This is a genomic window from Chitinophaga sedimenti, from assembly GCF_023156195.1.
GTDB classification, from domain to species: Bacteria; Bacteroidota; Bacteroidia; order Chitinophagales; family Chitinophagaceae; genus Chitinophaga; species Chitinophaga sedimenti.
Window position 1 is genome coordinate 3,676,665 of sequence record NZ_JAKUKA010000001.1, and the last position, 56,591, is coordinate 3,733,255.

65 protein-coding genes and 9 pseudogenes (2 of these 74 cut by a window edge) are annotated in these 56,591 nt (G+C 49.4%); 34 read left to right on the forward strand and 40 right to left on the reverse strand.

The annotated features are described in order from the left end of the window. From MKQ70_RS42500 to MKQ70_RS43300, 13 genes and pseudogenes are all read right to left on the reverse strand, one after another. Positions 1-378 (reverse strand): annotated as a pseudogene (locus MKQ70_RS42500) (ThuA domain-containing protein); it reaches 1,914 nt to the left of the window's first position. 90 nt (positions 379-468) lie between these two features. Beyond that, on the reverse strand, positions 469-1,542 hold the full coding sequence (locus MKQ70_RS20960) for a beta-ketoacyl synthase chain length factor (protein WP_248074104.1): 1,074 nt from the start codon (positions 1,540-1,542) through the stop codon (positions 469-471). After that, positions 1,535-2,746, reverse strand: a complete 1,212-nt coding sequence (locus tag MKQ70_RS20965) for a beta-ketoacyl-[acyl-carrier-protein] synthase family protein (protein ID WP_248074106.1) — start codon at positions 2,744-2,746, stop codon at positions 1,535-1,537. Before MKQ70_RS20965 ends, MKQ70_RS20960 begins: the two co-directional genes overlap by 8 nt. A gap of 11 nt (positions 2,747-2,757) precedes the next feature. Further along, the gene (locus MKQ70_RS20970) at positions 2,758-3,045 is read right to left on the reverse strand and encodes a phosphopantetheine-binding protein (RefSeq protein WP_308199511.1); all 288 of its coding nucleotides are present in this window, start codon (positions 3,043-3,045) and stop codon (positions 2,758-2,760) included. Between the two features lie 74 nt (positions 3,046-3,119). Then, on the reverse strand, positions 3,120-3,893 hold the full coding sequence (locus tag MKQ70_RS20975; RefSeq protein WP_248074110.1) for an ABC transporter permease: 774 nt from the start codon (positions 3,891-3,893) through the stop codon (positions 3,120-3,122). Next, positions 3,890-4,408, reverse strand: a complete 519-nt coding sequence (locus MKQ70_RS20980) for an ABC transporter permease (protein WP_248074112.1) — start codon at positions 4,406-4,408, stop codon at positions 3,890-3,892. Before MKQ70_RS20980 ends, MKQ70_RS20975 begins: the two co-directional genes overlap by 4 nt. Positions 4,409-4,411: 3 nt before the next feature. Beyond that, positions 4,412-4,735 carry an AAA family ATPase gene (locus MKQ70_RS43850; protein ID WP_248074114.1) on the reverse strand — a complete coding sequence of 108 codons (324 nt, stop codon included), beginning with the start codon at positions 4,733-4,735 and terminating at the stop codon, positions 4,412-4,414. Next, positions 4,721-5,157: pseudogene (locus MKQ70_RS43855) on the reverse strand (ATP-binding cassette domain-containing protein); the annotation flags it as partial. The pseudogene MKQ70_RS43855 and the gene MKQ70_RS43850, both read right to left, overlap by 15 nt. A gap of 1 nt (position 5,158) precedes the next feature. After that, positions 5,159-6,158: pseudogene (gene darH, locus MKQ70_RS43860) on the reverse strand (BtrH-related acyltransferase DarH). Between the two features lie 45 nt (positions 6,159-6,203). Then, a pseudogene (gene DarG / locus MKQ70_RS21005) lies at positions 6,204-6,587 on the reverse strand (flexirubin biosynthesis protein DarG); the annotation flags it as partial. Between the two features lie 116 nt (positions 6,588-6,703). After that, the gene (darB, locus tag MKQ70_RS21010; RefSeq protein WP_248074121.1) at positions 6,704-7,840 is read right to left on the reverse strand and encodes a dialkylresorcinol biosynthesis protein DarB; all 1,137 of its coding nucleotides are present in this window, start codon (positions 7,838-7,840) and stop codon (positions 6,704-6,706) included. 138 nt (positions 7,841-7,978) lie between these two features. Then, complete coding sequence (locus tag MKQ70_RS21015) at positions 7,979-8,521, reverse strand: hypothetical protein (protein ID WP_248074123.1); 543 nt, start codon at positions 8,519-8,521, stop codon at positions 7,979-7,981. Continuing rightward, the gene (locus tag MKQ70_RS43300; protein WP_248074125.1) at positions 8,497-9,696 is read right to left on the reverse strand and encodes a head GIN domain-containing protein; all 1,200 of its coding nucleotides are present in this window, start codon (positions 9,694-9,696) and stop codon (positions 8,497-8,499) included. Before MKQ70_RS43300 ends, MKQ70_RS21015 begins: the two co-directional genes overlap by 25 nt. 137 nt (positions 9,697-9,833) lie before the next feature. Between MKQ70_RS43300 and guaA the strand changes: the two genes are divergently transcribed. The 16 genes and pseudogenes from guaA to MKQ70_RS39070 all read left to right on the forward strand — a co-directional run bounded on the left by guaA (position 9,834) and on the right by MKQ70_RS39070 (position 22,318). After that, on the forward strand, positions 9,834-11,372 hold the full coding sequence (gene guaA / locus MKQ70_RS21025; protein WP_248074127.1) for a glutamine-hydrolyzing GMP synthase: 1,539 nt from the start codon (positions 9,834-9,836) through the stop codon (positions 11,370-11,372). A 324-nt stretch (positions 11,373-11,696) separates the two neighbouring features. Next, a complete protein-coding gene (locus MKQ70_RS21030; protein WP_248074129.1) occupies positions 11,697-11,873 on the forward strand; it encodes a hypothetical protein in 177 nt (58 codons plus the stop codon). After that, positions 11,864-12,808 (forward strand): type 1 periplasmic-binding domain-containing protein, encoded by a 945-nt coding sequence (locus MKQ70_RS21035; RefSeq protein ID WP_248074130.1) that lies wholly within the window; start codon positions 11,864-11,866, stop codon positions 12,806-12,808. Before MKQ70_RS21030 ends, MKQ70_RS21035 begins: the two co-directional genes overlap by 10 nt. Before the next feature lie 478 nt (positions 12,809-13,286). Beyond that, positions 13,287-14,462: a carboxypeptidase-like regulatory domain-containing protein gene (locus MKQ70_RS21040; protein WP_248074132.1), complete on the forward strand. Its 1,176-nt coding sequence runs from the start codon at positions 13,287-13,289 to the stop codon at positions 14,460-14,462. Beyond that, on the forward strand, positions 14,434-15,702 hold the full coding sequence (locus MKQ70_RS21045; protein ID WP_248074134.1) for an outer membrane beta-barrel family protein: 1,269 nt from the start codon (positions 14,434-14,436) through the stop codon (positions 15,700-15,702). The genes MKQ70_RS21040 and MKQ70_RS21045 overlap by 29 nt, the downstream gene beginning before the upstream one ends. A gap of 141 nt (positions 15,703-15,843) precedes the next feature. After that, the gene (locus MKQ70_RS21050) at positions 15,844-16,041 is read left to right on the forward strand and encodes a hypothetical protein (protein ID WP_248074136.1); all 198 of its coding nucleotides are present in this window, start codon (positions 15,844-15,846) and stop codon (positions 16,039-16,041) included. A 144-nt stretch (positions 16,042-16,185) separates the two neighbouring features. After that, entirely contained in the window at positions 16,186-16,869 is a 684-nt protein-coding gene (locus MKQ70_RS21055) for a sensor histidine kinase (RefSeq protein ID WP_248074138.1), read from the forward strand. A 4-nt stretch (positions 16,870-16,873) separates the two neighbouring features. After that, positions 16,874-17,032: a response regulator gene (locus MKQ70_RS21060; RefSeq protein WP_248074139.1), complete on the forward strand. Its 159-nt coding sequence runs from the start codon at positions 16,874-16,876 to the stop codon at positions 17,030-17,032. A gap of 17 nt (positions 17,033-17,049) precedes the next feature. Continuing rightward, positions 17,050-17,601 carry a LytR/AlgR family response regulator transcription factor gene (locus tag MKQ70_RS21065; protein WP_248074141.1) on the forward strand — a complete coding sequence of 184 codons (552 nt, stop codon included), beginning with the start codon at positions 17,050-17,052 and terminating at the stop codon, positions 17,599-17,601. An 87-nt stretch (positions 17,602-17,688) separates the two neighbouring features. Then, complete coding sequence (locus MKQ70_RS21070) at positions 17,689-18,240, forward strand: hypothetical protein (protein ID WP_248074142.1); 552 nt, start codon at positions 17,689-17,691, stop codon at positions 18,238-18,240. After that, on the forward strand, positions 18,189-18,695 hold the full coding sequence (locus tag MKQ70_RS21075) for a hypothetical protein (protein ID WP_248074144.1): 507 nt from the start codon (positions 18,189-18,191) through the stop codon (positions 18,693-18,695). Before MKQ70_RS21070 ends, MKQ70_RS21075 begins: the two co-directional genes overlap by 52 nt. 2 nt (positions 18,696-18,697) lie before the next feature. Beyond that, positions 18,698-20,124: pseudogene (locus MKQ70_RS21080) on the forward strand (ATP-dependent DNA ligase). After that, entirely contained in the window at positions 20,121-20,297 is a 177-nt protein-coding gene (locus MKQ70_RS21085; protein ID WP_248074146.1) for an ATP dependent DNA ligase, read from the forward strand. The pseudogene MKQ70_RS21080 and the gene MKQ70_RS21085 overlap by 4 nt, the downstream one beginning before the upstream one ends. Positions 20,298-20,359: 62 nt before the next feature. Then, entirely contained in the window at positions 20,360-21,085 is a 726-nt protein-coding gene (locus MKQ70_RS21090; protein WP_248074147.1) for a methyltransferase domain-containing protein, read from the forward strand. A 439-nt stretch (positions 21,086-21,524) separates the two neighbouring features. Beyond that, complete coding sequence (locus tag MKQ70_RS39065; protein ID WP_282456635.1) at positions 21,525-21,980, forward strand: sulfite exporter TauE/SafE family protein; 456 nt, start codon at positions 21,525-21,527, stop codon at positions 21,978-21,980. Positions 21,981-21,991: 11 nt separating this feature from the next. Then, positions 21,992-22,318 carry a sulfite exporter TauE/SafE family protein gene (locus tag MKQ70_RS39070; protein ID WP_308199108.1) on the forward strand — a complete coding sequence of 109 codons (327 nt, stop codon included), beginning with the start codon at positions 21,992-21,994 and terminating at the stop codon, positions 22,316-22,318. A 53-nt stretch (positions 22,319-22,371) separates the two neighbouring features. Here the strand turns inward: MKQ70_RS39070 and MKQ70_RS21100 are convergent, their stop codons facing one another. From MKQ70_RS21100 to MKQ70_RS21160, 13 genes and pseudogenes are all read right to left on the reverse strand, one after another. Further along, positions 22,372-22,803, reverse strand: a complete 432-nt coding sequence (locus MKQ70_RS21100) for a metallophosphoesterase family protein (protein WP_248074149.1) — start codon at positions 22,801-22,803, stop codon at positions 22,372-22,374. A 23-nt stretch (positions 22,804-22,826) separates the two neighbouring features. Further along, positions 22,827-23,018: a metallophosphoesterase family protein gene (locus MKQ70_RS21105; protein WP_248074151.1), complete on the reverse strand. Its 192-nt coding sequence runs from the start codon at positions 23,016-23,018 to the stop codon at positions 22,827-22,829. Positions 23,019-23,048: 30 nt separating this feature from the next. Beyond that, on the reverse strand, positions 23,049-23,771 hold the full coding sequence (locus MKQ70_RS21110; RefSeq protein ID WP_248074153.1) for a DEAD/DEAH box helicase family protein: 723 nt from the start codon (positions 23,769-23,771) through the stop codon (positions 23,049-23,051). After that, a complete protein-coding gene (locus MKQ70_RS42525) occupies positions 23,764-24,351 on the reverse strand; it encodes a DEAD/DEAH box helicase family protein (protein WP_372490132.1) in 588 nt (195 codons plus the stop codon). Before MKQ70_RS42525 ends, MKQ70_RS21110 begins: the two co-directional genes overlap by 8 nt. A gap of 144 nt (positions 24,352-24,495) precedes the next feature. After that, positions 24,496-25,283, reverse strand: a pseudogene (locus tag MKQ70_RS42530) (DEAD/DEAH box helicase); the annotation flags it as partial. 273 nt (positions 25,284-25,556) lie between these two features. Then, positions 25,557-26,045 (reverse strand): hypothetical protein, encoded by a 489-nt coding sequence (locus MKQ70_RS21125; RefSeq protein WP_248074159.1) that lies wholly within the window; start codon positions 26,043-26,045, stop codon positions 25,557-25,559. Continuing rightward, on the reverse strand, positions 26,030-26,272 hold the full coding sequence (locus MKQ70_RS21130) for a helix-hairpin-helix domain-containing protein (RefSeq protein WP_248074160.1): 243 nt from the start codon (positions 26,270-26,272) through the stop codon (positions 26,030-26,032). The genes MKQ70_RS21125 and MKQ70_RS21130 overlap by 16 nt, the downstream gene beginning before the upstream one ends. A 26-nt stretch (positions 26,273-26,298) precedes the next feature. Beyond that, positions 26,299-27,597, reverse strand: coding sequence for a DNA polymerase III subunit alpha (locus MKQ70_RS39075; protein ID WP_308199109.1), 1,299 nt, complete (start codon positions 27,595-27,597; stop codon positions 26,299-26,301). Further along, positions 27,498-28,244, reverse strand: coding sequence for a hypothetical protein (locus MKQ70_RS39080; protein ID WP_282456636.1), 747 nt, complete (start codon positions 28,242-28,244; stop codon positions 27,498-27,500). The genes MKQ70_RS39075 and MKQ70_RS39080 overlap by 100 nt, the downstream gene beginning before the upstream one ends. Continuing rightward, positions 28,193-28,507 (reverse strand): PHP domain-containing protein, encoded by a 315-nt coding sequence (locus tag MKQ70_RS21145; protein ID WP_248074162.1) that lies wholly within the window; start codon positions 28,505-28,507, stop codon positions 28,193-28,195. The genes MKQ70_RS39080 and MKQ70_RS21145 overlap by 52 nt, the downstream gene beginning before the upstream one ends. Next, positions 28,498-28,827: a DinB/UmuC family translesion DNA polymerase gene (locus tag MKQ70_RS21150; protein WP_248074164.1), complete on the reverse strand. Its 330-nt coding sequence runs from the start codon at positions 28,825-28,827 to the stop codon at positions 28,498-28,500. The genes MKQ70_RS21145 and MKQ70_RS21150 overlap by 10 nt, the downstream gene beginning before the upstream one ends. Next, on the reverse strand, positions 28,794-29,120 hold the full coding sequence (locus tag MKQ70_RS21155) for a DNA polymerase thumb domain-containing protein (protein ID WP_372490010.1): 327 nt from the start codon (positions 29,118-29,120) through the stop codon (positions 28,794-28,796). Before MKQ70_RS21155 ends, MKQ70_RS21150 begins: the two co-directional genes overlap by 34 nt. After that, positions 29,054-29,569 carry a Y-family DNA polymerase gene (locus MKQ70_RS21160; RefSeq protein WP_248074167.1) on the reverse strand — a complete coding sequence of 172 codons (516 nt, stop codon included), beginning with the start codon at positions 29,567-29,569 and terminating at the stop codon, positions 29,054-29,056. Before MKQ70_RS21160 ends, MKQ70_RS21155 begins: the two co-directional genes overlap by 67 nt. 236 nt (positions 29,570-29,805) lie before the next feature. On the opposite strand from MKQ70_RS21160, the gene MKQ70_RS21165 reads away from it, so the two are divergent. After that, entirely contained in the window at positions 29,806-30,474 is a 669-nt protein-coding gene (locus MKQ70_RS21165; protein ID WP_248074169.1) for an SdpI family protein, read from the forward strand. A gap of 50 nt (positions 30,475-30,524) precedes the next feature. Here the strand turns inward: MKQ70_RS21165 and MKQ70_RS21170 are convergent, their stop codons facing one another. After that, the gene (locus MKQ70_RS21170; RefSeq protein ID WP_248074171.1) at positions 30,525-30,986 is read right to left on the reverse strand and encodes a hypothetical protein; all 462 of its coding nucleotides are present in this window, start codon (positions 30,984-30,986) and stop codon (positions 30,525-30,527) included. Between the two features lie 112 nt (positions 30,987-31,098). Between MKQ70_RS21170 and MKQ70_RS21175 the strand changes: the two genes are divergently transcribed. Next, complete coding sequence (locus MKQ70_RS21175) at positions 31,099-31,842, forward strand: XRE family transcriptional regulator (RefSeq protein ID WP_372490011.1); 744 nt, start codon at positions 31,099-31,101, stop codon at positions 31,840-31,842. A gap of 293 nt (positions 31,843-32,135) precedes the next feature. Here MKQ70_RS21175 and MKQ70_RS21180 read toward each other — a convergent pair whose 3' ends face one another. From MKQ70_RS21180 to trpS, 13 genes and pseudogenes are all read right to left on the reverse strand, one after another. Beyond that, positions 32,136-33,269 (reverse strand): aspartate kinase, encoded by a 1,134-nt coding sequence (locus MKQ70_RS21180; RefSeq protein ID WP_308199512.1) that lies wholly within the window; start codon positions 33,267-33,269, stop codon positions 32,136-32,138. Next, complete coding sequence (locus MKQ70_RS39085) at positions 33,221-33,409, reverse strand: hypothetical protein (RefSeq protein ID WP_282456637.1); 189 nt, start codon at positions 33,407-33,409, stop codon at positions 33,221-33,223. Before MKQ70_RS39085 ends, MKQ70_RS21180 begins: the two co-directional genes overlap by 49 nt. A gap of 73 nt (positions 33,410-33,482) precedes the next feature. Beyond that, a pseudogene (locus MKQ70_RS42535) lies at positions 33,483-34,498 on the reverse strand (Ldh family oxidoreductase). Between the two features lie 101 nt (positions 34,499-34,599). Continuing rightward, complete coding sequence (locus MKQ70_RS21195; protein WP_372490012.1) at positions 34,600-34,911, reverse strand: DUF3467 domain-containing protein; 312 nt, start codon at positions 34,909-34,911, stop codon at positions 34,600-34,602. A gap of 323 nt (positions 34,912-35,234) precedes the next feature. Then, positions 35,235-35,510 carry a SusD/RagB family nutrient-binding outer membrane lipoprotein gene (locus MKQ70_RS43865; RefSeq protein ID WP_308199110.1) on the reverse strand — a complete coding sequence of 92 codons (276 nt, stop codon included), beginning with the start codon at positions 35,508-35,510 and terminating at the stop codon, positions 35,235-35,237. Next, positions 35,468-36,660, reverse strand: a pseudogene (locus MKQ70_RS42540) (SusD/RagB family nutrient-binding outer membrane lipoprotein). The gene MKQ70_RS43865 and the pseudogene MKQ70_RS42540 overlap by 43 nt, the downstream one beginning before the upstream one ends. 186 nt (positions 36,661-36,846) lie before the next feature. Further along, a complete protein-coding gene (locus MKQ70_RS21210; protein ID WP_248074178.1) occupies positions 36,847-38,850 on the reverse strand; it encodes a TonB-dependent receptor domain-containing protein in 2,004 nt (667 codons plus the stop codon). Beyond that, positions 38,784-39,809: a TonB-dependent receptor plug domain-containing protein gene (locus tag MKQ70_RS21215; protein ID WP_248074180.1), complete on the reverse strand. Its 1,026-nt coding sequence runs from the start codon at positions 39,807-39,809 to the stop codon at positions 38,784-38,786. The genes MKQ70_RS21210 and MKQ70_RS21215 overlap by 67 nt, the downstream gene beginning before the upstream one ends. An 811-nt stretch (positions 39,810-40,620) precedes the next feature. Next, positions 40,621-42,342, reverse strand: coding sequence for a ComEA family DNA-binding protein (locus tag MKQ70_RS21220; protein WP_248074182.1), 1,722 nt, complete (start codon positions 42,340-42,342; stop codon positions 40,621-40,623). Continuing rightward, positions 42,305-42,547: a hypothetical protein gene (locus MKQ70_RS21225; RefSeq protein WP_248074184.1), complete on the reverse strand. Its 243-nt coding sequence runs from the start codon at positions 42,545-42,547 to the stop codon at positions 42,305-42,307. Before MKQ70_RS21225 ends, MKQ70_RS21220 begins: the two co-directional genes overlap by 38 nt. Next, the gene (locus tag MKQ70_RS21230) at positions 42,547-43,206 is read right to left on the reverse strand and encodes a hypothetical protein (protein WP_248074186.1); all 660 of its coding nucleotides are present in this window, start codon (positions 43,204-43,206) and stop codon (positions 42,547-42,549) included. The genes MKQ70_RS21225 and MKQ70_RS21230 overlap by 1 nt, the downstream gene beginning before the upstream one ends. A gap of 273 nt (positions 43,207-43,479) precedes the next feature. Further along, positions 43,480-44,112, reverse strand: a complete 633-nt coding sequence (locus MKQ70_RS21235; RefSeq protein WP_248074188.1) for a deoxynucleoside kinase — start codon at positions 44,110-44,112, stop codon at positions 43,480-43,482. A 27-nt stretch (positions 44,113-44,139) separates the two neighbouring features. Continuing rightward, positions 44,140-45,143, reverse strand: a pseudogene (trpS, locus tag MKQ70_RS21240) (tryptophan--tRNA ligase). 170 nt (positions 45,144-45,313) lie between these two features. On the opposite strand from trpS, the gene gatC reads away from it, so the two are divergent. From gatC to MKQ70_RS21320, 16 genes are all read left to right on the forward strand, one after another. Next, a complete protein-coding gene (gene gatC / locus MKQ70_RS21250; RefSeq protein WP_248074192.1) occupies positions 45,314-45,604 on the forward strand; it encodes an Asp-tRNA(Asn)/Glu-tRNA(Gln) amidotransferase subunit GatC in 291 nt (96 codons plus the stop codon). Between the two features lie 2 nt (positions 45,605-45,606). Beyond that, positions 45,607-46,317 carry an ABC transporter ATP-binding protein gene (locus MKQ70_RS21255; protein ID WP_248074193.1) on the forward strand — a complete coding sequence of 237 codons (711 nt, stop codon included), beginning with the start codon at positions 45,607-45,609 and terminating at the stop codon, positions 46,315-46,317. An 87-nt stretch (positions 46,318-46,404) separates the two neighbouring features. Beyond that, positions 46,405-46,905 carry a cob(I)yrinic acid a,c-diamide adenosyltransferase gene (locus MKQ70_RS21260; RefSeq protein ID WP_248074195.1) on the forward strand — a complete coding sequence of 167 codons (501 nt, stop codon included), beginning with the start codon at positions 46,405-46,407 and terminating at the stop codon, positions 46,903-46,905. Positions 46,906-47,020: 115 nt separating this feature from the next. After that, the gene (tyrS, locus tag MKQ70_RS21265) at positions 47,021-48,307 is read left to right on the forward strand and encodes a tyrosine--tRNA ligase (protein ID WP_248074197.1); all 1,287 of its coding nucleotides are present in this window, start codon (positions 47,021-47,023) and stop codon (positions 48,305-48,307) included. A 117-nt stretch (positions 48,308-48,424) separates the two neighbouring features. After that, positions 48,425-48,907 carry a metallophosphoesterase family protein gene (locus tag MKQ70_RS21270; RefSeq protein WP_248074198.1) on the forward strand — a complete coding sequence of 161 codons (483 nt, stop codon included), beginning with the start codon at positions 48,425-48,427 and terminating at the stop codon, positions 48,905-48,907. Next, entirely contained in the window at positions 48,904-49,281 is a 378-nt protein-coding gene (locus tag MKQ70_RS21275) for a hypothetical protein (RefSeq protein WP_248074199.1), read from the forward strand. Before MKQ70_RS21270 ends, MKQ70_RS21275 begins: the two co-directional genes overlap by 4 nt. A 136-nt stretch (positions 49,282-49,417) precedes the next feature. After that, on the forward strand, positions 49,418-50,002 hold the full coding sequence (locus MKQ70_RS21280) for an RNA polymerase sigma factor (RefSeq protein WP_248074200.1): 585 nt from the start codon (positions 49,418-49,420) through the stop codon (positions 50,000-50,002). A gap of 71 nt (positions 50,003-50,073) precedes the next feature. Then, entirely contained in the window at positions 50,074-51,231 is a 1,158-nt protein-coding gene (locus tag MKQ70_RS21285) for a FecR family protein (protein WP_248074201.1), read from the forward strand. A 364-nt stretch (positions 51,232-51,595) separates the two neighbouring features. Next, positions 51,596-53,362, forward strand: a complete 1,767-nt coding sequence (locus MKQ70_RS21290; protein ID WP_248074202.1) for a SusC/RagA family TonB-linked outer membrane protein — start codon at positions 51,596-51,598, stop codon at positions 53,360-53,362. Next, a complete protein-coding gene (locus tag MKQ70_RS21295) occupies positions 53,359-53,784 on the forward strand; it encodes a TonB-dependent receptor (RefSeq protein ID WP_248074203.1) in 426 nt (141 codons plus the stop codon). Before MKQ70_RS21290 ends, MKQ70_RS21295 begins: the two co-directional genes overlap by 4 nt. Continuing rightward, positions 53,730-54,365: a TonB-dependent receptor domain-containing protein gene (locus MKQ70_RS21300; RefSeq protein ID WP_248074205.1), complete on the forward strand. Its 636-nt coding sequence runs from the start codon at positions 53,730-53,732 to the stop codon at positions 54,363-54,365. The genes MKQ70_RS21295 and MKQ70_RS21300 overlap by 55 nt, the downstream gene beginning before the upstream one ends. Beyond that, a complete protein-coding gene (locus MKQ70_RS21305) occupies positions 54,319-54,846 on the forward strand; it encodes a hypothetical protein (RefSeq protein WP_248074207.1) in 528 nt (175 codons plus the stop codon). Before MKQ70_RS21300 ends, MKQ70_RS21305 begins: the two co-directional genes overlap by 47 nt. After that, positions 54,816-54,941 carry a hypothetical protein gene (locus MKQ70_RS39095; protein WP_282456640.1) on the forward strand — a complete coding sequence of 42 codons (126 nt, stop codon included), beginning with the start codon at positions 54,816-54,818 and terminating at the stop codon, positions 54,939-54,941. Before MKQ70_RS21305 ends, MKQ70_RS39095 begins: the two co-directional genes overlap by 31 nt. A gap of 13 nt (positions 54,942-54,954) precedes the next feature. Next, positions 54,955-55,860 carry a RagB/SusD family nutrient uptake outer membrane protein gene (locus MKQ70_RS21310; RefSeq protein ID WP_248074209.1) on the forward strand — a complete coding sequence of 302 codons (906 nt, stop codon included), beginning with the start codon at positions 54,955-54,957 and terminating at the stop codon, positions 55,858-55,860. A 53-nt stretch (positions 55,861-55,913) separates the two neighbouring features. Beyond that, positions 55,914-56,387 carry a RagB/SusD family nutrient uptake outer membrane protein gene (locus tag MKQ70_RS21315; protein ID WP_248074211.1) on the forward strand — a complete coding sequence of 158 codons (474 nt, stop codon included), beginning with the start codon at positions 55,914-55,916 and terminating at the stop codon, positions 56,385-56,387. A gap of 25 nt (positions 56,388-56,412) precedes the next feature. Continuing rightward, positions 56,413-56,591 carry the beginning of a DUF4843 domain-containing protein gene (locus tag MKQ70_RS21320; RefSeq protein WP_248074212.1) on the forward strand. Its footprint extends 715 nt past the window's final position, so the window shows 179 of its 894 coding nt (coding positions 1-179); its start codon is at positions 56,413-56,415; its stop codon lies beyond the right edge, outside the window.

Consider the following 56,591-nt stretch of genomic DNA (forward strand, 5'->3'; position numbering starts at 1 on the left):
ATTGTACCATGGCCAGTCGTACTCGGTGTCGGCCGCGGCGTGTACGCCCATAAAACCGCCACCCGCCTGGATATAACGTTCAAAGGCCACCTGCTGCGTGCTGTTCAGCACATTGCCGGTAGTGCTCAAAAATACCACCGCACGGTATTTACCCAGTTTCTCTTCTTTAAACCAGGATGCATCGCTGGTGGTGTCCACTTTAATGCCATGTTGTTTTCCCATTTCCATGATCGCCGCAGCGCCATCGGGAATGGATTCATGGTGAAAAGCAGTCGTTTTCATGAAGACGAGCACCCGTGGTCCCCGGTCGCTACAGGACATCACGGTAAGAGATAGCAGCAGCAATGCAATGCCGCATAAGCGATAACGCAGAAACATGTTCGTTCTATTGATTTTTTATAAGGTGCTCAATATAACGGATCGAACCCGGCTTTTATACTGGATTATGAAGAACGGTAGAAAATACACTTATACCCGTTCAAGGAGGAAAAAGGTATGCTGTTCACCAATGAAATGGTTATAAATCAGCACCCGGCGAAAGGTTTTAGGAAGATGGGATACATATGGCTGCAATATGGCCGGCAAAGCCCGGCGTTTCAGTATCTGCGCTGCCAGCCATACCGCGAAAGCACCTGCGGTATCGTGTTCGCCGCAAAGTTGCTTAAAAGGTACTTCCGGCGTATGGGGGCAATGCGCACTAAACAACACACGGTAGTAATGATCAGTGTTAATGTCGCCATTACGGCCGGTGATCACCAGGTCGATGTCGCCGGGTTGAATATCATGTTTTTGCAGAAATTGGGGCAATGCTTTATTCAGCGCTTCAGCACTGGGTTTGTACAGCATTTTCATGCCGGTGATCACTGCTTCTGCATGGGGTGTTTTATCATTTCCCAGTAAGAAAAATGTAGATCCCTCTCCGGAAATGCTCCCTGGCGTGTTATGCTCAAATAAAGCAGCGTTGCCAATAGTGGCCTCTTTCCAGAAACCGATCCTGCTTTTGATGTAAAAATGCTCGGCCGTCATTTCCTCGAAAGCGCCGGTGAGCGTGCGTTGTACATTACCTTCCGCTAATTGAAGGAGACTATCCAGCAACGCGTTTTCAAAGGAAAAACCGCGGTGAACGAACGTATTGTTGTAGCCGGTACTCTTTTGCTGTAAAGCAATCAGCCCGTTAACGGAATTGTAAGTAGATTGAATAAAGGGGGTAGGATTCAGTGCGCTTTCTTTGTACGCTTCTATGTCGCGGATGAATTTCTCTGTGTCCGACAAACTGCCTTTTCCCGTGCCGGTGATAATAACATCCGGCGAAGGTTGGCCACTGTTCTGCACGGCTTTTAACGCAGTAGTGAGTCCCATTTTGAGCATGCGGCTCATGCGGCGCAGACTGTTTGGCGGAATAAACGCCTTGTAATCCGGCTCCATCGCCACCAGGTTGTTAGCGGATGTAGTCGTCAGCGGCGCCGAAAAGAAATCGCCGTCGAACGTAGGTTGCGCAGAAATTGCGGCACTTCCCTGTATGTAACACCTGTGTTTACTCATATTTGCTGATCACGAGAGACGCATTATTACCACCGAAACCAAAGGAATTGGACAACACGTTCCGTACCGGGAACTGTTCCAGCAGCCTGGTTTCAGGCGTCACGTCCACCTCTTCCATCTTATCTGAAAAATTTAAATTGGGAAACACCATCTGCTCACGGATAGCCAGTACCGAAAAGATCGCCTCAATACCGCCTGCCGCGGCCAGTGTATGGCCGGTAAACGGTTTGGTAGAGCTGAACATTGGCACCTTATCTCCGAAAAGCCGCAACAGTGCTTTCCCTTCGGAAGCATCATTATTCAAAGTGGCCGTACCGTGCACATTCACGTATTGCACATCCGCTATTGTGCGACCACTCATCGCCAGCGCGTTTTTCATGGCAGCGTAAGCACCGTCTCCTTCCGGCGATGGCGCCGTGGGATGGAACGCTTCGTTCGCGTTGCAATAGCCGCTCAGTTCCGCTAACACCTTTGCGCCGCGGCGCTTTACCTGCGACTCACTTTCGAGTACGAGGTAAGCCGCACCTTCTCCAAGATTTAAACCATTACGGTCCAGATCAAAAGGTTTGCAATGGCGCTTATCAATATTTTTAAGGGAGTTGAAACCGTTGATGGTGAAGCGGGTAAGCGCTTCGGTACCGCCGCAGATGGCGATGTCGAGCTGCCCGTGTTTAATGAGCCTCGCCCCGTACATCAATGCATTGGCCGACGAGGAGCAAGCAGTACTGATGGTCGCGATGTGCGCACCAATGCCCGTTTCGTCCGCAATGCGCTGGGTACAGTCGGCACAATCGAGCGTATCAATATAATCTAAGAATTCGCCGTGCTGCTCCGGGTCAATGATATCGAAATATACTTTTTCAGTATCGCACATACCGCCGACGGTGGAGGCGTTGATAAAGCCGGCAGAGGGAGTGTCGGTTTCTGTAAGACCAGCGCTCTGCAGCGCTTCTTTCATGGCGATGAGTCCCAGTAAAGTAGTGCGGGTATAACCCTGCACCGTGGGTACACCGGCGATAGCGGCCAGTTGCGCTGTGCTGTGACGCACTTCCGCAACTGGTAAAACCTCTTTATGAATCGTATTTATATGGCGGGTGTGGCCCATGCCGTGCTGCTGCAAACGCAGACTGCGCAGGTTCTCCATCACATTATCACCAATGGCGGTGATCAACCCCATCCCTGTAATAAACACACGTTCCGCCATGAAATAATAACTTACGCAGGTTGTTTTGACTGGATAAATTCGGCCATCGACTGCACAGAAGCAAGGATCTTACGGCCTTCGCGCGGATCTTCCACTTTAATTCCATATTGTCTTTCCAGCAATACCATCAGCTCCAGTGAATCGATGCTGTCAAGGCCCAGGCCCTCGCCGAACAAGGGCGCGTTATCGTCAATGTCTTCAGGTTTGGTGTCCTGAAGGTTCAGGGCTTCAATAATTTGTTCCTTCAGTTTAAGTTTTAATGCTTCCATAATTGTTGCAGGTTTGTGTTGGCAACCGATAAAAGGCTACCGGCAAACGGTCGTAAAAATAATGATTTAAGCCAGTTTTATAAAGATTAATTGTCGTGGCGGCCCTACGCCATACGGCGTTTCTCCCACCAGGCCGCACATCCCAGCAATACGAGGCAAAAGGCCAGCAATCTGCCGATTTCCGGTAATATCATGCCTAGCCCGCCGTTCCGCAGGTACAGATCGTTAATAGCATCCAGCCCCCAGCTGAGCGGCGATAAGCGGCCCATAAACTGGATATTGGCAGGCATAATGTCCAGCGGGATCCAGATACCGCCGACCGCGGAAAGGATCACGATGGAAATAGCCCCGAAACTAAGCGCCTGGTTGGGCGTGCGGAACAGTGTACCGACTAAAATGCCATACGAGGTGGCCGCAAGACCAATACTGATGGCCGTAATGAATGAGGCAAAATGATCGCGGCCCAGTGCCAGTTTAGGTAGATCTAATAACGGCAACACATACATCCCCACGAGGATCATCAGGTAAAACTGTACCACGCAGATGCTCACGAAGAAAAACATTTTGCCGGTCAGGATCTGCAGGTACGAACCCGGGATCAGCTTCATGCGCAGCAGGCTGCCGTCTTCCCGTTCCCGGATCATATTACCCGCGATCGGGATCACGATGAAAAACATGGCAAAGATGCTCCAGGCCGGCACGTTGTGTTGTACCGAATTGGAAATCACATCGATCTTTTTCTCCGGGGCTGTAGTTTGTTCCTTTAATCCCACTGCTTTCAGCTTGATGGCGGGAAACGTATCAGTAGCGGTAGTGTCCTTACTTTTCAGTTGTTGCCGGATTCTTTCCAGCAGCAAATCGGTTTCTACCTGTGTCAAAAAGTTGTCGATAGCCTGGTGAATGGCACTGCGGAAGGCTTTTTCGCAGCAGGATCGAAATACACCTGCACGTCGAGCGAGTCTTGCAGGGCCTTAACGGGCAGTTGCGAGGGCAATCCCATCCGGTACGAAATATCGTTCACGATTTTGTTGGCATTGCTAACAATGCTGGCCGTGGCGCCTTTCGGGATGATGATGCCTATCTTATATTCGCCGGTGTTGATGCGGCGGATCGCATCTTCTGTTGTAACAGGTTTACCATCGAGCGAGTCCATCATGTTGAACTGGCCGGTGTTCCCCAGTCCTTCTTTGATGTAACGCGCCAACCGGCCGTGATCGTTATCTACGGTGAGGATATCGAACTTCACTTCCTGGTAATCTTTGAACGGTGCATCCTGTATAACGGCCATGACGGTAATAAGCACCATGGGCATGATGAACAGCAGGGCCAGGCCGGCCTTGTCGCGCATCAATAGCAGCCATTCTTTTCTTATGGTGGCAACGATTCTTAACATGTGCTAATCTCTCAGGGCGTGACCGGTATAGTGTAAAAAAACATCCTCGAGGTTGCGGCAGGCAGGGTTCTGTTGGATCAGCGCCATCGGCTGGCCCTGAACGATCAGCTTACCTTCGTCCATGATCACCACTTCTTCGCAGATCGACTGCGCTTCTTCGAGGAGATGCGAGGTGTACAGAATACTAACGCCCTGTTTATTATAATCTCTTAAAAATTGCAGGATCATGCTGCGCGATTGCACGTCTACGCCAGCGGTGGGTTCGTCGAGGACGAGCAATTTGGGATCGTGTAAAATCGCGGCGATAATATTGGTGCGGCGTTTCATGCCCCCGAAAACTTGTGCACCTCTTTGTTCGCGGCCTTTTCGAGTCCGAACAGTTCGAGGTAATGCTCCACTTTCGTGCGCAGGCCTTTTCCTTTGTAGCCGTACAGGTTGCCAAAATAAATAAGATTCTCCATAGCGGTCAGCTGCGGAAACAGCGCGATCTGCTGGGGTACGATGCCAATCAGTTTTTTCAGTTGTTCGCGGTGCGCTTCATCCTGTGGCAGGTCATGGATGCGAACATCGCCTCCGTCGCGGCGCACCAATCCACATAAAATAGAGATCGTGGTGGTTTTACCGGCGCCGTTGGGACCGAGCAGCCCCGCTATCTTCCCTTCCCCAAAAGCAAAAGACAGGCCCTGTAATGTGGGCTGTATTGCACCTTTGTAGGTCTTTTCCAAATCCTTAACCGCTATACTGTTCATCCTATAATTTTACCTGCGCCAGTTTTTTAAAGAAGATTTCCTCTTCGTTGGCGATGCCCATCAGCAAATCGGCGAGCTGCTGGTAAGAAGTGCCGTTGGCTGAACGGGCTTTACAAACACGGCCAGCTTCAAAGGCGAAGTTCCGCCAGCTATCGCCGATCTTCGTCAGTTCGCCGGCCAGGGTTTTAAGTTCCGGTTTTTCCAATACCTGCGCGGCTTCACGGAGAAAGGCGGCGTAGATAAAGCGGAAACCTGCTCCACCGGTACCAATTTCCTCCTGCATGCGGATTACGTTGCCCAGGTACAGCGCTGCCTTGCGGCCACCTACTTTCTCCGGGTATTTTGCCAGTCTTTTTGCGAGGAAGCGAATGCCTTTTACGCCGAACATCGGCAGGGGTATTTTCAACATGTAGTGACATGTTTGTTTAATGCCATCTACAATTCCTTTCTTTAACGATACTGTTTTCGGCACATTTACCGGGTAATACATTTTGCCTTTCGGCGCCGGAAATCCTTGAGCAAAACGCGCCTGGGCCAGACTTTTTGAATCGATCTCCGTTACCTGTTCCATAATAGGATCGCTCACGAAATAAGTATCCGTATCCTTTTTACCATACACCACGAGGTTGTGAGCATTAAAATGGAAGCGGTACGATTCCGGGAAGTAAGGCAGATAATATACAGAACTGAGCATACCTACTGGCGTACCTTGTTCCAGCACGCGGTCCAGCTCGGCCATGGCCTTTTCGGGGTACCGAACTTCTGCGTTTTAACATCAACCCCTACCCTTTTACAAACATTTTTGAAGATCTGCCCGGGTGCAACACGATACGTGCTGCCCGGCACACCATTCACTTTCACGAACGGCAGGTGGGCAAAAAGATGCCCGCACCAATGCCAAAAGCCATCGGCTCGCTGATCTCCAGTCCATAGTGCCTGAACATATTAGACACTACGCCACATTCACAGTGTGCGGTTTGCTGATGTTTAAAGTCTATCATATTGTTATTGTAATGCCCCGGCAAGCACCCGGAACAAAGTCATTCTTATTGTAGCTGTTTCAGTTGCGCTACGGTAATATTAAAGGTAGATGCGTAGCGTTGTAAAAGGTCGTCGTTCAACGATTCGAACACCGACGGTTTGAAGTGCCGTTTTACCTGCCATTGCCATTTGCCTACGTAGCTGGCAAGTTGCGGCAGGGTAAGCAGTGATTTTTCCATGTAATAAGCAATGGGACTCAGTTTTCCGGCCAGGACTTCCTTACGCGTTTGCTCCACTTTTTCATTGATCTCTTCCCAGGCCTGCGACATAGCGATGTTTTCCGGTTCCCAGCCAACGCTGGTGGCGGTGGTGTATTTACCGGCATCGTCCACGGCGTAAAACAATTGCTTAAAAGTGCCCTGATGCATATTTTCCCCGTCCTGGGGTACTTCATCTTTTTCATGACAGGCCGTTTTTGAGGGGTAAAAGTATCAATTTATGCATTCAATAAAAAAGGAGGCCGCCGGAACGGCCCCCAGGTATCACAAATGCAATGATCGCATGTTTATACTACCGTGATGTGTGCGTAAGCGTACGAGAAACGCGCGCTTTCCGGTACCATCATGGCAATAGTATCGCCTTTTTTCAACTTGCCACTGCTGAGCAGTTCTTCCAGCATGAAGTAAGGAGATGCCGTACCAACATTACCCACGCGGGTTAAGTTGGTAAACCATTTTTCCTGCGGAATGTGCACACCCAGCTTAGAGATTTCCTCGTCAATTTTGAAGCGGAAATATTCGGAAGAAAGGTGCGGCAGGAAGTAAGTCAGTTCATCGATATTAATATTATGTTTCTCAACCAGCTCTTTCCACATTTTAGCACCGGAGGGTACAATGTTTTTGCCGAGCAGGCGCGTATCCTGTTTGAAAGAAAACACGCTGTTGTTCGACCATTCTTCCGGCGACATATCGATCCATCCTGTTGTGGATCCGTCGGGTTGTTTTACCGCGCCGGCGTACATGCAGGTTTCGAGTTCGTGTGCGTAAGAAGCGATTTCCACCCAGTCTACACGCAGGCTCAGGCCCTCTTCGTTTGGTTTATCCTGGAACAGGGCTGCACTGGCGCCATCGGACAGCATCCAGCGGAGAAAATCCTTTTCGAAAGCGATGATAGGATTATCGGACAGTTGTTTCAGGTTATCTGTTTCGGGATTGAATTTTTCGGCGAGCAACCAGCTGGAGAACTTCTCGGAACCGGTGCTGACAGCGTTTTCGGAGTTGCCGCTTTTAATAGACATAAAAGCATATTTGAAAGCCTGCATGCCGGCAGCGCAGGCACCGGTGGCGGCAATCAGTTCTACGGGCTGACATTTCAGCAAACCGTGCACCATAGCGGCATGATTGGGCAGTAACTGGTCGGGCGAAGTAGTACCGCAGGCCAGTAACTGCAATTTACTCATGGGGAACTTTTCATCAAACAATCCTTGTACCGCTTCAGCTGTCATCTGTGCATTCGTATGGGTCGTTTTGCCATTCTTATCCAGGGCGTAATAACGGGTTTTGATCTTGTTATTGCCCAGCACGATCGATCTCGCACGGGAAGGTCTGCCGTCAACCATCCCCAGTATGCTCTCCATTTCGTCATTTCCTACCGGCTCATTGGGTAAAAATTTGGCGAGCCTCGTGATAAAAACTTCTTTCATGTCCTTATTTAAAAGTTATTGCGGTCGTAAATATATAATCTTAAATGTAAATACCAATTAACGGGCCGTCCGTAGCGGACGAAATTCATATTCAAGTCACATTTCCTCTACAAAACTACAGCTATACCGTTAATTGTTTTAACGCAGGGAAACACCTTTATGGTATTCCACTGCTTCCTCCAGTTTCTTCCGATTGAATAACACCGCAAGTTTGGCAGATATGGCCGTGATGGGAGTTAAGGTGAAAATCCCGAGTATCAGCAGCGTACGGTACATTTTGATACGTCCCTGACGTTCGGGGGCTCCCGGCCCGCCTTTCTCTGCAATATATTTCGCCCAGAAGCGGAACGGCTTCTGCGCGCGGGCCTCCAGGGCCACCAGGTTTGGATTTATTTCTACGGCTCCCAGTTGCAGCAGGGTCGGTTGCAGACTACTCCATTGGTTTTGTGCCAGCGCCTGTGCAATGGGCTCGCCGAAACGGGTAGCCGCTTTGATGTCGGACGAACTAACACCGGCTTCCGGCAACATGCCGCTCGCTTCCTTCTGCCCTTTAAAGGCCCAGCGGAACACGGTGAGCACCGATACCAGGTTATTATGTTTATCCACCAGCACTACGTTCCCCACCAGATTAGCACCCGCTTCGTGCAGGTATTGCTTTACGCGCTCCCGGGGTTCAGCCACATGTTACGCGCGCCTACCAGGGTGATCACATTTTTGCCACGCAATAATCGTTTGCCATCCTCACTCTGCAAAAAGGCAGTGATCGGCTGCGAAGGCGATAAGAACCAGGGCTGATAGGCAAAGATCACGAGATCGAAGTGCTCATCCGCACGCACTTTCATGGGCTGTACCGCCCTGGGACGGTGCAACACGCACTCTGGCATTGCATCGTAAAACGCTTGTTTACTCCAGGGGAACGGGAAAGGCGTTACCGGCACAATTTCTTCAAAAGTGATATCAGCTTTGCCCTGCAAGGGGGCCAATACGTTATCAATAATCGCTTTCAGTTGGCCGGTCTGGGTGAAATAAATCACCAGTATCTTAGGATGATCTGTCATAGTTGGTGTTCCGAGATGCAACAAATGGAGGCGTAAACTTAGGATTTTTTTAATAAGGCGGACTATTCCTTGCGTACAGAACCCGATCCCACGATGCTCATATTGCTTACAGTAGCGTCTCCCCGGTAACGTACATCGCCGCTGCCGGCGATGTTGGCTTCCAGTTTCATACTGGCGTATACGTGGGCGTCGCCGCTTCCGGCAATATCCACATTTACGTTCTCGGCCAGCAGTTCGCTGCCGGAAGTCGCTGCTACCGGCAATGCTCACTTTTACATCGCGGGTATTGCCTTTCAGCTCCATATTTCCACTTCCGGCAATATCCGCCCGTACTTCCGGGGCGTCAATATCGCCGGCTTTCAGGTTGCCCGAGCCGGAAATGCTGAAGGCCATCCTGTCGGTGCTCGTGAATTTATCCTTTATATATATATTACCGGAACCGGAAATCGATACATCGTTCAAAGACGGCACTGTAATATATACACGGATATCGCGGTTGGTGCTGATAGAAGTATTGTTACGCTGTTTTACGATGAGCTGACCGCCGTCCTCTTCCAGTTCAATGTATTCCTGCACATTATCGTCGGTTTCCACTTCCACTTTGCGCACGGCGCCCTGGGAAATGTAGATGTTCATATTGCCGCGGAGATCTACTCCACTAAATTCGCGTACTTCCCGGGTTTGTTTTACCACGTGGCCGCTGCCTTTAATGCGTTCGCGGCCCATCATTTCGTCGCAGGCGCTGAGCATGGTCAGGCCGGAAATGCAAAGAAGCAGACAGGTAAACAGTTTTCTCATAAATGCTAAATTTTAGATATGACGGATTTCAGGGGCAAAAATAGGAAGGAAAATTACAAAAAGCTGTGGATTGCTCCCGCCCAATTTTGAAATCCGCCTTCCGGCTTTTCAGGCTTTCACCTATCTTTGCACCCATCATGACAGAAAAGATATTGATCCTCGACTTCGGTTCCCAATATACACAGCTGATTGCACGCGTTATCAGGGAGCTTAATGTGTATTGCGAAATTCAGCCTTGCACCGCTCCTATCCAATGGGAAGACAGCATCAAAGGCATCATCCTTTCGGGCAGCCCGTTTTCGGTAAACGACCCGAATGCACCGGTAGTGGACATTGCGGCGATGGCCGAAAAAGTGCCGGTACTGGGCGTTTGCTACGGCGCACAACTCATGGCCAAAGTATTTGGCGGTGAAGTGGCAAAAAGCAACTTCCGCGAATACGGCAGGGCTTACATGACACATCAGGATAAAGAAGAAAAGTTATTGTTTGATATAAGCGGGCATAGCCAGGTTTGGATGAGCCATGCAGACTCCATCGTGCGCAGCCCCGAAGCATTCGAAGTGATCGCTACCACGGAAAACATCCCGGTTGCGGCCTTTAAATGCACCTCTCTTACTAAAAACCCGATGTTCGGTCTGCAATTCCACCCGGAAGTGACCCACTCCATCGAGGGCAAACAAATCGTTCGCAACTTCCTGGTACACATCTGTGGCCTGAAGCAGGACTGGACGCCGGCAGCTTTCGTAACCGAAACGATCGCGCGCATCCGCCAGCAGGTTGGCAACAAACGTGTGGTGATGGCGCTGAGCGGCGGGGTAGACTCCACCGTGGCCGCAGAACTGATCCACAAAGCCATTGGCGAGAACCTGTTCTGTATTTTTGTTGACAACGGTCTCCTCCGTAAAGACGAATACGAAACTGTTCTGGACTCCTATAAACACATGGGCCTCAATGTAAAAGGCATCAATGCGAAAGATCTTTTCTACGGCGAATTAAATGGCGTTAAGGATCCTGAGCAGAAACGCAAGATCATTGGCCGCCTGTTCATCGAAGTGTTCCAACAGGAAGCAACCGCGCTGACTGACATTTCTTTCCTGGGCCAGGGTACCATTTACCCGGATGTGATCGAGTCCGTTTCTGTAAACGGTCCCTCCGCTACCATCAAATCGCACCACAACGTGGGCGGTTTACCGGAAAAAATGAACATGCAACTGGTTGAGCCGCTGCGTTTTCTCTTTAAAGATGAAGTACGCCGCGTAGGTAAAGAAATTGGTATCAGTGACGTATTCCTGGCCCGCCACCCGTTCCCGGGTCCTGGCCTGGCTATTCGTGTACTGGGCGAGATCAACGCTGAAAAAGTAGCGATGCTGCAGGAAGCCGACGCTATTTACATCGACAGCCTCAAGGAATCCGGCCTTTACAACCAGGTTTGGCAGGCGGGTACCATCCTGCTGCCGGTGCAGAGCGTAGGTGTAATGGGCGACGAAAGAACTTACGAATTTACTATCGCACTTCGCGCAGTAACCTCTACCGACGGTATGACGGCGGATTGGGCACACCTGCCGCACGAATTCCTGGCAAAAGTTTCCAACGACATTATCAATAAAGTGAAAGGCATTAACCGCGTGGTTTACGACATCAGCTCGAAGCCGCCGGCCACCATAGAGTGGGAATAATCCTTTTCAATCGTATTACTGGCGGCTCCGCAAGGCCGCCAGTATCATTTTAAAGACACCCTGTTTCACCCGCTCCTGACCCAGTTGGGAACGATTTTTGTAATTTTTCGACGCTATGAACCGATCTACGTCACTACACAGCCTTGCCAAGATTACGGTTTGCGCCGTACTGCTGTCGGGCTGTTCCCTGTTTAAAAAGGCGCCTGCCAAAACTGACGGGCCGCCCCCTACCCTGTCTAAACCGGTGGAGGAAAAAAGCCGGAGGCGCCTAAGAAAGAATCCACGAAGGCCGCGCCCTTCAACGTTCCGGTTTTCGGTAAAGAAGTGAAAAAAGCATCCTACAACGTGGCCGTGTTCGCGCCACTTTACCCGGATTCCGTTTTTGCTACGTCAACTGATATACCCGGCCGCACCATGCCCCGCTATGTATTACCCGGGCTGGAATTCTACGAAGGCGTGCAACTCGCGCTGGATTCCTGGAAAAACAAGGCATGGCACTGAAAGTGTTCGTGTACGACAACAAAGCCCGCCAGGTAGATGTCCCCACGCTGATCCGCAACAAGCAGCTGGACGCCATGGACCTCATCATCGGCGCGGTGGCCACACCGGAACTGAAGGTACTGAGTGACTTTTCAAAAGAAAAACAGATCAACCTGATATCCGCCACATACCCTAACGATGGCGGTATTACCGATAACCCTTTCCTGCTGATCGCTAACAGTACGTTGAAATCGCACGTGGAAGCGATCCAGGAATATGCACAAAAGGGCTTCGCGAGCCGCAACGTACTGGTAATCAGGAGAAACAACAGCTTCGAAGCGAAACTGGCGGAAGATATCAAGACGGCCAACGAAAAGATGGCCTACGATAAGAAATCCCGCGTTCGTGAAGTGATCTGGAGCGATGCAACTGCTGAGTCCGAGTTGTCGAAGTATTTCCTGACCGACCGTCCCAATCTTTGCATTGTGACGGCGCTGGACGAAACGGGCGCCCGTTCTATCGTTCGCAAACTCGCTTCCCTCGCGGGCACCTATCCGCTGCAGGTGTTCGGTATGCCTACCTGGGATGTAATGAAGTTCAAAGAACCTGAGTATAGCGGCGTAACGCTTTATTATTCAACCCCTTACTTTAACGACAAAACAGATACGTTCAGCAAATACATCAACGACTATTTCCGCCGCACCTATAAAAGCCGTCCGTCGGACATGGCTTTCAAAGGTTTTGAGTCTACCTGGTACTTCCTGAAGCTGTTGCAGCAAGACGGCCTGTACTTCAACAAAGACCTGAATCGCAACCCGCTGAAGTTATATACCGACTTCAATTTCCAGCCGGTGTACCTGAAGGAAGGTGCGGAAACGCCGTCGTACTTTGAGAATAAGAATATTTACATTATTCAGAAGGGCGACAGTGCAGATTACAAGATGAATGCGCTGTAACCACCAACTGATTGCATTGCGAGGGCTGTCCGTAGGGCGGCCCTTTTCTTTGTTCAACAGCTTTAGCCCCCGCTCGGTCGCCGCTGTCACTCGCTTCAGCTTGTTCCCGATATCCAACAATGTAAAGTTACCCCCGCAAAGTCATCCCGCCAACCCGGTTGTCGCATCTCGTCGTTAAGTGTCGCGATTGTCGCAAAGTGTCGCAGCTAAAGTGCAAAATTTCTAGAGGGGGAGTGCACGGGGAGTGCTTGCTGAGTGCTTGCATAGTGCTTGAATAGTGCACGAATAGTGCATAAAACAGGTGCCTGTCTTGCGCTGGCTAGCAGTTAACACCTGAATATGACTGGCAGGCTTGCTTTATGCCCTCCGGGTCGCCCGCTTTTTAATTACTTTTATACTCCCAAAATACCGGTTCGTGTATCGTTTTTCGTCCCCGGCGAAACTCCAATTAAGTTTGTATCATCAAAAAAGACACCTTATGCTACCTCTTTACCGCCTTACTTTGTTTGTGACTTTATTCACTTCCCTGCCCGCCCATGCGCAGCAAGGCGGCATCAATGGCAAAGTGACCGACAAAAACACTTCATTGCCCCTCAAACAAGCCAGCATCACCATCTTCAAAAACGGAAAACAATTAAACAACCAGCTGACCGGTGAGCAGGGCGGCTTTACTTTTAAAGCGCTCGAAGCGGGCCAGTACAGCCTGGGTATTTCCTTTATGGGCTACCGCGATACGCTGGTAGGTCCGCTCACGGTTGGCGACAAAGTGCTGGAACTCCCAGCCGTTGCATTGATCAGCACCGCCAAAGACCTCAAAGGAGTAACAGTAGCCACTATGCAGCCTGCCATCACCATGAGTGGCGACAAAATGATCGTTAACGTGGCGCAAAGCGCCGCAGCCACCGGCAGTAATGCTTTTGACGTGGTTTCCAAATCTCCCGGGGTGATGGCTGACCAGGACGGCAACCTGAAGCTGAACGGCAAATCCGTCACCATATACATCGATCGCCGGCCTTCGCAGTTGAGCGGCGAGGACCTGAAAACACAACTGAGCGGTATGCCTTCCTCCAACATCGACAAAGTGGAGCTGATGAGCAATCCCTCTACACGTTACGATGCGCAGGGCGCCGCCATCATCAACATCAAACTGATGAAACCAAAAGATATGGGCCTGAACGGCACTACCACGCTTGGCGCTACGCAGGGACGTTACACCCGCGGCAACGCAGGCCTTACCCTGAACTACCGTAAAAAGAAAACCAACGTTTACGGCGGTTACGATCATCAGTACACGCAACAGTTCGTAGAAGTAACATCGAAACGCTTCTTCGAAGACGACTACCGGATCAACGACGTCGATTACGCGAAGGAGAAACGCAATACCGGCAATGCACGCATCGGGCTGGATTACGACATCAGCAAATCAACTTCGCTGGGTGTACTGGTAAAAGGCAGCCTGAGCGGCCGTCATAAAACCTCCGACAACAGTACCAAGCTTGGCTTTGCAGGACAACCGACCGATTCAGGCACGCTACAACATGCCTACGGCGACCAGGACATCCTAAATCCTTCCGTGAACGTGTTCTTCAAAACCGGCAACGAAAAAAAAGAAGAACGAGTTTACTATGAACGTCGACTATTTCAATTACGATAAAACATGGGACGATCACTTCGCTGCACAAAAAACCGATGGCGCTGGCGTGAAAGTGGGTCTGCCGAATAACATCCGCAACAATTCCGACTCCCGCATCTACCTGTACTCCATGAGTGCCGATTACACGCAAACGTTGAAATTCGCCAAACTGGAGGCGGGTCTTAAGTCCACCTTCACCAAAACCGACAACGACGCCATCTGGGAAAACGAAGTTGCTAACGTTTGGCTGAATGATGATGGCAAAACGAATCACTTCATCTACAAAGAGAACGTGAACGCGGCTTACTTTGGCCTGAACAAGACCATCAAAAAAATGACGTACAATGCGGTGCTGCGTATGGAACACACGCACGCAACCGGCAACTCACTAACTACTGGTGAAAAGTTCGATCGTAATTATGCGCAACTGTTTCCCAGCGCCAGCGTGAGTTACGCCCGCAACCTCACGAACAGCTTCAACTTTTCGTACCGACGCAGTATTCAGCGCTTTGGTTATGAAATCGTAAACCCGTTCATCACGTATAAAAACGCATATACATACCAGCAGGGCAATCCGAACATCCGCCCTTCTATCAGCAATACAGTAGAAGCCACCTGGTCGCACAAATACATGTTGTTTACGACCATCGGCTATGTGCACGGTAAAGACAACCTGAGCCCAACTTTTAAGCAGGATCCGGCAAGAAAGATCCTGATCAACGGGTACGACAACCTCGGTAAATTCGATGTGGTGTATGCCAATATGGTGTTCACAAAGAACATTAAGTCTAAATTCCAGACGACGTTCGTGCTTACCGGCATGTACATCAACATCAAAACCGACATGGGCAACGGCGAAATCTATCAGAAGAAAAGCGTGGCCACACAGATCAACTGGCAAAATACGCTCAACCTGCCGAAAAGCTTTTTCCTCGAAGTGAACGGACAGATGATGACGCCGATGAGCGCAGGTTATGCGGCCATCAACACGATGGGCGCTATTGATCTCGGCCTGCGCAAAAATATACTGAAGGGCGCCGGCACGCTGAAACTGGGCGCTACCGACATTTTAAATACCAAGCAGTACAACATTGATGTGGATTACCAAAACGTAAAAACCAACAACAGGATCAATATGGATACGCGGACCGTATCGCTGGCCTTTACGTACCGCTTCGGCAACAAAAACGTGAAGCAGAACAAAACCCGCAAAAACACGATCGAAGCAGAAACCAACCGTACCAATGTGAACACATTCTAAGATTAAATTGTAAATTCAGCCAGGCTCCCGATCCGCCATTCCGGGATCCGGCATTTTAGGCAGATCATGAAGAACATCTTACAAGCAATCCTCCGGTTTTTTAAAAGTGAATGGAAAAGAATACTTGTCATCACCATATGTGTGACAGCCTTTTACGTACTCATCCTGCTCGTCGCCTTTACCCTGGCGCCCGAAGAGGTAGGTCGCGAGTTGAACAGTCTCAAAATACTCTATCGTTTGAGTTCAATCTTCCAAACCACCGTCACCTATTACGTATTGATCTTCGTGATCGTACTCCCCTTCTGGACAAACGAAAACTCGGACGCTTCCTGCTATTAGTCACCGCCTTTTTCTCTTGAAATTTGGCTACAGCTTCCTGGCCGACTACAAAGAGATGGGCAGTGTAAAAATCCACACCGGTACGTCCAGAAGCTCCGCCAGGATGCAGGATTTTATCAATTATCACCAGATGGCCTTTTTATTATGGCCCTGGCGATTAATTATATTGCGGCCCTGTTCGTGTCCTTCATCGTCGGTATGATCATTTTATGGAACCAACGCGGCAAGCATCAGAAAGAGCTGGAAAAACAGAAACTCGATGCAGAACTAAGCGCCATTAAATACCAGATCAATCCTCACTTCCTGTTTAACTCTCTTAGCTTTATTTACAGTAAAACCGTGCCACTTAGCGAGGAGGTTTCCAATGCCGTAATGCTGCTGTCGGATATTATGCGGTATGCCCTTGGCAAGGAAGAGGACGCGAACGGCAAAGTTGCCCTGAGCAGCGAGATCACGCACATGAAAAATGTGATCGAGATTAACCAGATGCGTTTTAATAACAAACTGAACATCCTGTATAGCGAGGACATACAGCAACCGGGCGCCCGCATTACCCCGCTGGTACTAATTACGCTGGTCGAAAACGCGTTCAAGCACGGCGATTTATCGGACCCTTCCAATCCCCTTATTATTCAACTCGAAGCCGATACTGAACGAATCCGTTTCTATATTTGCAACAAGAAGAAAAAAGGACCCAAGGAACTATCAACGGGTATCGGCATTAAAAATGTACGTACCCGCCTCGAACTGATGTACGGCAACAAGCACGAGTTCAAGATCAACGAGGACGATCATTTTTATATTACGACGCTCATCATTAACTTATAAGTATATGATCAATTGTATCATCATCGACGACGAACAGCACGCCATCGACCTGCTTACGCATCATATTGAAAAAACACCCTTCCTGAACCTGGTTTATGCCACCACAGAGCCATTGGAAGCATTGCAACTGTTGAATCAGCAGAAAATTGATCTGATCTTTTAGATGTACAAATGCCATCCATGACCGGCATTGATTTTATCAAAGCCATCAATGGAAAAAGCAAGGTAATACTCACCACTGCCTACAGCGAATATGCGATGGAAGGTTTTGAAAACGAAGTAGTGGATTATCTGCTGAAACCCATTTCTTTCGCCCGCTTCATTAAAGGCGCACAGCGTGCGCTGACATTGATACACCCCAGCGTAAGCACCCAACAGCCCGAGGAAACCGACTACATCTTCGTAAAAACCGAGCAGAAAGGCAAGTTGTTGAAAGTGAATATCAACGACATCCTTTTTATCGAAGGGCTCAAGAATTACGTGACTATCCACACAAAACAAGGAGAACGTATCATTGCGTTGCTCAACATCCGCGACCTGGAAGAACGACTTATTCAGCCCAGGTTCTACCGGACACACAAGTCCTTTATCCTTGCCACTTCATTCATCCGTATGATAGAAGGCAATATGGTACACCTTGACCATACGAAGGAAACCATTCCCATTGGCGACACTTACCGGGACGGCTTCATGGCGCAGATGAAGGAAAAGATCATGACGAACAGGAAATAATACGCGTTATATGCGCCATTACTGGCGAAGCGGTCAACAAACCGGCCTGTTTATTGATGCATACCCAATAATCAGTAACTTCTCAGTATGAATGTGTTGCAATTCACAGATAGCGGCATTTACTGTCCCGCCGGCGACTTCTACATCGACCCCTGGAAGCCCGTGACTAAAGCTGTAATCACCCACGCCCACTCCGACCATGCAAGGCCGGGCAATCAACAATATCTTTGTCACGAGCACAGCGTGCCCCTTCTGCAACTCCGCCTGGGACAAGACATTACTGTACAGGGCGTGAAATACGGCGAGACCACCCTGATCAACGGCGTGCAGGTGCAATTTTATCCCGCCGGACACATGATCGGCTCCGCGCAGATCAAAGTGACCGTTGGTGGGCAAAGCTGGGTCGTGAGCGGCGACTATAAAACAGAGAACGACGGTATCAGCGAGGCATTTGAACCGGTTAAATGCCACGTCTTCATTACCGAAAGTACCTTCGGTTTGCCAATCTACACTGGACACCACAACAACAACTCTTTTCGAATATCCGCGAATGGTGCGCAGCCAATATGCGCGCCGGAAAAAACAGTGTGTTGCTGGCTTATAGTCTTGGCAAAGCACAACGCCTTCTTTACAACTTAAAGGATCAAGTCGACAAATTTCTTGTCCATGGCGCTATTTTCAATGCCCATGAAGTACTGCTGCAACATGGCTGGAAACTCCCGCCGGTTGAACGGATCACACCAGACACGCCTAAATCGGCTTTTACCAATGCAGTGATCATCGCACCTCCATCTGCGGCGGGCAGCACCTGGATGCGACGCTTCAATCCTTACGCACTGGGCGTTTGCAGTGGCTGGATGCAGGTACGCGGCAACATGCGCAGGCAGAATGCAGATGCCGGCTTCGCGATTTCCGATCATGCAGACTGGCCAGGATTATTGGAAGCGGTAAAGGCCACCGGCGCAGAAAAAGTATTTGCCACCCACGGCTTCAGCAGCACCTTTGCACGATACCTGCAGGAACAGGGTCTCGAAGCGGGAGAAGTAAAAACCGCATTCGGTCAGGAAGAAGAAGCGATCACGGAAAACGAATAAACATGCACCATTTCGCAAGCCTGGTAAAAACATTGAGCAACAGCACCAAAACCAACGAAAAGCTGGAGGCACTCAGCAATTACTTCGCCACAGCAGAGGAAAAGGACAAAGCCTGGGTACTGGCGCTGTTTTCCGGCCGCCGGCCGAAACGTGCGGTCACATCCACCCAATTAAAAAACTGGTGCATACAACAGACAGGACTTAGCGACTGGCTGTTCGAAGAATGTTATCACACGGTGGGCGACCTTGCTGAAACAATCGCCCTCCTACTCCCGGAGCCCACGCACAAAGCAGTTGCGCAACCGCTGTATTACTGGCTGGAGCGGCTATTGCAGCTGGAAAAGGCCGAAGAAGCCGATAAACAGGCATTCATACGCCAAACCTGGGACGAGTTGCAGCGCAGTGAACGTTTTGTATTCAACAAGTTGATTACGGGCGGCTTTCGTATTGGCGTATCGCAAAGTATGATGGTGAACGCACTTGCTAAAACGTATGATATACCTGCAGCCACACTGTCGCATTTAATCAGCGGCAGCTGGGACCCGCGCAACACGTTACTCAGCGACTTGCTGAACGCAGAAAACGCACAAACGGACAACTCCAAACCTTACCCATTTTATTTAGCTTATGCGCTGGAAGGTGGCGCCGACAACCTTGGCGCACCTGCTGAATGGAATGCGGAGTGGAAATGGGATGGCATCCGCGGACAACTCATCAAACGAAATGAAGAAATGTTTGTCTGGTCGCGCGGCGAAGAACTGATTACGGAGAAATTCCCGGAGTTCACCCCGTTGTTGCCGCTACTGCCCAATGGCACCGTGATTGACGGAGAGATACTTACCTTCGACAGCGACCAGGGCAGGCCGCTACCATTTCAGGCATTACAAACCCGCATCGGGCGCAAGAATGTAACGAAAAACAATTGCAGGAAGCCCCGGTAGTGTTGCTTGGTTACGACCTGCTTGAATGGCAGGGCCAGGATCTCCGCGAGCGCCCGCTGCAAGAGCGCCGCGAACTACTGGTGCGACTGGTAGCACAAATAAACCATCCCGCATTACGACTGAGCCCCTCTATTGAATTTGAACATTGGGAAGACCTTGCAAAGCTGCGCGAAACTGCCCGTGATCAGGGCAGTGAAGGGTTAATGCTGAAGCGCCTTGCTTCCGCCTACCAGGTAGGACGCAAACGTGGCGACTGGTGGAAATGGAAGGTAGATCCACTGGTAATCGATGCCGTTATGATATATGCGCAGAAAGGCCATGGCCGCCGGTCAAATTTATACACCGATTACACCTTCGCGGTGCGCGACGGCGAACAGCTTATTCCTTTTACCAAAGCCTACTCGGGCCTTACTGATAAGGAAATTGCACAGGTAGATAACTGGATACGACGGAACTCCTGGAGAAATTCGGACCGGTACGGACCGTGAAGGCAGAACTGGTATTCGAGGTTGCGTTCGAGGGCATCGCAGCTTCCGGCCGGCATAAATCGGGTATTGCGTTGCGGTTTCCGCGTATTAATCGTTGGCGCCAGGATAAGAAAGTGGATGAAATTAATACGTTGGAAGATTTAAGGGAGATGCTGAAGATTTATGGAGGATAAACACTAGTGAAACCCTTTACCATATTATGCTTTTTTAAAAAGGCTTCCGTATTTTTATATTGATGAAATTAGTAAAAGAACATGAGTTAATATGGTCACCTGTAGTGGCCAATAACCGCATGAACCGAAAGCGGAAAGCAAGTGGTGTTAACAGCTATGAACAGGAGCTACGCTTTAAACCAGAAGCATTTCTCGACGCCCGTATCACAGGAAGCGGACAGGCAAAATGGCTGGATTTATGCTGCGGCGAGGGAAATGCCTTGTTGCAATATGCGGAGTCCCTCGCAAAGAGAGACTTACAGGAAAAAGCTATATTAAAGGGAATTGACCTGGTAGACCAATTCCAGGAAATACCACCATCTATTCACTGTCTGGAATTCCAAATTCGCCCGTTAGTGGGCTGGTCTACAGATATGACTTTTGATTTGATTACCTGTATACACGGACTGCATTACATTGGTGATAAAATAGCCGTGTTAACTGCAGCGCTGCGTGCACTCGCACCTAAAGGTGTGTTTATTGCGAATTTTGATGTTGACAGTATAAAGATAGAGGGCAATGAAAAGGGAACGTACATCAAACAGGCATTACTCGCTCATAAAATTGATTATCAACACAAAAGAAAGATGATTACTTGTACCGGTCCACGGAACCTTGAGACTGGTTTAGTTTTTTTAGGCGCGGATGATCAGCGTGGCCCAAACTATACGGGTCAGGAAACGGTGGACGGTTATTATCGGCTACACGCTGATTATCAACAGCAAGCGACAAAAAGTCAGCGCCAATAAAAAGACCATTATTAGTACACTAAAATGATGGCCTTTATAGAGCAACTATATATAATATATTTCACAACTATATCATCCAGCCTCATCTGCAAATAAAAAAATCCCATCTTCGTCATAATATGTAAATCTATTTACTATCAATCAGTTTAGACAAACTAGAAAAGGATAGAGCGGCGATTCATGCGCCGCCTAGTGAAAAAAGCCTTAACTTTACGGGCAGCGAAAACCTTCATAACTGAATTGAAGTAAAACCAATCATTAGTAGCGAATTTTTGAACGCAAAAGTTGCAAGCAACGACCAAAACAATTTACCTGTACTGCCAGGAATGGCAGTTTTTGATGTTGCCGCTTCACCCCTGCATATTAAAAAATCCGACACTTCTGAGAGGACTTACAAAACAAAGGACCACCAGGAATGACATTGCTTTCAGCATTATTAATGATAGGGATCGGCTTTCTCATCGGCACTTTCGGCACGCTTATCGGCGCTGGCGGAGGATTTATATTGATGCCGCTGTTATTGCTCATGTTCCCGGATATGCCACCGGACGTACTTACAAGTATTTCACTCTGTGTCGTTTTTCTAAACGCGAGTTCCGGTACTGTCGCTTACGCCCGCATGAAACGGATCGACTATCGTTCCGCGATCGTATTTGCGATAGCTACATTGCCAGGTTCCATTATTGGCGCCTTGGCGACGGGATATATATCCAGGCACATATTTAACATCGTACTGGGTTGCCTCCTGGTTGTGCTGGCGATTTTCCTCATCCTGAAACCGCAGCAGGGGGATATTCCAGCCGGTTTAACAAAGGAAAACTGGTTACCCGCGACCTTACGGACGCGAGCGGCGAGCGATATCTATTCTCCTTTAATATCTGGAATGGCATCCTGATCAGTTTCGGCGTGGGCTTTTTATCCAGCCTACTCGGTATTGGCGGCGGTATTATCCACGTGCCTGCCCTGGCGAGCATGCTGAATTTCCCGATCCATGTTGCTACTGCTACTTCGCATGCAATATTAGCGGTGATGGCGCTGAGCAGCACGATCGTACACATGATTCAGGGGAGCTTCTGGGAAGGCTGGCAAACAGCTGTATGCATCGGCGGTGGCGTAATAGTCGGCGCACAACTGGGCGCCGGGCTTTCGCACCGCGTAAAACCTAAAGGGATCATTATCGCCCTGGCAGGCGCATTGTTGATCGTAGGGGTCAGATTATTATTTGCTAAGTAAAGCTACTTTATACTATTTGAACGAATGGGCATACAGTCTGCCATTTTTTATGTCTACTGCATCTTGAACACTTTCTTATCCGCCAGTACAAATACAGGCTCGCCTGCCTGCGGCTCTATCATATACATTCCTGTGAAATGGCTAAATGCAGGCAGCACCGCATATTGCTGACCAAAATAGAAACAGGGTAGTCGCATACTCTGCCGTCCATATCCAAACATGCGCACACCTGGGTGAATATGACCAGATAATACGTATAGTCCATTAACGGCCGCATCTGTAGCATCGTGCACGAAATGGATATTTTCAAGTGTCAGTGCATCGTAACGTAAAATCTCCAACTCTTCGTATACCGATGCATCCATAATATCGTGATTGCCCGTTACCAGGTCAAATTGCAACTGATGAAACTGGCGGCGCCAGATTTTGAAATACTGCACTTCGTTATTGGCGCTGCTATGGAACATGTCGCCCACGATGATCACACGCCTGGGCGCATACCGAACGATTAACTGCTGCAGGCAAAAAGATCCTCCTGCACAATATTGGCCGGTATAGCAATGCCCGCTTTTCTGAAATGCGCGGACTTCCCAAGATGCAGATCGGAGACAATCAGTGCCCCCGCTTCTTCCCAATACAATCCCTTTCCCGACGAAACACGCCAATGTTGTTCCTTAAAATGAAACGAAATATCTTCCACGATGCAAAAATAGGTAAATGAGTATTGCTTTTAGTCGGCCTCCAGCTGTAATTGCATCTTTTTGATCCTGTCCTCGAGCTTCTCACTGGTCAGACTTTCGCGCAAACTATCTACCTTAATCGGGAAGCAGAAAGGCGTTAAGCGAACCGGTTCGGTGATGACGATTTTGCTGGCTGCGATACGTTCGAGCATTTCGCGCAGACGTGCTTCCTCCATCTGGTAGAAAAAAGCCTCATTAAATGCTTGCCGCAGCAGCAGGTTATAAGGATCGAAATCCCGGAACACATTAAATATCAGCGATGCTGACGCCTGTAAGTGCCTGTTGGTTTTGCTTTTACCAGGATACCCGGTAAACACAAGCCCGGCAATCACGGAAATATCCCGGAACTTCCGTCTCGCCATCTCCGTAGCATTCACACTGCTTTGCAAGTCAGTATTTAAATTGTCCAGGCTGAAAAATGCGTGGGCGTTGCTTTCATAAATAGGAATGGGTTGATCCGACAGTAACTCGAAACCATAATCATTCATCGCGATGGAAAAAGTAATGGGATGTTGCTGGCTGATGCGCCAGGCGAGCAGTGTCGCCATTACCTCATGTACGAGCCTGCCTTCAAAGGGATACACGAACAAATGATAGCCGTCTTTTGTCTGGATCTTTTCCATGAGCAACTCATCTTCTCCCGGAATGTGCGACAGCTGTTGTTGTAAATCGAAGAGTGGTTTTAACACACGGATTTCCACATCTTCACTCACGCCTGCGATCGCCTCCTCGGAACTTACGGCGCAACATTTTGCCGAGATTGGCGGAAAGCGGCATCCTGCCTCCGTTCCAGCTGGGAACGATCATCCGTTTAGCAGACGACTTCCGGACGAGGACCGTCATATCTTTAATCATCACATATTCGAGATTACGGCCACTCAGGCTGAAAGCGTCGCCGGGTTGCAAGCGGCTGATGAATGATTCTTCGATCACCCCGATATATCCCCCGCTCAGGAATTTTACCTTCAACATCGCGTCACTAACGATCGTACCAATATGCAATCGGTGTCGCATCGCGATCTGCCGGTTGTAACAGGCGTAAAAATCTTCGTCACGCGATAACTTTTTGAATTCGTCATAGCTCTGCAATGCCTCTCCGCCGGTAGTAAGAAAGGCCAGCAGCCATTGCCAGTCTTCTTCTGTCAGCTCCCGGAAACAGAAGGTGCCCTTTACTTCTTCCCATATCACTTTTGAATTGAAACCATCGGAAACACCGAGTGTCATCAGGTATTGCAGTAATACATCATAGGCCAGGATCACCGGCATCCTGCTTTCAATCAGATTTTGATGCATGGCGGTTTTAAGTGCGGCAGCTTCCACCAGTTCCAGCGAATGGGTTGGTAAAAACCAGATGTTGCTGACGGCGTCCGGTTGGTGGCCACTACGGCCAGCCCGTTGCAGGAAACGCGCTACACCTTTCGGGCTTCCCACCTGTATCACGGTATCCACCGGCCTGAAGTCCACACCCAGATCCAGGCTGCTCGTACACACTACTATCTTTAACGTCCCGGTATGCAATGCCTCTTCCACCCAAATCCGCAACTCCGCATCCACCGAACCGTGATGCAATGCCATAACGCCCGCCAGGTCCGGCTCCGCCTTTAGAAGACCATGATACCATATTTCAGACTGTCCCCGGGTATTTGTAAATAGCAGGGTTGTATAACTGCCATCTATCACCGGCAAAGCCTTTTGCACCAGCCTGATGCCGAGGTGCCCCGCCCAGGGATATTTTTCGATTTCATCCGGCAATATGCTATGCAACGCTACCTTCTTATTTAGCGCTGCGCGAATAGTAACACCCGACCAGGTATCTTTTCCCAAAAGAACTTCCAGCGCTTCATCCAGGTTGCCAATAGTAGCGGAAATACCCCAGGTCTGCAATTTCCGGCCCTCTGCCGCCGCCAGTCCCTTTAAGCGCGACAGCCCCAGTTCCACCATTACACCACGCTTACTTCCCAACAGTTCGTGCCACTCGTCCACTACCACTGCCCGAAGATGCTGCAACACCTTTCCATACTCTTTTTGCGCCAACAGAATATGCAGGCTTTCGGGGTGATCAACAATATTTCCGGCATCAATTTCTTTTGCTGTTGCCGCACGGCGGTAGGTGTATCGCCGCTACGGATGCCGACCTGCCAGCCGATCTCCAACTCATCCAACGCCTCCTGCATGGCGCGTGCAATATCTTTGGCCAACGCCCGCAAGGGTGTGATCCACATCATTTGCAGTCCATTCTTCGTCTTCGTTTTGTACTTGTTCGGCTCCCGGTCAATCCATTCTATCAACCGCCGGGAACAACGAAAACGTTTTACCGAATCCAGTAGGCGCGTTCACCAGGCCAGAATTACCCGCAAGATACTGCTCCCAGGCCTCCGACTGGAAAGCGAAGGGTTTCCGGCCTTTCTTCGCCAGCCAATCGTTTATAATTTTCCTACCCTTAGATTGTTGCATCCCGATGAAATTACCACAATTACTACAATAATCACTCCGCCCTGTTACCGCCTTCCATCGCCGAAATCCCTGTCTTCAAAGTACCCGATCTTACGCATGGTATGCACATCCACGGTGATCACGCCAAACTCCTCGGTTACACGTCCCTGCAACACATAAAAACCTTGTTTTCCGAAAGGATGGCGGGCCAGACTCGGTGGAAAATGTACAGTATCAACGAATGCTAATTCCCTGTCGAAGAACGTACCAAAACACATCGGATCACCTTTGTTCGTCCGGATGTATTTGAGCGTCACTAAATATCCCAGCACTTTTACCTCCTGGCCTATTCTCACGTCCAGGTCAGCTGCCAGATGATAGCCATCCTGGTCGTGGTCGAGCACGGAAAAAGGCGACGCCAGCGGAAAACCCAATAATTCAATTTCATCAAATGCATCTTCATGTGGGTGAGCAGCCAGTGCCGGTAACTGCCAGTCACGCACTTCTTCATCGAACAGCGATAAACGCGCATCTTCCGCTACTTGCTTCCGCAAAAGCAGGGAACTCTTCCATAACAACTCCTTTTACTTTCTCCGGTGAACTTAAATGCCCCCACACGGATCAATAATTCGAGTTGCTCGGGTGCCGGTGACGTTCGGGCAATAAAATCTTCGAGGCCGGCAAATGGTCCGTCAGCTTGACGGCACCGTAACATCCGTTCTATCCCATCCTGTTCAAGACGCTCCACATGAATGAACCCGGTGTACACCTCGCGGCCCATGATGTTCGTGTAGTAATCCCCATTGTTTACACAGGGGGATGAATCGTCACGCCCGTTTTGGACAATTCCCGGAAGTACAGCTCCCGGTTATAAAAGCCGCCAAAGTTATTGATAACAGCTACCATGAACTCGGCGGGAAAGTAGGTTTTCAGAAACAGACTCTGGTAGCTTTCCACGGCAAAACTCGCCGAGTGTGCTTTGGAAAAGGAGAAGTTGGCAAAGCTGGAAATTTGCCGCCATACCTCTTCGCTCACGGAACGCTCTCGTCCGAGCCGGTCACAGTTATCAAAGAACTGCTCCCTGATCTTCCTGAAATTTTCTTCTCCGCGGTATTTTCCGGCCATTGCGCGGCGAAGCGTATCCGCGTCTGCCAGCTCCAGGTCCGCGAATTGGTGCGCCACCCTAATAACATCTTCCTGGTAAACCATCACGCCATAGGTCTCATTCAGCAGCTCCTTCATAATCGGATGCAGGTATTCCGTCTTTTCCGGATGATGAAAATTCTGCACATACTGCCGCATCATACCTGCCTGCGCTACACCAGGACGAATAATCGAGCTTGCGGCTACCAGCGTGAGATAATTGTCGCAACGCAACTTCTGCAACAACTGCCGCATGCCCGGCGATTCGATGTAGAAACAGCCAATGGTATTCACCTGCCGCAGGTTCTGCTTCACATGCTCATCCTCCATAAAACTCTTTACATCGTTAATATCCACACTAATTTGCCGGTGCTGCTTCACCAGCGTCATGGTATCACGAATATGTCCCAGCCCGCGCTGACTCAGGATATCGAACTTATGAAGATTGATCGCTTCTGCCATATGCATATCCAGCTGGGCCGTGCAGAAACCTTTGGGAGGCAGGTGCGTGGCGCAGAAACGATGAATAGGCTCGTCACTTACAAGGATGCCGCCTGCATGTATGCTGAGATGATTCGGATAGGCCTCCAACAGGTTACCGTAGCGCAATATCTTCCGCTGGATGTCATCAGCCCCTAGTGACACCTCGTATGGGCGTTCCAGGATGCGGTCTATTTCCCGTTTGGGCAAACCGAATACTTTACCCAGTTCCCGTACTATTGCATTAGTCTGAAACGTAGCTACCGTACCTAACAATGCGGCATACCCCTCCCCATACCTATCAAATATGTATCTGAAAATCTCATCCCTGTCACGCCAGGAAAAGTCGATGTCAAAATCGGGTGGACTGGAACGATGTGGGTTCAGGAAACGCTCAAAATAAAGGTCAAGCGCAATGGGATCAACATTGGTGATATGCAAACAATAGGCCACCACCGAATTTGCGCCGCTCCCTCTACCCACGTAAAAAAGCCCCGGCTTTGCGCGAAACAAATGATATCCCAGGTGATCAGGAAATAAGCATTGAAGTTCATCTTATCAATGATAAACAACTCCTTTTCAATTCTCCTCAGCGCTTCCCCGTTTTGATTACCATATCGCAGTTGCATGCCTTCCAACGCTTTTTCCCGCAACAATTCACGATCGGTATGCCTGTCACCGGTAAACGTCTGCCGGTTCCTCACTGCTTTAAAATCGAATTCCAGCTGACAATCATCCATGACGCGAAGCGTGTTTCGTACTATGTCCGGGTACTGCTCATACATCGCCAGCAACCTATATGGTGGCAAAAACACTTCATCTGCACCAGCAGTTTCCTCAACCGGCAATTGCGTAATCAGCAAGTTTTTATCTACTGCCCGCAATAACCGGTGCAGCTCATATTGTTCAGCAGACGCAAAGGTCACGGGATGCCACATCACCAGCTTATGCGCCAACGACTGCACATCTACCCGGAATAACCGGCTGAGATCACGGGGCTTGACACCTAATAACTCATGTGGCAGTAATGTATCCGGATGCTGCTTGCCCCAGGCATACATCACATATACACCGGGCATCACGGGTGCTCTCTGCGGGAAAGGAGTATTCTCCCGCAAATGCTTCGACAAAAAGCATTAATGTATTGCCAGCCTTCCATATCCCGCGCCAGCAGAAGATAACAGAAGACGGCCCCGTTACGGCATTCGAGTCCGAGAATAGGCCTTATGTCCGCCTCGTAACAATGCTTTACAAAATCCCAGCATCCGGTCGTGCTGTTGATATTGGTAAGCGCTATCGATGTTACGCCCCATTCCCGTGCCAGCGCGATGAGCTCCTTATCTTTAATAGTGCCATAACGCAGGCTGAACCAGTTTTTACAATTCAGGTACATACCGTCGCCCCACGCATGATAAATTGCCAGCCATACTGGCTTTTTATACTATCAATCGCCTGGTAAAGCGATATCATTTCCTCCGTATCATCAAAAAGACTGATCTGGTAATTTCCTCCGACGAGATGGCTCAACCGCACACCGACAAGTCGTACCAGTTGCCTGCGGTCGTACAACCGGTTAAATAGCTCCGTCACCTTCTGCAACAGCACGTGATCCGAACCGGTATAAGGAATTACCGCCTGCTTCGTCACCGTATCAAAATCTGCATACCGCACCTTTACCGTTACGCAACCGGCCAGCTTATCCTGCTGCCGCAACTCAAACCCAACTTCTCGGTCATTCGCACCAGTTCCTTATGCAAAAACCGCAAATCGATCGTATCACTTGAAAAGGTATTTTCCGTACCGATCGATTTCTTCTCATGATAAGGTATTACCGGTGTTTCATCGATGCCGTTCGCCTTATTCCAGATCGCAATGCCATTCTTACCCATCCATGCCTCCAGTAAGGCCGGCGGTATTTCACTCAGGGTTTTTACCGTTTCTACGCCCCGTTGCCGCAAACGCGCAGCCGTTTCTCTGCCCACCATCGGCAGTTTATCGATGGGCATAGGCGCAAGAAACGACTTCTCTCCCCCAACGCTACCGCCAGCTGTCCATTTGGCTTGGCTTCATTCGTCGCCACCTTCGAGACCATTTTGTTAGACGCCAACCCAAACGAAATCGGCAACCCCGTCATCTTCATAATCTTCCGTCTCAATTCGGACGTCCACTTCAGCGAACCAAAATATTTATCCATTCCCGTCAGATCTAAATAAAACTCATCTATCGACGACTTTTCGTATAACGGTGCCTCCTCGGCAATCAATCCCGTTACCTGTTGCGATAATTCACTGTAAAAATCATGGTCCCCCGTACGCACGATCGCCTCCGGACACAAGCGCAAAGCGGTTTTCATCGGCATCGCGGAATGAATCCCGTAACGCCTGGCCTCATAACTACAGGCGGCCACCACCCCACGATCGCTCATGCCGCCTACCAGCAACGGTTTCCCCTTCAAACGTTGATCTTTCAGGCATTCTGCGGACACGAAGAAGCAATCCAGATCAAAGTGCGCGATCGATCTATGCTGTAGTGAAATCATTATCCATCTTTTCACCGAAAATACTAAATAAATTAGCTTTACTAAAATTATTAGCTTTTTATTTTCAGGGAATTTTAAAACTTATTTACCCCTATCGCTGTAAATAATATATACACGTTATCGACGGATTTTTTCACCGCTAAAGCCGCTTTATGAAACATCCGGATTATTTGAAAGAACTGTTGCTGATCTGCCTCCTCCTCCTTCCGATGGCCTACCTGGGTATTATCTGGAACCAGCTGCCGGAAGAACTGGCCACCAATTATATGCTGAACGGCACGCCCGAGTACGTAGGCTATAAAGGTGAATTTCTGCTACTAATGATTTTTCTCTTTTTCACGAATCTCCTATTATATTTTCTCTTCCGCTATATTCCGCGGCTAGACAGCGATCCGGGCACACGGGAGTCCTTGAACGGCGACGAATACTATCGTATTCGGTTCGCTATTCACATATACCTGGCAGTATTCAGTTGTTTTGTGATCCTACTGCTACAACTCGGCTACCAGCGTGGCGTTGAAAAGTGGGTATTTGCAGGAGTGGGCATACTCATCATAGTGCTGGGGTATTATCTCGGAAAGGTGCGTCCCAACTACTTTGTGGGTGTTCGCACGCCCCGGACGCTGCTGGACAATGAAGTTTGGCGACGAACGCATAAGATGGCAGGAAGTTTATGGATAGCTGTAGGTGCTGTCATGCTGGTCGCCGGTTTCTTCCTGCCGGTCATGACCGGGGTATTCCTGGTTTTTGTAGCGGTTGTGCTGCTTTCGGCGCTCCCTTACATTTATTCGTTCCGGCTGTACAACCGTGACAAAGGATAAAAAAGCGGGCAGTGATTCACTGCCCGCTTTGCTATTACAATTTGATACAATTAGAGGGAAGGGAACCAACCGCGACCTTTGCTAACCACCATTACAGCCAGCAAAATCACGAGCAGGAACGACAAGCCGAAGAATATGAGGCCCGCCTTGTGTTTAGCCGCATCCGTTGGGGCTTTTTTCACTTTGGAACGACCAATATGCGCCAATATAATGGCCAACAGCCCCAATGTCAGGTGCTCAACCGCCCAGAAACGAAGCTGACCATCTTTCATCGCCGCGCCCATATTGGCCATTGCAGCTTTTGTCAGGGCACTTGTCACAAAATAAAGGATCAATCCCAGGAGCAGCTGAACGTCCGGGAAAATCATATAAAATAAACCAGCTTTGTTATCGGCAGGCGTAAACGGCGTTTTTCCGTTAACACCTTTCCATGCGCGCAGTACGGCCCATAAGCCAGCCAGTACAATCAGCCATCTCATGATGGAGTGGAGGAATAATACAGTAGTATTCATAATCAGATTTGTTTTTCCGCAGGCAAAAATAAGTGAAGCCAAAGAATATATTTGGTATTTATAAAAATTATTTGCTAATTTTGTTAGCATCGTATTACTAAATTATTTAGGGATGTCTATCGTTTGCCAGAACTTGAAATACTTGCGTAAGCAAAAAGGCTGGACGCAACAGGAATTTGCCGATAAACTGAACATCAAACGTTCGCTGCTCGGCGCATATGAAGAAGAGCGCGCAGAGCCCCGTACCGAGGTACTGGAACTTGTGAGCGATATGTTTCGTGTATCCATCGACGATCTCCTTCGCCGCGACCTGAGTTCGCCCAAAGAAACGTTCCTGGAAAAGCGCCGCCAGCAGAAAATGGCCAGCGCACGCCAGAACATTTCATTTGTACCGGTGAAAGCCGCTGCGGGTTACCTCGCGGGATTCAATGATGAAGAATTCATCGATGAACTGAACAGCTTTACCCTCCCCATGATTGGCGCCGGAGATTACCGGGCGTTCGAAATTGCGGGCGATTCTATGTTACCGACCCCGTCGGGCTCCGTGATCGTCTGTCATAAAGTAGATGGCTGGGAAGATATTAAAAATAACGAAACTCATATCGTGGTAACGGCCCGCGAAGGTATCGTTTACAAACGTGTGGTGAAAAGTAACCGTACTAAAGGAAAAATCACGCTGGTATCCGATAATCCGCAATATGAACCTTACCCGGTAAATATGGAGGATATACTGGAAGTATGGCAAACAGATGCTATTATCCAGAAAATTGCTCAGCAACAGCGTGTAAGTGTTAACCACCTGGCCAGCGTTGTGACGCATCTGCAGGAACAGGTTAGCATGCTGAAGAAAAAATGAAGGATTAGCCCCCTGCATATATTCCAAGAGATTATTTATCACATATTCCCAAACATGGAGCCTGGAAACAAACCGGGTCTCCATGTCAGGGAAAGTTTATACGAGCCTGTCGTGTAACACGTGACCGTATGTCGCCACCAACATGCGGGGAGTAAAAATTAAAGAAAGTTGCCACCAGCTTTTGTTTCCTATTTCAGCCGCAGTGCTTCGCTCACTGCAGCGACAACAATGCTATTACACAAAAATGCCGTAGCAACCAGGTTACTACGGCATCGGGAAAATATTTTAAACGATTACTCGAGGTTGAACAAGCCTTTGTTCAGCAACTGCAGGGTTTTATCTTTATACTGACCGCCCACCAGGATGGAAATGTTATGCCTGCTGCCGCCGTACGAAATCATACGTAAAGGCACTTCGTTCAGGCAATCGAACAGTTTCTTCAGGATGGACGGGGTAGCTGCCACCTCGTTACCAACGATCGAAACGATTGCCTGGTGATGGTCCAGCTCAACGGTACCGAAGGGCTGTAACTCTTTCAGTATCTGATCGAGATGCGTCTGGTTATCGATAGTAATGGAAACTGCCACTTCTGAAGTGGTGATCATGTCGATTGGCGTGCGGTATTTTTCGAACACTTCGAAGATTTTACGCAGGAAGCCGTAAGCCAGCAGCATACGGCTGGACTTGATCTTGATCGCAATGATGCCATCTTTTGCAGCTATCGCTTTCGCACCGTCACCACTGGGCAATTCTGTGATGATGGTACCCTTTGCTTCGGGCTGCATCGTGTTCAACAGCTTCACTGGAATATTGAAGTGCTGCGCGGGCCAGATAGAGGCCGGATGCAGGATTTTGGCGCCGAAATATGCCAGCTCGGCTGCCTCGTCGAACGACAACTGCTCAATAGGGAAAGTCTTTTTCACTACACGAGGGTCATTGTTATGCATGCCGTCGATATCTGTCCAGATCTGCACTTCCTTCGCCTGGATAGCTGCACCGATCAGGGAAGCAGAGTAATCACTGCCGCCACGTTTCAGGTTATCCACTTCGCCTCTGGCGTTGCGGCAAATATAACCCTGCGTAACGAAAACCCCTTTGTTACCGTGTTTTTCAAGCAGGGCAGACAGTTTCGTTTTAATACGGGGAATTTCCGGCTCCTCGTATTCGTCGATGCTCATGAAGTCGAGCGCGGGCACCAGCGTGGCTTCCACACCTGCCTCCTCGAGGAATACGCAGAACAGCTTCGTAGACAATAGTTCGCCCTGCGCCAGAAGATCTTTGTTAAGTGCCTCGTTGAAAGAGATTTTGAGGATGATGTTCAGGAACTCGAAATGCTCATCAACGATAGCTTTGGCGGCAGCCTGTCCTGCAGGTTGCTTTACCAGCTCATTGCAGAAAGCGCGGTAATGCGCCTCCAGCTTGTCGATCTGCTGCTTCGCCTGGTCCTTTTACCCTCGGAAAGTGACTGGCCAATTTCCACGAGGGCGTTTGTGGTGCCCGATAAGGCAGACAGTACCACGATTTTGGGGTCCTGGTCTGCAGTGATCAACTTTGCTACGGCATGCATACGCTCAGGTTTACCAACTGAGGTACCGCCAAATTTTAAAATTTTCATTTTTTATCAGCTATCTATGTATTACTTAGAAATCAAGTTCAAATTTAGTGGCGACCTCCCTCAAATCCTTTACCACTGGTAACAATAAAGGAATACCGGAATGGATACGTTCCGCCGCCATCTCCCGTTCCGGATCACCGGGAATCAGCACCGGCTGCTCTTCGCTCACAGGTACTGTACTGCGAAAACGGCTGATCCATGTATCCATGTGCGTCTTAAACTCATCCGCCGGGCGGAAAGCATCCACACGCATGGCGCCAAAGAAGTGCCCTAACCCTTCACCTACCGGATTGGGAGGCAAAGGTAAAAAACTTACAAATGGCGGCGCCCACGGACCATAATTTGCTCCGGACAGTACCGCGGAAAAGATATCCACAACGGCGCCCAGGCAATATCCTTTATGGCTGCCGTGCTCACGGTCGCCGCCGAGGGGGAGCAGCGCTCCACCAGATTTCAGCTCGTGCGGATTAGTGGATGTATTTCCTTCCTTGTCCTGCACCCAGCCGGTTGGCGTCTCCTGATCTTTGCGCTGGAGAATTTCCAGTTTACCGTTGGCTGCGGTCGTTGTAGCAAAGTCGGCCACGAAGGGGGCTGCTCACCTGCCGGGATCGCCACCGCGATAGGGTTGGTACCCAGCATCCTTTCCTTCGCAAAAGTCGGCGCCACCAGGGGACTGGCATTGGTCATGGCCATACCGATCATATCATGCTCCAACGCCTTCATGGCATGGTAGCCGGCAATCCCGAAGTGGTTGGAATGTTTCACGCTCACCCAACCGCTACCCACGTTGCGGGCTTTATCAATCGCCACCTGCATGGCGAAGGGGGCTACTACGAGCCCCAGACCACCGTCACCGTCCACTACTGCCGTGCTGGGCGTTTCGTGTACGATGCGGATATTGGGTGTAGGATTAATACGGCCGGCTTCCCACAGGCGAATGTATCCGGAAAGCCGGGCCACACCGTGGGAATCTACGCCTCGCAAGTCTGCCGACACCAACACCTCGCTGGCAAGATCGGCATGCGCCTGGGAACAACCCATTTTCAGGAATACGTCGCGTGTAAAGGATCGAAGATGATCGTAAGAAAAAGCTGGTCCATTCGGTCGAATAACGTTTCCTTCTTGCTTTAAATATATGATAATCAGGCTTGTGCTGTAGGACCGCCAAAATTTAACGGCACAGATACAGGCTCACCATCCTGGATGGTACCATGTGCAGCCTCGTATTTTTTCACATTGTCTATCAGCGCTTTCATCAGCCTTTTGGCATGCTGAGGCGCCAGTATCATCCGGGATTTAACCCTTGCCTTCGGCAAGCCCGGCATTACATTGATGAAGTCCAGCACAAATTCAGTAGGCGAATGTGTAATGATCGCCAGGTTCGCATATGTACCGTCCGCCACTTCTTCAGTCAGCTCAATATTGAGTTGCTGCTCATTTTGATTTTCCATCATGTACAGTTTAAGAAAGCACAAAAGTAAAAAAGAGACCCCGGATTTGAGGCCTCTTTTTTCGAAAGAGATGCTGATGCATTAAAATAGCATCCGGCTCCCTGGTTAGATTATCATAAACGATCGATATTTTGGTTGTCAATTTTCCAATTTAAACCAATTTGTTCATCTGCTGCTGAAAAAAGTTAAGGCAATGTTAAAGCCCCTTGCCAGTAAGCATTTCCGCGAACGAGGCAAGCCCTCTACCGAGGGCCTGCCAATAGATGATCGAAAGTGTCAATCAAAATCGGAATCTGAATCATCTATACCATCATCCGGAAAATAGTTCAGAAACGGTCCCAGAATAACTTGATGCCGACTTCGTCGGCACCGACGGATACCGATGCCTTATCGTAGTTGACCGTATTAATATTCTGCTCCGTGACCGGGTACGTATAACGCATCGGAATATCCGTCGCCTTCAACCCGTCGGGGATATTAAAAACCGGCGCGTCAAGGCGACGCCATTCCACCCAGGCATCGAAGCCCCGGTTGTAGTAGGCCAGCCATTGCTGTATACCTATTTTAGCTTTCCAGTTACCGGGAGCGGTGGCGTACGCCACATTTGCCTGTAGCAAATATGCTGGGCAATAGCGTCCGTCCCACCCCAGTAAGTTACGGAGGCAGTTACTCCCTTATTGTAGTGGGAGGCCGCGGTTCCGCCAACGTTAAACCCTCTTTCAACGGCTTCTGCCAATATAAATTCAACTTCCGCGTAGTCGAGGAACAATCCTTCAAACGACGGCTCGGTGATTTTCGCGGAAGCATGTGAGTAAGAGTCGTACGAGTTACCGGAACCGTAAATACCGCCGAGGTAATTACTGCCATCTACCGAACTGAAATAGTATTGCCGGCGGGGATCACTCCGGGCATTCATAATATCCACCATGGTATTAGCCGCCACAAAGTCGTTACGATTGCTCTGGATCAATTCTACCCACACCGGATTGGTATTAGGGGGCACCGACAAATACTTAAACGTTGCATTATGGCTATTTTCTGTAAATGCACCGGCCCAGGCACTTTCTATAGTGCTCTTTGCCTTGGCGGCGTCGACATCGGCAAGCAGAATGCCGAGTTTTAATTTCAAGGTGTTGGCGAAACGCTTCCAGTCTTCGACTTCACCCCGTAAACGATATCGGCGTCATCATAACTGGCAACCGACACGTCCATCGCTGCAATGGAGGAATCCAGACGAAGAATGAGGTCGGAGACTATATCCGCCTGTTTGTCGTATTCCGGTGCACCAACAGTATAATCCAGCGACCTGGAGTATGGGACGTCTCCAAAAGTGGCCACTAACACCGAAAAGGCATACACCTGCATTACATCGGCAATGGCCAGTTCGTTCCGGCGTTCCTTTTCGTCACTGTAGCCGGCATCGGCGATGACCAACTTTTTAGCCTCCTGCAAATCGGCTAATACGTCGCGATAAATCGTATTCCAGAAGGTTTGCGGAATGTTTCGGGTGCCAAGGTCGTAACGACTTTCGTCGGTATAAGTCGTTTGCGCCCATTGTTGGGAGAGTAGCCGGAAGATATTGATATTCACGCTGGGTGTAGTCATCACGTTCGCGAGGTTCTTCTGCGCATTGGAGAAGAGGGTATACGACGGCACATCGGTCGGGTTCTTGGGATCGTCATTCAGACCGGTAAGGTCTTTGCTGCAGGCAGCCAGCGTAACAATCCCGATGAATATGATAAGCTTTCTCATGATCGTCAGTTTTAGAATCTTAGTTTCAGGTTAAAGCCAATATTGCGGGTGGTAGGATAACTGCCCACCTGGTATCCCCGGAGGTTACCCGAGCTCAGGTTGTCTTCGGGATCCGCATATGGCAGGTTTTTGTGAATGATCCAGAGATTACGGCCCAGCAGGGATACATCGATCCCCTTTATGCCTTTAATCCTCGGCCATCAACACCTGGGGGAAACTATAAGTGAGCGACAATTCACGCAGTTTTACATAACTCGCGTCGTACACAAAAGCTGCAGTCGGATTTCTGCTGTAGCCGAGGGTACCGTATCCCACGGTTACGCGCTTATCATTGACTTTACCTTCGTCGTCCACACCCGGAAAAATAACTCCACCATCTTCTGCGGCGGCACTGCGAACAGGTTTTCCAAGTTCGTTATTGCCCGCGGTTTCGGCCAGTAAACCGGTGGCGAGACCATAATACATATCGAGCGAGAACACGTCGCCTCCCTTACGCACATCCACCAAAGCACCGAGCGTAAAACCTTTGTAGCGAAGCGTGGTGCCAATACCACCGATCCAGTCGGGGTTTACATTCCCGATAATTTCGTTCGCGCCCGGGGTACGTTGATAGAAGCCATCGTCATCCACCAGCTTCTGTCCCTTTTCATTGTACACGAAATTACGACCGCGGATAGTTCCATACGGCTCATCCAGCGCGGCATTCAGTGTAACCCCTCCGGGAAAAGAGGCCAGCTGCAGGTTTTTAGAATCTTCGAACAGCCGCAATACTTTGTTGCGGTTACGTGACCAGTTCACATTAATCGTCCAGGAAAAATCCGTCGTGCGCACCGGCGTGGCATATGCCGATAACTCAACACCCTTATTCTCGACGTCACCTGCATTCACAAACTTGGATTCGTAACCGGTGGCGGAAGAAATGGTGACAGGAAATATCTGGTCGGTGGAGTTCTGGCGGTAATAAGTAACATCAAGCCCAAAGCGATGATCCAGAAAAGCCAGTTCCACCCCTGTTTCAAAGCTCTTTGTCCTTTCCGGTTTCAGGTCCGGGTTGTTCTTCCGGAGTGGCAGTGAGAATAGCGTAATCGCATCGAAGCTGGTCGGTTTATCATAAGTATCCTTCAAACTTTTTGCCGGCGCAGTATTGCCGACTTCGGCATAGTTGGCGCGCACTTTACCGTAACTAAGCCAGGTTACATCCGGCAGCAGTTTGGAAAACAACAGTCCGAGAGAAGCGGAAGGATAATAGTACGTATTGTTGTTATCCGGCAGCGACGATGATTCGTCCCGGCGGCCTGTCAGATCAAGGAAGAGGAACCCCTTGTAACCCAGGCTTACACTGGCGAAGATACCATCCACACCCAGCGTGGAATAAGTTTCTGTCGGCGGCGCAATGCTATTGAGGGAGTTCGCGAGGGAATACAGGCGATCGATTACAAGCCCTCCATTTGTTTCCGCAAATACCGACTCAATTTTTGTACGGCGGATATTTAAACCGGCGAGCGCTTTCAAATTAAAATCCTCGGAAAGATCTTTATTGAAGTTCGCCATCAGGTCGTAGTTATACTCGCGGAAAGTGCGGTTATAGCGGGAATAGTTGGATACATCCACACTACCCTTAGCCATTCTCTCCTCCTGTTGTTCGTCGTAAGAGTCGAGCGAAACACGGCCCAGTACATCCAGCCAGTCGGTAATGTGATAAGTAAGACTCACATTGCCGAAGTAGCGGAAGCGATCGTCATTCTCATAGTTTTCGTAGCGAACGAAGTAGTTATTGTCCCAGTAAATCGGGTTCAGGTTCGTTGGACTGGCAAAATTCCATGTGGCATTTTTACGTTCTGCGAAGTAGGCTTCTTTCTGTTCTTTGACGTCGACATTCGTTTGCCACCACTGGCGGAAGTTTGTGGCTACGTTTTTAGAATCGTAGCCAGTACCATAGCGACCGGTACCTCTAACACGCGAAAAGTTCATGGAAGCACCGGCGGTAAGTTTCGGCGTAATGTTGTACGAAGTACCAAGGTTGATAATATCTTTGTTGATCCGACTATTGGGCAGGATACCTTTCTCTGTATTCTTCGTATAACCGAGTTTAAAGAATCCTTTGTCGTTTGCCCCGTCGACCATCACACTATTGCTGGTAGAGAATGCGTCCTCAAAAAAGTAAGCGGATCGTTTTTGCCCGCTACCCATGGACGCGGCTTTCCATAAGATGGCATCGTGGGTGTAAGGCTTGTCCAATCGTAGACCATTAATGCAGGATCGAATTCTTTTCCGAAAGAGGCATCTTCACTTAATGGCACTACAAGATCTTTGGTGCCGTCACCATTCATGTCGCGGTACAGGAAAAAGCCATCGGGCGATTCATAGAGCGTGACAGGGTTGTAGCCTGCACCATATCTCGTCTGGTATTTGGGGAAAGTGCTTTTATCAACAAGTCCCCAATTAACACCAGCATTTACGGTAACGCCAACACCGCGGGAGCCCCGTTTAGTCGTGATCATCACCACCCCGTTGGCTGCCCGTGAGCCATAGAGCGCTGCCGCAGCGGCGCCCTTCAGCACGTTAAGCGATTCAATATCGTCCGGGTTGATGTCTGCCGCCGCGTTACCGAAGTCATATCCACCACGACCGGTGGTCTGGTTGTTGTCGTTGGTGTTGGAATTATCCACGGGCACACCGTCGACCACGAACAACGCCTGGTTACTGTACAACAGGGACTTGGCGCCACGCAACACGATGTTGGTAGAACCACCCATGCTGTTGTTCCGGCGAATTTCGAGGCCGGACACTTTGCCCGACAATGAGTTCACAAAATTCGCGTCGCGGGTTTTACTGATGTCTTCTCCGCGCACGCTTTGTGCGGAGTACGGCAGTTCATTCTTTTTGCGCTGAACACCCAGCGCCGTAACGACCACTTCCTGCAGCCCTGTTGCATCGGAGAGCAGCGTGACAGCAACGCGGGCGGATGTACCTGTGCTGATTTCTTTAGTGGAATAACCAACACTGCGGATAACCAGCACTGCATCGGGCGCAGCCTCGATGGTAAATTGTCCGTTTTGATCGGCGGTCGTACCGCTCGTGGTCCCTTTGATTTGAATTGTGGCAAACGGGATGGGAGCTCCATCTTCCCCGGTTACCGTACCCGACACTGGCGTTTTTGTGCGAAAACCAGGCCGATACCCACCATGAGCATGGTGAAAAGGAGTAACGCCTTCTTCATTGAGATTCAGATTTTGGATGATATAAAAAATTCAGATTTTGGATGACTATACTTAATGCGGGAGGAAACCGCTTTCCTCGAAATAATATCGGTTACGTGCGCTTGATTTAATGGTTAAAAATCGATTATATGCCCCCAACAACGGGCACGGATCATTGCCTTGTCTAAATTGTCATATACAAATTCACAGGAGCACATTTTTCTATCACTAAAACGGAAACGGCCTGTTGAGTTCTTTTGGTTACTGGCTAATGGTATTGTATATACAGATTTGCGCTGATGATTTTGGCTAACAGTATTACTGCAATTTTGAATTGATGCTGATGACGGACGAGCTATAGCGCCTTTGTTCGGTTTTTCTAATCCTCTGGCTGCATTGGACGTAAGCCAGATCGATGCTCACCACAAACATGGTGAAAAAGATTGGTGTCTTTCTCATAGAAGATTTAGATTTTGGTTGACATACACAATGTAGCAATTTTTTATCTACAGAAAAAAATTTAGTTAAACTTATGTTAACCTTTAGCATTAATAAGGAGTACCAGTGTTACACGTAATGATAAGCCTTTAGCAACAAGGAATTTATGTGTTAAGATGATTAAGAATACCATCTTAAAAAAGCATAATTTCCTTAAATCGCAGGGAGATGGCCTTTAGAACCAGACGTTTCTGGCGAAAATACGCCGGGTGGCGAGCCGTTCATGTAAGTCCACTACCGACCAGTATTTCAACGGTTTTATTCACCAACGCCCGATCACCTGCCATTGCCATAACAATGGTTGCCTGACTCGTTGTTCCGAAGTTTGATGTATACGAAACCAACACGTCACCGCTTTCGATAAACGATACTGGACATTCAGGTACCATTGCCATCCGCTTCCCGAAAAACGGGACACTGCATAATCGTACAACAGCCCGTTTTCGGATGCATAAAGACCGTTGCCTTCTCCCTGTACATCGAAGCGCGTCACACGACCACCGAGCCGGAAAGGCGTACCAGTGAGCCGCCACTGACATTCCTGGTATGCGAGCCAACCATGTGCGGTGGCCGTCTCTCTCTCCCGCCGGTTCACCTCTACCCTCGCCCGCCATGTGCAGTTTGCCCCCACTTTCATCTCCGTATGCCAACGCAGGTTCTCCGTCCGCACCCGTCCCACATAAGGCAAGGCCGCCATCCCCGTTTCATTCAATCCCTGCTCCCGCCAGGTATATCTCCAACTCGTTTCCACCTGCTTCGATGGCCGCCAGACCGCCAACACCAATGCATCCATCGCAGTACCCGGCGCATTCACGCGATATTTTAACCACGGAAACCGGCAAAGGTCAGTATATGCCGACACTTCCCAACGAGGGGCGGGTTTTAACGATAATCCCATATATAAACCACTTTCATTTACCGGTTTGGAATTGGCAGCAAAAGCATTCGGATAAAGCGCCGTATAAGCCCGCGCAAACCGCCTGTACACCAGCGACACATCCACCTGCGGCCCCACACTCGCCAGCACTCCCTGCACCCCCGCCCATTGCCCACTGCTATTTATCGCAAGTTCTCCGAACAAATGCACATTACGATACCCTTTCGTGTAATCGACACTCGCATTCATAATGTTACTACCGGTCATCGCAAACTTCCCGTACAAAGTGGTTTCCGGTAATAAATTCGCAGACAACCGATGCGTGACCACATTAATACCAACATGCCCATCAGGCATATGATATTGCAGGCAAGCTCCTGCAGTGAACAAACGCACACGATTACGTTTGCTTAGCTCCGCACTATCCCGATGATAACCAGTGACCAATAGCGCGGATATGCCTGTACTATCCGCACTGGCGTCCAGCTTACGATAGGATGTAAACGTTGTAACAGCCCATCGTTTATACTTTAACGTGATGCCCGCGCCACGAAAGAAATAATATTCACCCGCCGAAGTATAAGGCCGCAATACTTCACCCTCCCGCTTTACCTGCATCACCGAAGAACCTTTACCCAGCGCCATTGAATGCCATTGTATTAAACCCTGCCCGATGTTCACCACATAATCGCCTAATGCCAATGCGTATATCCCCTTCACCTTCGCCGCAAATAAATGTGCACTGTAAAAATCAAAGCCTTTCTTCTGTGCACCGCCGAAAAACTGTTCACCAGCATCCTTCTCAGCCGTAACGCCCCAGCTGGCATGGCCCGGCAGGCTGTAACGGTAACGGAACATTAATTTATCGCTACTACCTTCATACCCATCCGGCATACGCGGAGGATGTGTATGGCGCCACAATACCGAGTGCTCGCCTCTTCGCCCATACTCCATGACATTGCCCTCATCACCCGCCCGGATGTAGGGAATTAAACGTCGGATTAACGGGAGGTCCCAACCTGGCACCGCCTGCAGTTCATAAATACTTCGCAAGGCGCCACAGCCCTCTCTATACTGCAGGAACGACGTGACCTGCAACGGCGTCATATACGCCCATCGCCTGCAAATCCCCCTCGTCCGCACGGTTCAAATCCAGGGGATGCTTTAAATACGATTGTAGCAGTTGCCATTGCGCATCATCCTCTACCGGCACACCTTCTTCTGCCTGTAATTCCATCGCTGCCTGTATTTCCTGCTGCAATTCCTCCTGCGCGTACAGGATACCTGTCCACACCAGGCATGCCATTAACATTACTCCGGCTTTTGCTGCCATACGATCATCAGGTTTGGAGTGATGCCTAACTGCGGGTGATAACTGCCGGTCACACCCGCGCTGATCTGTCCTTTGCGACAAACGATGCCCATGTAATGCAGCTGTGGCTGCGTCGCTAACCCAATCATACAACTGAACTGCCGCAATGGGCTGTACTCTAACGAACATGCCGCAACAGGCGGCGCATCCCCCGTTTTGCGCAATTCAATGTTTAAGCGACACTGTTGAGAAGCATCATAAGCCAGGCCGGCGAGATACTGTAATGGAAGCCACACATCAACCGGATAAAAAAGATGGAAGCCGGCGTGTACCTGCCGCGTTAAATGTACGAGCAGACCACCATTCACTGCGACCGACTGCATCTTCTCATAACCTTGCGCCCGTTCTGAGAAGTAGTCGAATCCCAAACCGATATTGAGCTTTTCGCCCAATGACCGGCCATAAGCCAGACCGTAACGCTGTGCGCCATACAAGACACTGCCACTGCTCATCAACAGGCATCCAAAAGCGCCCGTAGCCGAGGGAATAACGGCAAACAAGGTATAAGCTCGCAACTCCTTCAACATAAATTGTTCAAAGGCCTGCACACCGGCTAACGGTGATTTTACCTGCGGTAATACCGCCGGCCTGGATACCATGTTCGAAGGAGAAAATGACGTGCCGTGATACGCGGGAAGTCACGGATCTGCGCTTTGCGCAAAAACGAGTTGTACGCATGCCATGCACACGCAACACCATAAAAGGTTTTTCATCAGAAAGTAAAAGAAAAATTTATGCAGTGGGCTAACTGCGGGTTAAAAACAATGCGCAGGGAATGGGAAACAAACGCACTTATAAAATGTCTATCTGGCTAAACTGGAGAATCCAGATGCGCTACAATTAAGGTAGCACAAAATCTATCAACAAAAAAATTAAAAAAGACCGAACAGCTCGGCATCAATGCGGGAGATGATTTCACCCAGATGTTGCTCATTTTCCGGAAATTTATTTTTATCTACGTCTATGATCAACAAAGGACCTTCCTTGTATTTTTCGATCCAGGCGTTGTAGTATTCGTTGAGGCGTTTGAGGTAATCGAGCCGGATGTTTTCTTCGTACTCACGGCCACGTTTCTGGATCTGCGCTACCAGGGTAGGTACAGATGCCTGCAGGTAAATCAGCAAATCGGGCGGACGCACCATGCTCTTTAACGTTTCGAAAAAGTTGAAGTAGTTGTCGAAGTCGCGCTTCGTCATCAACCCCATTTCATACAGGTTGGGCGCGAAGATCTGCGCATCTTCGTAAATGGTGCGGTCCTGGATCACCACATCACGGCCATGTTGTATCTCCACCAGCTGCTTGAGGCGGCTGTGCAGGAAGTAAATCTGCAGGTTAAAAGACCAGCGGGGCATGTCTTCATAAAAGTCGTTCAGGTACGGGTTGTGCTCCACGTCCTCGAATTCTGCCGTCCACCGGTAATGCTTTGCCAGCATTTCAGTAAGTGTAGTTTTACCGGCGCCGATATTGCCGGCCACGGCGATGTGCCTGATCTTATTTTTTGCCATGCATATGGGGGAATAGTGATGATTGAATTAATAGTAATGGATACCGATCAAACGACGGGCCTCCGCGATGGTTTTAGACGCACTCTCACGGGCTTTTTCAGCGCCCTGCTTCAGTACTTTCTGAAGGTACTCGCTGTCCTCCTGTATTGCTTTCGCTTTTTCGCGGATAGGCGCAATAAAGTTCACCATATCTTCCGCCATTTGTTTTTTCATATCACCATAACGTATAGAAGCGCCATTATATGCGTCTTCAAAGAATTTTACGGTATCCGGTGCCGAAACCAGCTTCATGAGCAGGAACAGGTTTTCTATATAATCGGGCATAGGTGTACCGGGTTCGGTAGGCCCGCTGTCCGTTTTGGCTCTCATTACTTTTTTGCGAATCAATTCGTCAGTATCGGCAAGATACAGCGTAGACATTTCGTTTTCGCTTTTGCTCATTTTGCCGGCGCCATCGAGACTCGGTATTTTAATCAGGTTATCGCCATAGTTAAAGGCCATTGGCTCGGGAAACAATTCGCCGTAACGGCTGTTGAACCTGCCTGCGAAGTTGCGCGCCATTTCAAGATGCTGCTCCTGGTCTTTACCTACAGGTACTTTCACCCCACGATGAATCAAAATGTCGGCAGACATCAATACTGGATAAGTTAACAACCCGGCATTCACATTATTAGGATTCTGGCGTACTTTGTCTTTAAACGTAGGCACCTTTTCCAGCTCCCCATATACGCCAACATATTCAGCAACAAATACAGCTCCGCGATCTCCGGCAGATCACTCTGCGCATACAACGTCACCTTCTCCGGATCAAGACCCGAAGCGATGTTTTCCGCCAGCACACGATATACATTACCCCTCAGATCTTTCGGATCGGGATGCGTGGTCAGCGAATGCCAGTCTGCTACAAAGAAATAACAGTTAAACTCCTCCTGCATGCGCAGGAAGTTGCGGATCGCGCCGAAATAATTACCGAGGTGCAGGTAGCCTGTGGACCGGATGCCACTCACTACAATTTCTTTTCCAGTTGCCATATTGGGCCGCAAATTAATAAAAAGTACGAAGCAAGCCGTTTAGACGTTCTTTATGGAATTAACAATATATAAGCATCTTCCGTAACAAGAACGTCACCGTTTATCCCTATTTTTGAGGTATAAGCATAATTACCAATAATATTTTAATATTTTTCTATTTATTTGACTTTATGGAAGTGAATGACACATTGATTGCGCAGTTGTCTAATCTTGCCCGGCTCGAATTCTCCGCAGAAGAGCGCGTGGGCATTCGCGAAGATCTTCAGCGGATGATCACCTTCGTGGAAAAACTGGGAGAACTGGATACCTCCAATGTTGCTCCCCTGCTGCACATGACTTCCGATGTGAACGTACTGCGTGAGGATATTGTAAAACCCGTAATAACCCGCGAAGAGGGCCTTAAAAACGCACCTTCGGCCGACGATCAATATTTTAAAGTACCCAAAGTAATTAAGAAGTAACTATGTCACAGGCAGTTATACATCTCGAAGAGATCATCAAAAGCTATTTCATCGGCAAAAATGAATTGCCTGTGCTTAAAGGCGTATCCCTCGACATCCTGAAGAATGAATACGTCGCGCTGATGGGGCCTTCCGGTTCCGGCAAATCCACGCTGATGAATATTCTGGGCTGCCTCGATACGCCCACCGGTGGTAAATATGTACTCAGCGGCCACGACGTATCCACCATGGAAGACGACGCCCTGGCCCGGGTGCGCAATAAGGAGATAGGCTTCGTGTTCCAGCAGTTTAACCTGATGCCGCGCCTCTCTGCCCTCGAAAATGTAGCCGTGCCCCTGATCTACGCAGGCATCAACAAACGCGATCGCGACGAAAAAGCCATGATGATGCTCGAAAAGGTAGGTTTGGGACAACGTTACAAACACAAACCCAACGAGCTTTCCGGTGGTCAGTGCCAACGCGTGGCCATTGCCCGCGCCCTGGTAAACGACCCTTCGCTGATACTGGCGGATGAGCCCACCGGTAACCTGGATACCAAAACCTCTGTAGAGATCATGGAAATCTTCGGCCGCATCCATGCCGGCGGTAATACTGTGGTACTGGTAACCCACGAAGAAGACATCGCCGACCACGCATTACGCGTAGTACGCCTGCGCGATGGACTGATCGAGTCCGACAAGCTGAATAACAGGGCGCTGGCGGGTGTACATTAATGACGAAGTAACACATCAACATAAAGAAAGGAGCCAACAAGGCTCCTTTTGTTTTTTATAGTAGGTTTGCCAGAAATCGCATCCATTATGGCCATGAAGATATATACCAAAACAGGCGACAAAGGAAAGACCTCGCTGATTGGCGGCACGAAAGTGTCTAAAAGCCACATCCGTATTGAAACCTACGGCACAGTAGACGAACTCAACTCCTACATTGGCCTGGTGAACGATCATACCTTTAACCCGGAAACGAAAGTAATGCTGAAGGAAATACAGGACCGCCTGTTCACCATCGGCTCGTCGCTGGCCTGCGACCCGGATAAAGACACCAAAATGAAGATCCCCGACCTGCATGAATCAGACGTGCAGCTGCTGGAAGATACGATGGACAGAATGGACGCGCAGCTGGAGCCGATGAAGTCCTTCATCCTCCCCGGCGGCCATGTTGCTGTATCCACTGCACACATTGCGCGCTGTGTTTGCCGTCGCGCCGAAAGGTTGTGTGTGGCCATGCAGGAGCAGGACATGTTCTTAGAGCCACTGGTGCTTAAATACCTCAACCGCTTAAGCGATTATCTTTTATGCTGAGCCGGTTCCTGGCCCATGAGCTGGGTGTGAACGAAATTCCCTGGAAGCCGAGGGTGTAGCGCTGCTGTTATCTTTCGACGAAATGCCGTACGTTTGCACAAATTTTAATGAACAGATGAACCTGATAGAAGAATTACGCTGGCGGGGCATGATACAGGATATGATGCCCGGAACGGAGGAGCAACTCAATAAAGAAATGACCTCCGCCTATATCGGCTTTGATCCTACAGCGGATTCGCTGCACGTGGGCAGCCTGGTCCCCATTATGCTGCTGGTACACCTGCAAAAGGCCGGACATAAGCCCTTTGCGCTCGTTGGCGGCGCTACCGGCGTGGTGGGCGACCCCTCTTTTAAGGCAGAAGAAAGAAAAATGCTGGATGCAGAAACCCTGCTGATCAACCAGCGCGGTATTAAAGCACAGCTGGAGCGCTTCTCGGATTTCGATCCGGCGAAACCTAACGCCGCCGAAATGCTGAATAACTTTGACTGGTTCAAAGACTTCACCTTCCTGGATTTCATCCGCGACGTGGGTAAACACATCACTGTAAATTATATGATGTCCAAGGACTCCGTGAAAAAGCGCCTCGAAGGTGATAACGGCATGTCCTTTACTGAATTCACCTACCAGCTGATCCAGGGATATGACTTCTACTGGTTGCATCAACATAAAAATATTAAACTGCAGATGGGCGGCTCCGACCAATGGGGCAATATCGTAACCGGTACAGAGCTCATCCGCCGCAAAGCCGGCGGCGAAGCCTTCGCATTTACCTGTCCGCTCGTGAAAAAGGCAGATGGTACCAAGTTTGGCAAATCCGAATCCGGAAACATCTGGCTCGATGCGAACAAAACATCGCCTTTCGAGTTTTACCAGTTCTGGATTAAAACCACGGACGAAGATGCAGTGTCGTACATCAAAACCTTCACCTTTCTCCCGAAAGAAGAAATTGACGCGATTATCGCGGAACATGATAAAGACCGCGGCCTGAAGTTCCTGCAAAAACGCCTGGCCAAAGAGGTAACTACCTTTATCCACGGCGCCGATGCTTATGCCCGGGCGGAACAGACTACGCAAACATTGTTTGGCAAAGGCCCTTCTGCGGAAGCGCTGAAGGCCATGAGCGAAGAAGAACTGCTGCAACAAATGGCGGGTGTTCCGCAGGTAGAAGTAACCGCGGAGGACATTGCTGCAGGTAAAGACATCGTATCTTTCCTGGCCGATGCCAAAGTATTCCCCAGCAAGGGCGAAGCACGGAAAATGATCCAGGGTGGCGGGGTTAGCATGAACAATACCAAAGTGGGCACGGTAGATATCAAGATCACCGGCGAAGCGCTCATTAACGGCAAATACATCCTCTTCCAGAAAGGGAAGAAAAATAACATATTAGTAAAAGTGGTATAACCTGCTACCAGCTTACTTTTTTAAGAACGCTCTCCGGCCCGGGGAGCGTTTTTTATTAGGTTGATAAGATATTAGGACGCATTGGCGTAAATTGTAGTATATCTTTCAATACATCGTATGATATCCAGAAGAAAATTCCTTGGCCATTCCCTGAAAAGCATGCTCCTGATCGGGGCGGGTAATACTTTGCAAGCCTTTGCCGCAACAGATTTCCGCCTGCCACGCAAAGAAGATGTGGTACTGCGCTTTGCCCTGGTGAGCGATGGCCATTATGGACAGGCCAACACCCCGTTTGAGCAGCACCACGCCCAAATGGCCGGCCTGCTGAATGAACTGCACAAGGAACGTAAACTGGATTTTTCCGTCGTGAATGGCGACCTGTTTCACGATAACCCCGACTTCTTCCCGGCCGTAAAAACCGCATGGGACAAGTTACTGATGCCTTACTACGTAACGCACGGCAACCACGATAAGGTGCCCGAAACCAACTGGCAGCAGTCCTTTGGCTATGGCTGGCACCACGATTTTACGGTGGGTGATACGGCCTTTCTCATCCTTAACACCGCGGATGTCGGGGGAAGTATGTTTGTCCCGATATGACCTGGACTGCTCAAAAGCTCGGGCAATATGCCAAACACAAACGCCTGTTCGTGTTTATGCACATCACGCCGTTTAAATGGACGGACAATGGGATCGACTGCCCCGAATTGCAGGCACTGTTTGCCAAACAGGAAAACCTGGTGGCTGTTTTCCATGGGCATGATCATGACCAGGACGGGGTGAAAGAAAAAAGCAATAAGCACTATTTCTTCGACGGCCACGTGGGCGGCAACTGGGGCACGGCCTACCATGGCTACCGCGTGGTAGAAGTGCTGAAAACCGGCGAAGTACTTACCTGGCAGGTAAATCCGGATCAAAAAGAACCGGTGAACTCCACCCGCGTCCGGGCGGGCAAGCATGCTTCCAAATTGTAATTTGCATTGTTTTGACGTACATTTACACGCAACCTTCATCCGGGCTGAGCGAAGCCGCGTGAGTATTCGTCAGCCGTTTTTGTAACATCGCGCAGGAAGTACAGCGGGTTAATTTAGTGAGAACAGTATGGATCATATGACATCTGAGTCTGCGCTTCTCCAACGGCTCTCCGAGGGAGATGAAGAGGCTTTTGCCAATGTATATCACCGGTATCAGCCGAAACTGTATCTATTTGTATTTCCCCTCAGCGGCTTCTCCGAGCCGGACACAAATGAAATTATCCGGGACATTTTTGTGAAACTCTGGCTGCGCCGCGAAACCCTTACTTCCGTTCGTTCCATACAGGCATATTTATTTATGATGGCCCGCAACCGCTTATCGGACCTGCGTACCGAACAATCGCGGCAACGGGTGGCGCTCGATCAGCTGGGCCTACACCAGGGCACCCATCATTCCGAAGTGCAGGACAATCTTCTTTTTGCTGAATATCACGGCATAGCCCGTAAAGCCATCGGCCTGTTATCCGACCGGAAAAGGCAGATTTACGGCCTGCATAAAGAAGAGGGATTGTCGCTCGATGAAATTGCCGCCCGGTTGAACATCACCAAATTCGCGGTAAAAAAACAATTATACGAAGCGGTGCAATTCATCAAAAAATACTTGAAAGATAACGCCCACTGGGACATTCCTGTCATTTTACTACTCACTTTTTTAAGTTGATGTCAATTTTTTTAGAAAAAGTTGATTTCAGAGGTGTTCTTTTTAGATAATCTACAGTCTTACTATAGCTCATGACTAGCACGTACGAACATATAAGCGCGTTACTGGAGAAATATATTTCCAACAACTGCTCTGCGGAAGAACAGGCCGAACTAAGCCGTTTGCTCCGTGAGGCGGATGAACCGTTATATACGCGTGTAATGGAGAGGTACGCAGAAATGGCGCAATCGGCGCCGGATGTCTCCCATGGAAACGTAGAGCTGCTGGAGGCTGTGATGCAAAAGATTCATACGATCGAAGAACCGGCTGCCCCCGTACGCCGGCTACCGCGCAGGGCATTGGCGATTGCAGCCAGCGTAGCATTGCTGCTGGGTGTAGGCGCAGCGGCACTAATTTATACCGATCAACGTAAAGCTCCTACAGGTTCCGTTGAACGTGCAGAACCCGGCGCCAATAAAGTAATGCTAACGTTGAGCGACGGCAGCACCAAAGAACTGGAAGAAAAACCGGTGGAAGTGATCGCCGAAGGGCAAACGCGGGCGCAGCAGCAGGGCGGCACCATTAAATATGATGTTGCCAACAGCAATGCGGCCGTAGTGTATCACACCCTGAGTACGCCACGCGGTAAACAATTTAAGGTAGTCCTGTCCGATGGCACTACCGTTTGGCTGAATGCCGCCAGCTCCCTGCGTTTCCCGACTTCCTTTACGGGTGGCGAACGCGATGTGGAACTGACCGGCGAAGCCTATTTCGCGGTATCGCCGGATGCAGATAAACCATTTGTGGTAAAGTCGGCCCGCAGCACGATACAGGTATTAGGTACAGAGTTTAATATCATGGCGTACGACAATGAGCCGTTACACCAGGCGTTGCTCGTAAAAGGCAGCATCCGTGTACAAACCGGTAACGAACAGGTAATGCTGGAACCGGGTAAAATGGCGACTATTCATGAGCAGGGTGCTAAGATGAGTGTGAACAGTGCGGATGTAAAACAGATTACCGCCTGGAAAGACGGCCGCTTTTCACTCAACACCACCGACGTACGCAGCCTGATGCGCCAGATAGAACGCTGGTTCGATGTGGACGTAACGTTCGCAGGCGCTGTGCCGGAACGTAAGTTTGGTGGCTGGTTAAGCCAGAATGTGAAGCTCGAAACCTTCCTCGAATTTTTGGAGGAGAATGGCGTACATACACGCCTGGAAGGCAGAAAGCTCATCATCACACAATAAGGACACAATATGAAGTTATAAATACACGCGCAATTAAGCGTTAGTTAAAGGAATGAATCGTGATCTATGTTTCCAGGAAGTAACCAAAGTGTTACGGTCTATTATTATTTGGAAGAACGCGGAGTATAAACAGATGTGAGAAAAAGAAGAAATGGTCTATGTTATACGTGAGTATTTGATGTAGTAACAGGGAACTACCAGCACAACAGTCAGGATCAACAACTGATATTTCGCGGCATTGCAACGCGGAGAACGGCCATTTGCAGCTGCTTCCGCCTGCCAGCCTATGCCATGTTATATAACAATTAATCAAGATCGTAACCAAAATCAAAAACCAATGCTATCAACCAAAATGTGGCACGCAATGAAATTGATTCCCATTTTCTTAATGGCTGCTCTCATGCAGGTTAGCGCAAAGTCTTACTCACAGGTAAATATTTCCGTACGGAATATTCCGCTGGAAGTAGCGCTGAACAAGGTAATGGAGCAAACCGGCTATGCTTTTTTCTGGGACCAGCAGCTGCTGGACAAATCTGCCCGCGTGAGCATCGACGTCCATAATGCTTCTTTAAAGGAAGCCCCGGACAAACTCCTCGAAAGTCAGTCCCTCACTTATTTTGTGAAGGAATCTGACAAGAGTGTTTTTATTCGTAAAAAGACAACCATCGTGCTGCCTTTTGTATTGCAGCAGGAAAAAGTGGTAAAGGGAAAAGTAACGGACGAATCCGGCTCACCCTTGCCTGGTGCGAATGTGATCGTACGCGGCGGATCGCGTGGGGTCATCACGGATGCGAATGGTGAATTCGAACTGCGTAATGTGCCGGATAAAGTCATCATCTCTGTTTCCATGATCGGTTATGAAACCCGCGAGGTACCGCTGAACGGCCGCCTGTCCATTAAAGTAACCATGGTACGCAAAACCACCGGCCTCGGTGAAGTAGTAGTAAACACCGGCATCTTTAATCGTAAGGTGGAAAGCTTTACCGGTGCCACCGCTACCTTTACCGGAGAGCAACTGAAAACCATCGGCAACCAGAACATCGTACAAAGTTTAAAATCACTCGATCCCTCCTTTATCGTACTGGAAAACAACCTGGCCGGCTCCAACCCGAACGTACTGCCTAACATGTCTATCCAGGGAAAAACCAGCATGATCGGCGTACGCGATCGTCTCGCGGCCGACCCGAACCAGCCACTGTTTATCCTTGATGGTTTTGATTCCGATGTCGCCACGATCATGGCGCTGGATATTAATCGTATTGCCAATGTAACCATCCTGAAAGATGCTGCCGCGACCGCGATCTACGGCTCCAAAGCTGCTAATGGTGTGGTAGTGGTAGATACTAAAATGCCACGCGCAGGCCGCATGAACGTAGCAGTTACGTTGGATAACACTGTACAGTGGGCAGATCTCAGCGGTTATAACATGATGAACGCCGCGGAAAAAATGGAGTTCGACCGTTTGAGCGGTTATTATAATTATCCGCTGGACGCTACTGAAAACCGCTACAGGGCTGATTCAATCTACAATGCCCGCATGGAAGCCGTATTAAGTGGTGTTAACACCAACTGGATGGACTTTCCCCTGAAAAAGAACGTAATGTCTAAAAACTATTCTGTGTATGCAGATGGTGGTGACAACACTTTCCGTTTTGGTTTAGGTTTGAAATATGGTCAGCTGCCCGGTGTCATGAAAGGTTCAAGCCGCAACACCGGCAACGCCAACCTGGACATGAGTTACCGCACGAAAAAATTCTCTTTCAATAATAAATTCCTGTTTGCTACTTATACTGCCAAAGAATCGCCCTACGGCTCTTTCGCTACTTACGCAACGGGGCTCCCCTATCTTCATCCTACCGAAGATAAATGGTTGATAGAAAGACTGGATATGCGCAATTCCGGTGATACCGCGATGAACCCGCTGTACATTGCCCAACTGCCATCTACCAACCAGGCTATTAATCAGAGCTTTCAGAACCAGATGCAGGCGATGTTTAACCTGAACGATAATTTCCGTGTGGAAGCTAAATTCATGGTGCGGCAGCAAACCAACGAACAGGAAGTGTTCAGATCACCTGAGTTGGTAGAGTTTCGCACCAACCCGGTGAACCGTAAGCTCCTACGACAATGACAAGACCAGGGGTCTCAGTTACCGGTGGCTTCCTGCAGGCCAACTATGGCCGCACCTGGGACCGTCACGAACTCAACATCGTTCCGGGCGCTACCATCGAACATAACGGTTCCATTTTGAACGGCTACCGGGTAGAAGGGTTCCCAATAGGCAATTTCACTTCGCCCGCATATGGCGCCAACTATCCCGAAGACCAATATCCCAGCTATAGCAAAACAGAACGCCGCGCTATCAGTGGTTTCCTGAACGTGCATTACGGACTGGACCGCAAATACCTGGCAGATGTAACTTACCGTCGCGATGGTTCTTCGGTATTCGGCAGCACCCGTCGTTTTACCGATACCGGACAGTTGGCCTGGGCTGGAACGTGCACAATGAAGACTGGTTTAAAAATTCCAAATACCGCGCGATCAACTTCCTGAAGCTGCGCGCTTCATTAGGTAATCCCGGAAACCAAAACTTCGGTTCTTACAATTCCTTCACGTCCCTCACCTACGCTACTGGTTTCCTGAACGAGTTTGGTGCGGGCACCATGGTGAACAAATGGGGTAACCCTTACCTGGCCTGGCAGAAAACACTGCACTTTAATGCCGGCTTCGATGCACGTTTGCTGAAAGAGCGCTTGTCCATCAACTTCAATTATTACAATAAGAACACCGACCCCATGGTAGTAACCCTGCCGAACGCACCGTCGGTAGGTGAGAACGACCTGGTGATCAACATTGGCAATATGCGCACCACGGGTTATGATTTTAATGTAACCGGCACGCTGCTCTCCAGGCCGAAAGAACGTTTCTTCTGGAAAGTGAACGTATTCGGCAGCAACTATAAATCAATTTACGGTGGACTGGGCAACGCACTGGACATCCTCAACAGCCTGAACCAGGGCGCGTTGCCCGACCAGGCATCCAAACAGGATTACAGCAAAATCAACCAGAATTTGGAGCGATATGTGGATGGCGGACAACCGGACGACCTGTGGGCAGCGCTCCCTCGGCATTGATCCTACTACGGGTAAAGAAATGTTCCTCACCAAAGGTGGCGAAGTAACCTTTACCTACGATCCTGCCGACATCTTGAAAGTAGGCAACTCCCGCCCGCTTATACAGGGTATTTGCGGTACTACCGTACAATACGGCGGCCTGTCCATGAACATCAACATGCGTTACATGGTGAAGTCGCAGCAGTTCAACAGCGCACTGTTCAACAAGGTGGAAAACATCACCAGCAGCCAGTATGCCCGTCAGAATGCCGACCGCCGCGCGTTATACGACCGCTGGAAAAAAGCGGGTGACAAAGCACAGTTTAAAGCGATGGAAAGACTCGATATCACGCAGCCGTTTGCGAATACGCCCATGTCCAGCCGCTTTATCCGGGAAGAATCCAACTTCGTTGGCGAATCGTGCTCCCTCACCTACGACTTTTACGGTCAGGCCTGGCTGAAAAAGCCGGTATGCAGGGTTTGCGCCTCACCGGTTATGTGAACGACATTTTCAGAGTATCGAACATCCGTCGCGAACGCGGTATTGAATACCCGTATACCCGTTCTATTTCCTTTTCACTGAATGCCACATTCTAACACTATCACTATCATGAAAAAAAGAAAAATCGGATATATAGCACTCCTTTCGTTGATCAGCATCACGTTAGGCGCGTGCGACAAATACCTCGACATTCGCCCGGAAACGAGCATTCCTGATGAAGAAGCGTATAATTCATCTACAGGTTTTAAAACACACCTGAACGGCGTATACCTGAAGTTCTCTACCCAGGCGCTTTACGGCGGCAAAGCTAACATGGTGCTACCGGAAGTGCTGGCCCATCGTTACTATCAAAACCAGCTTGAACCCTGGGTCTATAAAAACCTGACGATTTACAGCTGGGCAAGTGGTGATGTAAAATCACATTTCTCCAGCCTGTGGTTTGGCACCTATCAATTGATTGCCAACCTGAACACGCTGCTGGAAGAAGCTAAGGGAAAAGAATCGCTGTTCAGCGGCAATGACTATAACATCATGAAAGGGGAAGCCATCGCCATGCGCTCCTTCCTGCATTTTGATTTACTGCGTTTATACGGTCCTGTATACAACTCGGCGGACTCTGTGCTGCCCGCTATTCCCTATTACAGTTTTCGTTCCGCTACCGCCATGCCTTATTTAAAGGCCAATGCACTGGTAGACTCGTTAGTACGCGACCTGAACGTGGCCGCTGATCTGCTGAAAGAAGACCCGGTAAAAACCAATGGTAAAGCCGGGAACCGCGATAATAGTTGGCTCACCAAACGTAACTACCGTTTTAACTACTTTGCGGTAAAAGCACTACAGGCGCGCGTATACAGTTGGCGCCGCGATACAGTGAACGCGATGGCTGCCGCCCAGGAAGTGATCGATGTGCAACCCGCCTTCTTTGCTTTCGACGGCAACAGCGCCACCGTACCGGTAAATGACCCCGCCCTCACCGGCGACGTATTACTTGCCGCAGAAACCAGCGACGACTGATACAATCGTATGATGCGTATTTTAATTATACCACCAACCAGTATTCGTTGCTGATGCCACAGTTCGCACACCTGAACGCCGCCTATGAAGGCAATACGTCCGATGTGCGCTTCATGCCCGCAGTATGGAACGTAACGCCCGACGGCACACTTCCGGGCTTCCGCACCTTTTATAAGTACAGCAAAAGAACCCTGGTACCCATCATCCGTTCTTCTGAAATGTACCTGCTGGCAGCAGAATTAAGCAAGGATCTCACCACCGCTTTTGGCCACCTGAATAAGGTACGCATCGCGCGTGGACTGGTCGCACTCCCGGTTGGCACTGCCGCTACACTCGCCACCGAGATCCGCAAGGAGTACGTGCGGGAATTCTTCGGCGAAGGACAATTGTTTTATTACTACAAACGCCTGTACATCAAAACCATCACCGATGGCTCGGCGGCTAACACCACGACCAACATCACGATGACACCGGCCAAGTATGTGGTACCTATTCCGGACGACGAACTCTCTGTGCACAGACCTTAATTGTTTCAACTATCAATTCAACATCATGAGAAAATTCTCTTTCATAATAGGCGGCATTGCCATTGCCGCGCTGATCATTTCAGCGTGTCAGAAAAAAGGACTGATGGATTACGCAGGCCCTTCTTCCATCTATTTTCAACCTATAGCCGGTTATCCGAACCCGAACTCCACACCACAGATGTACTTTGTGGTAAAGCGCGCAGG

Excerpts from the sequence above, each read along its gene's own strand:
- MKQ70_RS20960 (WP_248074104.1), bottom strand. The coding sequence starts at position 1,542 with ATGAGTAAACACAGGTGTTACATACAGGGAAGTGCCGCAATTTCTGCG.
- MKQ70_RS20965 (WP_248074106.1), bottom strand. The coding sequence starts at position 2,746 with ATGGCGGAACGTGTGTTTATTACAGGGATGGGGTTGATCACCGCCATT.
- MKQ70_RS20980 (WP_248074112.1), bottom strand. The coding sequence starts at position 4,408 with ATGTTAAGAATCGTTGCCACCATAAGAAAAGAATGGCTGCTATTGATG.
- MKQ70_RS43850 (WP_248074114.1), bottom strand. The coding sequence starts at position 4,735 with ATGAAACGCCGCACCAATATTATCGCCGCGATTTTACACGATCCCAAA.
- darB (WP_248074121.1), bottom strand. The coding sequence starts at position 7,840 with ATGAAAGAAGTTTTTATCACGAGGCTCGCCAAATTTTTACCCAATGAG.
- MKQ70_RS43300 (WP_248074125.1), bottom strand. The coding sequence starts at position 9,696 with ATGAGAAAACTGTTTACCTGTCTGCTTCTTTGCATTTCCGGCCTGACC.
- guaA (WP_248074127.1), top strand. The coding sequence starts at position 9,834 with ATGACAGAAAAGATATTGATCCTCGACTTCGGTTCCCAATATACACAG.
- MKQ70_RS21035 (WP_248074130.1), top strand. The coding sequence starts at position 11,864 with ATGGCACTGAAAGTGTTCGTGTACGACAACAAAGCCCGCCAGGTAGAT.
- MKQ70_RS21040 (WP_248074132.1), top strand. The coding sequence starts at position 13,287 with ATGCTACCTCTTTACCGCCTTACTTTGTTTGTGACTTTATTCACTTCC.
- MKQ70_RS21045 (WP_248074134.1), top strand. The coding sequence starts at position 14,434 with ATGAACGTCGACTATTTCAATTACGATAAAACATGGGACGATCACTTC.
- MKQ70_RS21055 (WP_248074138.1), top strand. The coding sequence starts at position 16,186 with ATGGCCCTGGCGATTAATTATATTGCGGCCCTGTTCGTGTCCTTCATC.
- MKQ70_RS21060 (WP_248074139.1), top strand. The coding sequence starts at position 16,874 with ATGATCAATTGTATCATCATCGACGACGAACAGCACGCCATCGACCTG.
- MKQ70_RS21065 (WP_248074141.1), top strand. The coding sequence starts at position 17,050 with ATGACCGGCATTGATTTTATCAAAGCCATCAATGGAAAAAGCAAGGTA.
- MKQ70_RS21070 (WP_248074142.1), top strand. The coding sequence starts at position 17,689 with ATGAATGTGTTGCAATTCACAGATAGCGGCATTTACTGTCCCGCCGGC.
- MKQ70_RS21090 (WP_248074147.1), top strand. The coding sequence starts at position 20,360 with ATGAAATTAGTAAAAGAACATGAGTTAATATGGTCACCTGTAGTGGCC.
- MKQ70_RS39065 (WP_282456635.1), top strand. The coding sequence starts at position 21,525 with ATGATAGGGATCGGCTTTCTCATCGGCACTTTCGGCACGCTTATCGGC.
- MKQ70_RS42525 (WP_372490132.1), bottom strand. The coding sequence starts at position 24,351 with ATGCATCAAAATCTGATTGAAAGCAGGATGCCGGTGATCCTGGCCTAT.
- MKQ70_RS21130 (WP_248074160.1), bottom strand. The coding sequence starts at position 26,272 with ATGGGCCGCGAGGTGTACACCGGGTTCATTCATGTGGAGCGTCTTGAA.
- MKQ70_RS21145 (WP_248074162.1), bottom strand. The coding sequence starts at position 28,507 with ATGTACCTGAATTGTAAAAACTGGTTCAGCCTGCGTTATGGCACTATT.
- MKQ70_RS21155 (WP_372490010.1), bottom strand. The coding sequence starts at position 29,120 with ATGCCCATCGATAAACTGCCGATGGTGGGCAGAGAAACGGCTGCGCGT.
- MKQ70_RS21165 (WP_248074169.1), top strand. The coding sequence starts at position 29,806 with ATGAAACATCCGGATTATTTGAAAGAACTGTTGCTGATCTGCCTCCTC.
- MKQ70_RS21170 (WP_248074171.1), bottom strand. The coding sequence starts at position 30,986 with ATGAATACTACTGTATTATTCCTCCACTCCATCATGAGATGGCTGATT.
- MKQ70_RS21175 (WP_372490011.1), top strand. The coding sequence starts at position 31,099 with ATGTCTATCGTTTGCCAGAACTTGAAATACTTGCGTAAGCAAAAAGGC.
- MKQ70_RS39085 (WP_282456637.1), bottom strand. The coding sequence starts at position 33,409 with ATGCATGCCGTAGCAAAGTTGATCACTGCAGACCAGGACCCCAAAATC.
- MKQ70_RS21195 (WP_372490012.1), bottom strand. The coding sequence starts at position 34,911 with ATGATGGAAAATCAAAATGAGCAGCAACTCAATATTGAGCTGACTGAA.
- MKQ70_RS21210 (WP_248074178.1), bottom strand. The coding sequence starts at position 38,850 with ATGGGTAGCGGGCAAAAACGATCCGCTTACTTTTTTGAGGACGCATTC.
- MKQ70_RS21220 (WP_248074182.1), bottom strand. The coding sequence starts at position 42,342 with ATGACGCCGTTGCAGGTCACGTCGTTCCTGCAGTATAGAGAGGGCTGT.
- MKQ70_RS21225 (WP_248074184.1), bottom strand. The coding sequence starts at position 42,547 with ATGTTAATGGCATGCCTGGTGTGGACAGGTATCCTGTACGCGCAGGAG.
- MKQ70_RS21230 (WP_248074186.1), bottom strand. The coding sequence starts at position 43,206 with ATGGTATCCAGGCCGGCGGTATTACCGCAGGTAAAATCACCGTTAGCC.
- MKQ70_RS21235 (WP_248074188.1), bottom strand. The coding sequence starts at position 44,112 with ATGGCAAAAAATAAGATCAGGCACATCGCCGTGGCCGGCAATATCGGC.
- gatC (WP_248074192.1), top strand. The coding sequence starts at position 45,314 with ATGGAAGTGAATGACACATTGATTGCGCAGTTGTCTAATCTTGCCCGG.
- MKQ70_RS21255 (WP_248074193.1), top strand. The coding sequence starts at position 45,607 with ATGTCACAGGCAGTTATACATCTCGAAGAGATCATCAAAAGCTATTTC.
- MKQ70_RS21260 (WP_248074195.1), top strand. The coding sequence starts at position 46,405 with ATGGCCATGAAGATATATACCAAAACAGGCGACAAAGGAAAGACCTCG.
- tyrS (WP_248074197.1), top strand. The coding sequence starts at position 47,021 with ATGAACCTGATAGAAGAATTACGCTGGCGGGGCATGATACAGGATATG.
- MKQ70_RS21270 (WP_248074198.1), top strand. The coding sequence starts at position 48,425 with ATGATATCCAGAAGAAAATTCCTTGGCCATTCCCTGAAAAGCATGCTC.
- MKQ70_RS21275 (WP_248074199.1), top strand. The coding sequence starts at position 48,904 with ATGACCTGGACTGCTCAAAAGCTCGGGCAATATGCCAAACACAAACGC.
- MKQ70_RS21280 (WP_248074200.1), top strand. The coding sequence starts at position 49,418 with ATGACATCTGAGTCTGCGCTTCTCCAACGGCTCTCCGAGGGAGATGAA.
- MKQ70_RS21285 (WP_248074201.1), top strand. The coding sequence starts at position 50,074 with ATGACTAGCACGTACGAACATATAAGCGCGTTACTGGAGAAATATATT.
- MKQ70_RS21290 (WP_248074202.1), top strand. The coding sequence starts at position 51,596 with ATGAAATTGATTCCCATTTTCTTAATGGCTGCTCTCATGCAGGTTAGC.
- MKQ70_RS21295 (WP_248074203.1), top strand. The coding sequence starts at position 53,359 with ATGACAAGACCAGGGGTCTCAGTTACCGGTGGCTTCCTGCAGGCCAAC.
- MKQ70_RS21305 (WP_248074207.1), top strand. The coding sequence starts at position 54,319 with ATGGCGGACAACCGGACGACCTGTGGGCAGCGCTCCCTCGGCATTGAT.
- MKQ70_RS39095 (WP_282456640.1), top strand. The coding sequence starts at position 54,816 with ATGCAGGGTTTGCGCCTCACCGGTTATGTGAACGACATTTTCAGAGTA.
- MKQ70_RS21310 (WP_248074209.1), top strand. The coding sequence starts at position 54,955 with ATGAAAAAAAGAAAAATCGGATATATAGCACTCCTTTCGTTGATCAGC.
- MKQ70_RS21315 (WP_248074211.1), top strand. The coding sequence starts at position 55,914 with ATGCCACAGTTCGCACACCTGAACGCCGCCTATGAAGGCAATACGTCC.